The organism is Xylophilus sp. ASV27 (genome assembly GCF_016428875.1).
Taxonomy (GTDB): Bacteria; Pseudomonadota; Gammaproteobacteria; order Burkholderiales; family Burkholderiaceae_C; genus Xylophilus.
The window spans coordinates 1-45,290 of the sequence record NZ_JAELTO010000025.1 but is presented as its reverse complement, the minus strand read 5'-3'; the positions used below and the strand labels follow the sequence as shown (position 1 = coordinate 45,290).

The 45,290-nt window shown below is 71.3% G+C and carries 34 protein-coding genes; 16 read left to right on the top strand and 18 right to left on the bottom strand.

Translation table 11 applies throughout. The features are described 5' to 3' along the window. The first annotated feature begins 158 nt into the window (after nt 1-158). Nucleotides 159-428, top strand: a complete 270-nt coding sequence (locus JHD63_RS07710) for a hypothetical protein (RefSeq protein ID WP_198970167.1) — start codon at nt 159-161, stop codon at nt 426-428. Between the two features lie 86 nt (nt 429-514). Here the strand turns inward: JHD63_RS07710 and JHD63_RS07705 are convergent, their stop codons facing one another. The 5 genes from JHD63_RS07705 to JHD63_RS07685 form a co-directional block, all read right to left on the bottom strand. After that, nucleotides 515-1,696 carry a thiolase family protein gene (locus JHD63_RS07705; RefSeq protein WP_198970166.1) on the bottom strand — a complete coding sequence of 394 codons (1,182 nt, stop codon included), beginning with the start codon at nt 1,694-1,696 and terminating at the stop codon, nt 515-517. After that, the gene (locus JHD63_RS07700; RefSeq protein WP_198970165.1) at nt 1,693-3,102 is read right to left on the bottom strand and encodes an AMP-binding protein; all 1,410 of its coding nucleotides are present in this window, start codon (nt 3,100-3,102) and stop codon (nt 1,693-1,695) included. Before JHD63_RS07700 ends, JHD63_RS07705 begins: the two co-directional genes overlap by 4 nt. After that, complete coding sequence (locus JHD63_RS07695; protein ID WP_198970164.1) at nt 3,102-3,677, bottom strand: biotin transporter BioY; 576 nt, start codon at nt 3,675-3,677, stop codon at nt 3,102-3,104. Before JHD63_RS07695 ends, JHD63_RS07700 begins: the two co-directional genes overlap by 1 nt. A gap of 148 nt (nt 3,678-3,825) precedes the next feature. Next, nucleotides 3,826-4,419: an energy-coupling factor transporter transmembrane component T family protein gene (locus tag JHD63_RS07690; RefSeq protein WP_198970163.1), complete on the bottom strand. Its 594-nt coding sequence runs from the start codon at nt 4,417-4,419 to the stop codon at nt 3,826-3,828. Next, nucleotides 4,412-5,143 (bottom strand): energy-coupling factor ABC transporter ATP-binding protein, encoded by a 732-nt coding sequence (locus JHD63_RS07685; RefSeq protein WP_198970162.1) that lies wholly within the window; start codon nt 5,141-5,143, stop codon nt 4,412-4,414. The genes JHD63_RS07690 and JHD63_RS07685 overlap by 8 nt, the downstream gene beginning before the upstream one ends. Before the next feature lie 322 nt (nt 5,144-5,465). Here JHD63_RS07685 and JHD63_RS07680 point away from each other — a divergent pair, with 322 nt between their 5' ends. The 6 genes from JHD63_RS07680 to kdpE all read left to right on the top strand — a co-directional run bounded on the left by JHD63_RS07680 (nt 5,466) and on the right by kdpE (nt 13,779). Beyond that, nucleotides 5,466-5,564 (top strand): potassium-transporting ATPase subunit F, encoded by a 99-nt coding sequence (locus JHD63_RS07680; RefSeq protein WP_198970161.1) that lies wholly within the window; start codon nt 5,466-5,468, stop codon nt 5,562-5,564. Then, nucleotides 5,564-7,345 (top strand): potassium-transporting ATPase subunit KdpA, encoded by a 1,782-nt coding sequence (gene kdpA / locus JHD63_RS07675; protein ID WP_198970160.1) that lies wholly within the window; start codon nt 5,564-5,566, stop codon nt 7,343-7,345. The genes JHD63_RS07680 and kdpA overlap by 1 nt, the downstream gene beginning before the upstream one ends. A 23-nt stretch (nt 7,346-7,368) precedes the next feature. Further along, the gene (gene kdpB / locus JHD63_RS07670; RefSeq protein ID WP_198970159.1) at nt 7,369-9,453 is read left to right on the top strand and encodes a potassium-transporting ATPase subunit KdpB; all 2,085 of its coding nucleotides are present in this window, start codon (nt 7,369-7,371) and stop codon (nt 9,451-9,453) included. 15 nt (nt 9,454-9,468) lie between these two features. Then, complete coding sequence (kdpC, locus tag JHD63_RS07665) at nt 9,469-10,050, top strand: potassium-transporting ATPase subunit KdpC (RefSeq protein ID WP_198970158.1); 582 nt, start codon at nt 9,469-9,471, stop codon at nt 10,048-10,050. A gap of 204 nt (nt 10,051-10,254) precedes the next feature. Beyond that, nucleotides 10,255-13,083: a DUF4118 domain-containing protein gene (locus tag JHD63_RS07660; RefSeq protein ID WP_198970157.1), complete on the top strand. Its 2,829-nt coding sequence runs from the start codon at nt 10,255-10,257 to the stop codon at nt 13,081-13,083. Between the two features lie 3 nt (nt 13,084-13,086). Then, entirely contained in the window at nt 13,087-13,779 is a 693-nt protein-coding gene (kdpE, locus tag JHD63_RS07655) for a two-component system response regulator KdpE (protein WP_198970156.1), read from the top strand. Nucleotides 13,780-13,896: 117 nt separating this feature from the next. Here the strand turns inward: kdpE and JHD63_RS07650 are convergent, their stop codons facing one another. The 5 genes from JHD63_RS07650 to JHD63_RS07635 form a co-directional block, all read right to left on the bottom strand. Continuing rightward, nucleotides 13,897-14,106 (bottom strand): hypothetical protein, encoded by a 210-nt coding sequence (locus tag JHD63_RS07650; protein ID WP_198970155.1) that lies wholly within the window; start codon nt 14,104-14,106, stop codon nt 13,897-13,899. Then, on the bottom strand, nt 14,103-15,251 hold the full coding sequence (locus tag JHD63_RS07645) for a PepSY-associated TM helix domain-containing protein (RefSeq protein ID WP_198970154.1): 1,149 nt from the start codon (nt 15,249-15,251) through the stop codon (nt 14,103-14,105). The genes JHD63_RS07650 and JHD63_RS07645 overlap by 4 nt, the downstream gene beginning before the upstream one ends. An 18-nt stretch (nt 15,252-15,269) precedes the next feature. Further along, on the bottom strand, nt 15,270-16,904 hold the full coding sequence (locus tag JHD63_RS07640; protein WP_370590420.1) for a TonB-dependent siderophore receptor: 1,635 nt from the start codon (nt 16,902-16,904) through the stop codon (nt 15,270-15,272). Further along, entirely contained in the window at nt 16,859-17,392 is a 534-nt protein-coding gene (locus JHD63_RS24960) for a TonB-dependent receptor plug domain-containing protein (protein ID WP_370590419.1), read from the bottom strand. Before JHD63_RS24960 ends, JHD63_RS07640 begins: the two co-directional genes overlap by 46 nt. A gap of 108 nt (nt 17,393-17,500) precedes the next feature. Continuing rightward, nucleotides 17,501-17,923: an acyl-CoA thioesterase gene (locus tag JHD63_RS07635; protein WP_198970153.1), complete on the bottom strand. Its 423-nt coding sequence runs from the start codon at nt 17,921-17,923 to the stop codon at nt 17,501-17,503. 42 nt (nt 17,924-17,965) lie between these two features. Here JHD63_RS07635 and JHD63_RS07630 point away from each other — a divergent pair, with 42 nt between their 5' ends. Both JHD63_RS07630 and JHD63_RS07625 read left to right on the top strand, forming a co-directional pair. Further along, nucleotides 17,966-19,789 carry an ABCB family ABC transporter ATP-binding protein/permease gene (locus tag JHD63_RS07630; RefSeq protein WP_198970152.1) on the top strand — a complete coding sequence of 608 codons (1,824 nt, stop codon included), beginning with the start codon at nt 17,966-17,968 and terminating at the stop codon, nt 19,787-19,789. A 30-nt stretch (nt 19,790-19,819) separates the two neighbouring features. After that, nucleotides 19,820-20,755 carry a 2-hydroxyacid dehydrogenase gene (locus JHD63_RS07625; protein WP_198970151.1) on the top strand — a complete coding sequence of 312 codons (936 nt, stop codon included), beginning with the start codon at nt 19,820-19,822 and terminating at the stop codon, nt 20,753-20,755. 124 nt (nt 20,756-20,879) lie between these two features. Here the strand turns inward: JHD63_RS07625 and otsA are convergent, their stop codons facing one another. From otsA to otsB, 3 genes are all read right to left on the bottom strand, one after another. Continuing rightward, complete coding sequence (gene otsA, locus JHD63_RS07620) at nt 20,880-22,262, bottom strand: alpha,alpha-trehalose-phosphate synthase (UDP-forming) (protein WP_198970150.1); 1,383 nt, start codon at nt 22,260-22,262, stop codon at nt 20,880-20,882. Between the two features lie 184 nt (nt 22,263-22,446). After that, entirely contained in the window at nt 22,447-24,324 is a 1,878-nt protein-coding gene (locus JHD63_RS07615) for a glycoside hydrolase family 15 protein (protein WP_198970149.1), read from the bottom strand. Continuing rightward, nucleotides 24,321-25,088 (bottom strand): trehalose-phosphatase, encoded by a 768-nt coding sequence (otsB, locus tag JHD63_RS07610; protein ID WP_198970148.1) that lies wholly within the window; start codon nt 25,086-25,088, stop codon nt 24,321-24,323. Before otsB ends, JHD63_RS07615 begins: the two co-directional genes overlap by 4 nt. A 176-nt stretch (nt 25,089-25,264) precedes the next feature. Between otsB and JHD63_RS07605 the strand changes: the two genes are divergently transcribed. The 5 genes from JHD63_RS07605 to JHD63_RS07585 all read left to right on the top strand — a co-directional run bounded on the left by JHD63_RS07605 (nt 25,265) and on the right by JHD63_RS07585 (nt 36,539). Next, entirely contained in the window at nt 25,265-26,704 is a 1,440-nt protein-coding gene (locus tag JHD63_RS07605) for an MdtA/MuxA family multidrug efflux RND transporter periplasmic adaptor subunit (RefSeq protein ID WP_198970147.1), read from the top strand. A gap of 12 nt (nt 26,705-26,716) precedes the next feature. Continuing rightward, entirely contained in the window at nt 26,717-29,821 is a 3,105-nt protein-coding gene (locus JHD63_RS07600; RefSeq protein WP_198970146.1) for an MdtB/MuxB family multidrug efflux RND transporter permease subunit, read from the top strand. Between the two features lie 501 nt (nt 29,822-30,322). After that, the gene (locus JHD63_RS07595; protein ID WP_198970145.1) at nt 30,323-33,436 is read left to right on the top strand and encodes a multidrug efflux RND transporter permease subunit; all 3,114 of its coding nucleotides are present in this window, start codon (nt 30,323-30,325) and stop codon (nt 33,434-33,436) included. Next, nucleotides 33,426-34,892 (top strand): efflux transporter outer membrane subunit, encoded by a 1,467-nt coding sequence (locus JHD63_RS07590; RefSeq protein WP_198970144.1) that lies wholly within the window; start codon nt 33,426-33,428, stop codon nt 34,890-34,892. Before JHD63_RS07595 ends, JHD63_RS07590 begins: the two co-directional genes overlap by 11 nt. A gap of 102 nt (nt 34,893-34,994) precedes the next feature. Continuing rightward, on the top strand, nt 34,995-36,539 hold the full coding sequence (locus JHD63_RS07585; protein ID WP_370590418.1) for a methyl-accepting chemotaxis protein: 1,545 nt from the start codon (nt 34,995-34,997) through the stop codon (nt 36,537-36,539). A gap of 227 nt (nt 36,540-36,766) precedes the next feature. Here the strand turns inward: JHD63_RS07585 and JHD63_RS07580 are convergent, their stop codons facing one another. The 3 genes from JHD63_RS07580 to JHD63_RS07570 all read right to left on the bottom strand — a co-directional run bounded on the left by JHD63_RS07580 (nt 36,767) and on the right by JHD63_RS07570 (nt 39,337). Beyond that, nucleotides 36,767-38,002: a multifunctional CCA addition/repair protein gene (locus JHD63_RS07580; protein ID WP_198970168.1), complete on the bottom strand. Its 1,236-nt coding sequence runs from the start codon at nt 38,000-38,002 to the stop codon at nt 36,767-36,769. Between the two features lie 14 nt (nt 38,003-38,016). Continuing rightward, nucleotides 38,017-38,700 carry a glutathione S-transferase family protein gene (locus JHD63_RS07575; RefSeq protein ID WP_198970143.1) on the bottom strand — a complete coding sequence of 228 codons (684 nt, stop codon included), beginning with the start codon at nt 38,698-38,700 and terminating at the stop codon, nt 38,017-38,019. A gap of 64 nt (nt 38,701-38,764) precedes the next feature. After that, the gene (locus JHD63_RS07570; RefSeq protein WP_198970142.1) at nt 38,765-39,337 is read right to left on the bottom strand and encodes a 5-formyltetrahydrofolate cyclo-ligase; all 573 of its coding nucleotides are present in this window, start codon (nt 39,335-39,337) and stop codon (nt 38,765-38,767) included. A 10-nt stretch (nt 39,338-39,347) separates the two neighbouring features. On the opposite strand from JHD63_RS07570, the gene JHD63_RS07565 reads away from it, so the two are divergent. Then, nucleotides 39,348-41,429, top strand: a complete 2,082-nt coding sequence (locus tag JHD63_RS07565; protein ID WP_198970141.1) for a lytic transglycosylase domain-containing protein — start codon at nt 39,348-39,350, stop codon at nt 41,427-41,429. Nucleotides 41,430-41,662: 233 nt separating this feature from the next. On the opposite strand, the gene JHD63_RS07560 is transcribed toward JHD63_RS07565, so the two are convergent. Together JHD63_RS07560 and JHD63_RS07555 are read right to left on the bottom strand one after the other, a co-directional pair. Next, nucleotides 41,663-42,583: an MBL fold metallo-hydrolase gene (locus JHD63_RS07560; RefSeq protein ID WP_198970140.1), complete on the bottom strand. Its 921-nt coding sequence runs from the start codon at nt 42,581-42,583 to the stop codon at nt 41,663-41,665. A 128-nt stretch (nt 42,584-42,711) separates the two neighbouring features. Further along, the gene (locus tag JHD63_RS07555; RefSeq protein ID WP_198970139.1) at nt 42,712-44,397 is read right to left on the bottom strand and encodes an AMP-binding protein; all 1,686 of its coding nucleotides are present in this window, start codon (nt 44,395-44,397) and stop codon (nt 42,712-42,714) included. A gap of 120 nt (nt 44,398-44,517) precedes the next feature. Here JHD63_RS07555 and JHD63_RS07550 point away from each other — a divergent pair. Next, nucleotides 44,518-45,290 (top strand): esterase/lipase family protein (locus JHD63_RS07550; protein ID WP_198970138.1); only part of this gene is annotated, 773 nt, incomplete at its 3' end.

Sequence of the window (45,290 nt, the reverse complement as noted above, 5' to 3'; positions counted from 1 at the left end):
TGCTGTGGGCGGTCTGCGGCGTTGCAAATCCTCGCCATAGCTGCGGCTATGGCTGCGGTTTGCGCCTTGCATCCCATCCCACACCAGGGCGCGCGCCACCACGCGGACTTATTCAGCGTTGCCCTAGACTTCCGCATTTCGGATGGGAGCCAGTGAAGATGAAGATCATCCCGGTCGCTATTGCCGTGCTTGCGCTCGCCGCATGCGCCCAGACCCAGAAGACTGGAGTCAGCTACGGCAACGACATGCTGCCCAGTGCTGAGGTCACCGCTTTCGAGCAGACGCATGCGCGCCTGAAATATGCCGGCGCCAAGATCGAGCATGACACCAACGGCTGCGCCGTCTATGAGGGAGTTGCGCCCGATGGCAAGGTTCGGCGCGAGCCCTTGCTCGACGCCTCGAAACAGCCGATCTGCGTCCGCCGCTGACGGCTCTGTCGTGCCCTGCGTGTAGGCCAGGACAAGGGGCGTATGCGCAGGGGCTGCAATCGGGCCCCGTGGTGACGGAAAGCTCGTCAGAGTCGCGAAAGCGTCCGCTCCACCACCCCCGCAGCCCCCACGCCCCCGGCCCCCGCAATGGCCGCGAGCCCTTGCGCGCCCACTGGCGCATCGTGCTGCATGTCCGCCAGCAATCGCACGAGGCTCACCGCCCCCGAAGCCCCAATCGGATGCCCGCGGCCCAGCCCGCCGCCGCCACGGTTCAGTCGCTCCGGCGCAATCCCCAAAGCCTCGCCAAACGCCAGCGTCTGCACCGCAAACGCCTCGTGCAGTTCCGCGCCCCATAGCGCATTGGCTGCGACGTCCGTATGCGCCAGCACCGCCCGCGCGGCATCGACGGCCGCCAGCATCGGCATCTCCGGCGCCGCGCCCACCGACACGCCGCCGCACCACCGGAACGGCGCCGCCACGCCCAGCGACGCCGCAGCCTGCGGCCTCGCCAGCACGACGAAGGCCGCGCCATCCGCCTTGGGCGCGACGGCGATGCGGCTCACGGCGAAATTGCGTGGGGCGCCAGCATCGGCAGGCCACAGGTCGCTGACCGCCGCAATGGGCATGCGCGCCATGCGCTCGGGCGTCAGCACCCGCGCGTAGCTGTCTTCCGTCGCGCTGCCGATGGGCACGATCTCCTGCGCCATGCGGCGGCGCCAGGCCAGGGCGCGGGCGTGGCTTTGCGCGGCGTAGGCGTCTTGCTCGGCGCGGGTGATGCCGTGTTCGGCGGCGTAGCGGGCTGCGGACAGGGGCAGGTCGGGGTCGCGTTGCGGGTCGGGGGCGAACGCGGGGCGTTCGTAGGGCAGGGGCGCCTCTTGCGGCGTGCGCGGGCGGTGCTGGCGGATGGGGGCGCGGCTCCAGGCCTCCAGGCCGCCGGCCACTACCACCTGCGCGCTGCCGCTGGCGAGCAGGCCGGCGGCCAGGGTGATGGCGTCCAGGCCGGCGCAGCATTGGGTGTCCACGCTGAGCGCGGCGGTGCGGTCTGGCAGGCCGGCGGCCAGGGCCAGCATGCGGGCGGGGTTGCCGCCGGCGCCTAGGGCGTTGCCGGCCACTACCGTGTCGATGGCGTTGCGCGGGATGCCAAAGCGCGCGAGCAGGCCCAGCAGCACGGGCGCGCCAATCTCATGCGCGGCCCGGTGCGACAGTCCGCCGCCCACGGGGCAGACGGCGCTGCGGGCCCAGCCCAGGATGACGGGGGAATCGTTCACAGCGGCTGCAGCTGCGCGGTGCCGGCGTCTGCCAACCAGCGCGCGAGCTGTGGGTGGTCTGTCTTGCCGCTGGGCGTGCGCGGCCAGTCGGGGCACAGGTAGAAGCGGCGCGGCGTCTTGTAAGGCTCCAGCCGCTCGCGGCACCACGCGGCCAGCGCAGTGGCATGCAACGCGTCTGGCTCGAGCAATTGCAGCACCGCCACGGGCTGTTGCCCGCGCAGCGCATCAGGCATGGGCTGCACGGATACAGCCGCCACGGCGGGATGGGCGGTCAGCACGTGCTCCACCTCTTCGGGGAACAGGTTCTTGCCCTGCACGGTGAACATGCGTTGCTGCCGGCCGCGCAGGTGCAGCACGCCCTGCGCATCGACATGGCCCACGTCGCGCACCGACAGCCAGTCGCCGTCGCGCAGCACCGCACTACCGTCCTGGCCCGGCGCCAGGGTGACGTAGTCATCGAAGACCATGGGGCTGCGCACGTAGATCAGGCCGGCCTGATCTTCGCCGCCCGCGGCATCGATGCGCAGCTGCACGTTGGCAAAGGGGCGGCCCACCGCGCCGTGCGGCAGGGCGGCGTCGCTGTCGGCCCAGGCGATGAAGCTGGTTTCCGATGCGCCGTAGAACTCGACGATGCGCGCCTGCGGGAACAGCGCCTGCAGATCGGCCGTGCGCATGCGCGGCCAGGGCGCGCCGCTGATCAAGATGAGCTGCGTGGCCGGCACCGGCGCCAGCCGCTGGCGGCGCGCCAGCTCCAGCATCAGCAGCAACTGGCTGGGCACGGCGACCAGGCACAGGGCGTCGCCACGGCGCAGCGTCTGCAGCGCGGCGGTGGCCGAGAAGCGCGGCTGCAGGTGCATGCCGGCGCCGCTCCACAGGCCCATCAGCGCGCCAAACAGGAAGAGCGAATGCGACATGCGCCCCGGCGCCAGCACTGGCGCGCTGGCACCAGCGCCAAAGGTGTCCGCGCACACTGCAAAGCTGCTGGTCCACGAGCGGTGGCTGCGCCTGAAGCCCTTGGGCATGCCGGTGCTGCCCGAGGTAAAGCCTATGTAGAAAGGCCCTTGCGGCACACCGGCCTGCCCCGGTGCGGTGGGCGAGGCCACGCCTTGCATGCGCGCCAGCACCTGCGTGAGCACGGCGGGCGGCCAGTCCGGGTCGCTGACGGCGGCGGTGCGGCCGCTGGCCAGGATGGCCAGAAAGCGCACGATCTGCGCGCCAGGCGATGCGCTGCCGTCTATCCAGGCAATGGCCGGGGCATCGGCCAAGGCCTGCGCCCCGGCGGCGACCTGCGCGGCCAGGCTGGCAAAGTCCAGCCGCAGCGTGCCGTCGTCCAGCGCCAGGGCGTGCGGTGTGCGTGCCGCCCACCACGCAAGCGGCGCGTGGACGGTGGGGAAGTCTGGCGGCATCAGTCCCTGTCCAGCCGCCAGCCGGGCATGCCGCGCATCACCGTTTGCACGAGCACGGCGCACACGCCGCACTTGATCAGGTCGCCTGGCACAAAGGCCAGCACCGCCAGCCCGGCCTGCGCCAGCGTCAGGTGCGCGGCCAGCGACAGCCCGACGATGCCAAACAGGTACACCACCAGAATGCCGCCCACCAGCGCCGACACAAAGGCCGCCGCCAACAGCGCGTTGCCGCGCGCACCGGCCATGCGGCGCATGAGCCAGCCGGACACCGGCGCACCAAACAGCCAGCCAATCAGAAAGCCCGAGGAAGGCGCCACGAACACCCCCAGCCCGCCGCGCCCGCCCGCCAGCAGCGGCAGCCCCAGCGCCACGGCCAGCATGAACAGCGCGACCGCATAGAAGCCGCGCCGCGGCCCGAGCAGGCAGCCGGCCAGCATCACGCCCAGCGTCTGCAGGGTGATGGGCACGCCAAAGGGCAGGTCGATCTTGGGGATCAGGCCGAAGGCGGCGAGCAGCGCGGCGAAGAGGGCTATGTAGGAAAGTGAGCGGGAGGAGGTGAGGGATTGGGTGGTCATGGATTTTCTGGTGAGAAGTGGCTGTGGCCGTTGATTTTCTTCGGTGTGCCGCTATCGATTTGATTGTTCTTCTGTCTTGCTGGATTTCGAGGACGGGGCGAACTCCCGGCCTCTGCCGCCTGCAAGGCAACTCTGCTGTCATACAAGCCTATCGCCCCAGCCTCGCCGCCAACGCGTCCGCCACCCGCTCGGCCGTCTGCAGTGTGCGGATGGTCAGCGGCGCCAGCAGCCGCAGCCCACCACCGTGCCCGCTGCGCGCGCGGTAGGCGTCGTCCAGCCGCCGCCACTGCACGTAGAAGTCTTCGGCAAAGCGCAGGGTCAGGCCCAGGCCCAGCGCGATGCGCTCGGTCGGCAGGCCCAGGCGCTGCAGCGGGCGCAGGCAGGTCTCGAGCACGGCCAGCAGGTCGTCGAAGCGCGTGGTCAGGGTCAGCATCAGCGCCAGCAGGCCGGCGCTGGCCAGGCGCAGGGCGCTGGCAGCACCCAGGGCGGGGGAGCCGAGCAGCCAGTGGAAGCCGGTGATCAGCACCGCCGCGACCGCCATGCCCCGCAGCATGCGCGCGCGGCGCCAGGCCGGACGGCCAAGCGAGGCGAAGGCCAGCAGCGCCAGCCCGCAGGCCACGCCGAGCGGGGCCGGGCGTTCGATCAGCACCAGCAGGGTGCCGCAGGCCGACAGGCCGGCCAGCTTGGCCCCGGCGGGCACGGGGTGCAGCCAGGTGGGCTGCTCGGAGTACAGGCTACGCATGGGCCACGGTGCGCTGGCGCACGTCCTCGGCATAGGCGGCGCAGACTTCGCGGCCCGGGCCGTCGGCGCGCAGGCGGCCCTGCTCCAGCCACAGCACGCGGTCGAAGTCCTGCACGTGCGCGAGCGCGTGGGTGGAGAAGATGATCTGCTGCGGCGTGCGCTGCAGCTGCGCGGCCAGCCGGGCCTGGCTCGGCAGGTCCAGGCTGGCGAAGGGCTCGTCCAGCAGCAGGGTGGCGGGCCGGCTGATCTGCAGCGCCAGCAGGCAGACCTGCTGGCGCTGGCCCTGGCTCAGCTCGCCGATGGCGCGCGGGCCCCAGTCGGCCAGGCCGCGCTGGGCGAGGAAGTCCTGCGCCTGCTGCCGCGCGTCCTTGCGCGGTGTGCCCTGGGCCGTGAGGCTGAAGGCCAGCTCCTCGGCCACGGTGGGGAAGATGATCTGGTCGTCCGGGTTCTGGAACATGAGCCCGACCCGGCCGGGCAGTTCGCGGCGCGCGGTGCGCGTGTCGCAGCCGTGCACCAGCACCCGGCCCTGCTGCGGCGGCTCCAGCCCGCAGATCAGGCGGAACAGGCTGCTCTTGCCGGCGCCGTTGTCGCCCACCAGGCCGATGCGCGGCTCGCGCAGCGCGAGCGTGAGCCCGTCGAACACCGGCCGGCCGCCGCGCACCAGGGTCACCGATTCGAGGTAGATGCCGTCGGCGGCGCGGGGTGTGGGAGGGGATGGGGACATGCGCGGAGGAAGTGCGGCGGTACTGTAGCCCAGCGCCGCAAAGCCCCGGTTTTTACGCGTTCTTTATGCCTCGATCCTGTCTTTGGCTCCCGTTTTTACGGGGGGCTGCCTACGCTTGCGACCGTGATCGGAAATGCTGTGGAGGTCCTATGTGGTGGATTGATGTCTTGGCGATAGCAGGGCTGGCCTTGCTCTGGGGCGCGGTGGCCTGGATGGCGCGCGGGTGTGAAAAGCTGCAGGCGGCACGCGGCGCGCGCGGGGCGGCGGCCCCGGCGGCCCCGGCCAGCGGCGACGCGAGCCTGCAGGCGCCCGGGAGGCGTTCATGATCGCCGCGCCCATCCTCTATGGCGCCGCCGGTTTTGCCGCGCTGGCGCTGCTGGTGTATCTGGTGATCGCGCTGCTGCGCGCGGAGGACCTGTGATGACGGCCTCTGCCTGGAGCCTGCTGGCTCTGTTCCTGGTGCTGCTGCTGGCGCTGGCCTGGCCCCTGGGCCGCGGGCTGGCGGCCCTGTGCGGCGGCCGCCTGCCGCGCTGGATGCTGCGCGCCGAGGCGCCGCTGTTCAGGCTGGCCGGCGTCGATCCGGCGCAGTCCATGGGCTGGAAGCACTACGCGCTGGCGCTGCTGGCCTTCAATGCGCTGGGGGCGCTGGCGATCTACGCCCTGCAGCGGCTGCAGGGCGTGCTGCCGCTCAACCCGCAGGGCTTTGGCGCGGTGTCGGCCGATTCGGCCTTCAACACGGCGGTGAGCTTCGTCTCCAACACCAACTGGCAGGGCTATGGCGGCGAGTCGACCATGGGCTACCTGGTGCAGATGCTGGGCCTGGCGGTGCAGAACTTCTTCTCCGCGGCCACCGGCATCGCGGTGGCGTTCGCGCTGATCCGCGGCTTTGCCGGGCGCTCGTCCGGCGCGGTGGGCAACTTCTGGGCGGACGTGACCCGCGTCACGGCCTGGCTGCTGCTGCCGCTGTCGCTGGTGCTGGCGCTGATCTTCGTGCAGCAGGGCGCGATCCAGAACTTCGACGCCTACAAGGACGTGCAGATGCTGGAGACCGTGGCCTTCCAGCAGCCCAGGACCGCGGCCGACGGCCAGCCGGTGCTGGACGACAAGGGCCAGCCCGTGCTGGAGGACGCCAAGACCCGCACCCAGACCCTGGCCATGGGCCCGGTCGCCTCGCAGGAGGCGATCAAGTTGCTGGGCACCAACGGCGGCGGCTTCTTCAACGCCAACTCCGCGCACCCGTACGAGAACCCGACGGCGTTCGCCAACCTGCTGCAGATGCTGGCGATCTTCATCATTCCGGCGGCGCTGTGCTTCACGTTCGGCCAGGAGGTGGGCGACCGCCGGCAGGGCTGGGCGGTGCTGGCGACCATGACGGTGATGTTCGTGGTCGCGGTCGTGGCCGTGATCGCGGCCGAGCACGCGGCCAACCCGGTGCTCACGCAACTGGGCATGAACGGCGCGGCCGGCAACCTGGAAGGCAAGGAGCTGCGCTTCGGCATCGACGCCTCGGCGCTGTTCGCGGCCGTCACCACGGCGGCCTCCTGCGGCGCGGTCAACGCCATGCACGACTCCTTCATGCCCCTGGGCGGCATGGTGCCGCTGGTGCTGATGCAACTGGGCGAGGTGGTGTTCGGCGGCGTCGGCACCGGCCTGTACGGCATGCTGGTGTTCGCCATCCTGGCGGTGTTCATCGCCGGGCTGATGATCGGCCGCACGCCCGAGTACCTGGGCAAGAAGATCGAGAGCTACGAGATGAAGATGGTCTCGATCGCGATCCTGGTCCCCCCCATCCTGGCGCTGGGCGGCACCGCCATCGCGGTGATGGCCACGGCGGGCACCGCGGGCATCGCCAACCCCGGGCCGCACGGCTTCTCCGAGGTCATGTACGCGTTCACCTCGGCGGCCAACAACAACGGCAGCGCCTTTGCCGGGCTGTCGGCCAACACGCCCTTCTACAACGTGATGCTGGCGCTGGCGATGTGGCTCGGCCGCTTCGCCGTGATCGTGCCGGTGCTGGCGGTCGCCGGATCGCTGGCGGCCAAGCCGCGGCTTCCGACCACGGGCGGCACGATGCCCACGCACGGCCCGCTGTTCGTCACGCTGCTGATCGGCACGGTGCTGCTGGTGGGGCTGCTGAACTACGTGCCGGCGCTGGCCCTGGGGCCCGTGGTGGAGCACCTGATGCTGTGGGCCGGCCGCTGAGCCGCGCACGGAGAAAAACAAACATGAGCACGCAAAAATCATTCTCGCTGTTCGATCCGGTGCTGCTGCGCCCGGCGCTGGCGCAGGCTTTCGCCAAGCTGGACCCGCGGGTGCAGTGGCGCAACCCGGTGATGTTCGTGGTCTACGTGGGCAGCATCCTGACCACGCTGCTGGCGGTGGAGGCCGCGCGCGGGCATGGCGAAGCCTCTTTCGGCTTCGTTGCCGGCGTGGCGGTATGGCTCTGGTTCACGGTGCTGTTCGCCAACTTCGCCGAGGCCATGGCCGAGGGCCGGGCGCAGGCCCAGGCCGCATCGCTGCGCGGCCTGCAGAAGGCCGCCTGGGCGAAGAAGTTCCAGCAGAGCGAACTGCCGCTGCACGGCACGCCCTGGCTGCCCGAGCAGGCCGACAACCTGCGCCGCGGCGACATGGTGCTGGTGGAGGCCGGCGACATGGTGCCGCTGGACGGCGAGGTGCTGGAGGGCGTGGCCTCGGTCGATGAATCCGCCATCACCGGCGAATCCGCGCCCGTGATCCGCGAGGCCGGCGGCGACTTCTCCGCCGTCACCGGCGGCACGCGCGTGCTGTCGGACTGGCTGGTGGTGCGCATCGCCGTGAACCCGGGCGAGGGCTTCATCGACCGCATGATCGGCATGGTGGAGAGCGCTCGCCGGCAGAAGACGCCCAACGAGATCGCGCTCAACATCCTGCTGGTGGCGCTGACCATCGTGTTCCTGGTGGTGACCGTCGCGCTGCTGCCCTACTCCATCTTCAGCGTGCAGGCCACGCAGTCGGGCCAGGTGGTGACCATCACCGCGCTGATCGCGCTGCTGGTGTGCCTGATCCCGACCACCATCGGCGGCCTGCTCTCGGCCATCGGCGTGGCCGGCATGAGCCGCATGATGCAGGCCAACGTGATCGCCACCTCGGGCCGCGCGGTCGAGGCCGCCGGCGACGTGGACGTGCTGCTGCTGGACAAGACCGGCACCATCACCCACGGCAACCGCCAGGCCTCGAACTTCGTCGCGGCCCCGGGCCAGAACGAGGCCGGCGTGGCGCGCGCCGCGCTGCTGGCCTCGATGGCCGACGAGACGCCCGAGGGCCGCAGCATCGTGGCGCTGGCGCGCCGCCTGGGCGTGGAGGAGCCGGCCGCGGCCGGCGCCCAGTTCGTGCCCTTCACCGCGCAGACGCGCATGAGCGGCGTCGACCTGCCGGGCGAGGGCGGCAGCGCGCGGCAGTTGCGCAAGGGCGCGGTGGATGCGATCCGCCGCCACGTCGAGGCGCTGGGCGGCAGCGTGCCGGCCGCGGTGGTGCGCGCATCCGAGGACATTGCGCGGCGCGGCAGCACGCCGCTGGTGGTGATCGACGGCACGCGCGTGATGGGCCTGGTGGAGCTGAAGGACATCGTCAAGGCCGGCATCCGCGAGCGCTTTGCCCAGCTGCGCCGCATGGGCATCAAGACCGTGATGATCACCGGCGACAACAAGCTCACCGCCTCGGCCATTGCCGCGGAGGCCGGCGTGGACGACTTCCTGGCCGAGGCCACGCCCGAGGACAAGCTCGCGCTGATCCGCCGCTACCAGGCCGAGGGCCGGCTGGTGGCCATGACCGGCGACGGCACCAACGACGCGCCCGCGCTGGCCCAGGCCGACGTGGCCGTGGCCATGAACACCGGCACCCAGGCCGCCAAGGAGGCCGGCAACATGGTCGACCTCGACAGCAACCCGACCAAGCTGCTGGAGGTGGTGGAAACCGGCAAGGCGCTGCTCATGACGCGCGGCTCGCTCACCACCTTCTCCATCGCCAACGACGTGGCCAAGTACTTCGCCATCCTGCCGGCGATCTTCGTCACCACCTACCCGCAGCTCGGCGCGCTCAACGTCATGCGCCTGGCCAGCCCAGGCTCGGCCATTCTGTCGGCGGTGATCTTCAATGCGCTGGTGATCGTGTTCCTGATCCCGCTGGCCTTGAAGGGCGTGAAGTACCGCGCCATCGGCGCGGCCTCGCTGCTGCGCCGCAACCTCGCCCTCTACGGCCTGGGCGGGCTGGTCGTGCCCTTCGTCGGCATCAAGCTGATCGACCTGCTGCTGGTCGCGCTGCACCTCACCTGAGAACCGGAGATTTCCATGAACGCCCTCCTGCGCCCCGCGCTCAGCCTGTTCGTCGCGCTGTCGGCCCTGACCGGCATCGTCTACCCGCTGGTGGCCACCGGCATCGCCCAGGCGGCCTTCCCCGACCAGGCGGGCGGCAGCCTGGTGCTGCGCGACGGCAAGGCCGTGGGCTCGCGCCTGATCGGCCAGCCCTTCTCCGACCCGGGCCACTTCTGGAGCCGGCCCTCGGCCACCGCGCCCATGCCCTACAACGCCGCCGCCTCCGGCGGCGCCAACCAGGGGCCGATGAACCCGGCGCTGGCCGACGCGGTCAAGGCCCGCATCGAGGCCCTGCGCGCCGCCGATCCCGGCAACATCGCACCGGTGCCGGCCGACCTGGTCACCGCCTCGGGCAGCGGCCTCGATCCGCACATCAGCCCCGAATCCGCGCGCTACCAGGCCGCCCGCGTGGCGCGGGTGCGCGGCCTGTCGCAGGACCGGGTGCAGGCGCTGATCGCCGCGCATACCGAGCATGCGGTGGCCGGCTTCTTCGGGCAGGACCGGGTCAACGTGCTGGCGCTGAACCTGGCGTTGGATGCGTCACTTCAAAAACAATAGCATTCAGCCAAGGTGCAGTATGGGCTGCAGCCAATTTTTGCTCAAAAGCGGGGCGGTGGTAGGCTGGCCCTCGGACTCATTGCCTTGAAGGTCTTGTGATCTATTTGATGGTGCTTCTGTCTTGCTGGATGTCGAGGCCGGGGCGAACTCCCGGCCTCTGCCGCCTGCAAGGCAAGCCCGCGGCAATATCGCAAAGGCCTGGCAATGCATGACCGCCCCAACCCCGACGCCCTGATCGCCCAGATTCGCAGCGAAGAAGCGCAGGCGCGACGCGGCCGCCTGCGCGTCTACCTGGGCGCCAACGCCGGCGTGGGCAAGACCTACGCCATGCTGGGCGCCGCCCAGCGCGCGCACCAGGCCGGGCGCGAGGTGCTGGTGGGCCTGGTCGAGACCCATGGCCGCGCCGAGACCGAGGCGCTGCTGGCCGGCCTGCCGGTGCTGCCGCGGCGCCAGCTGGAGTGGCGCGGCCGCATGCTGGCCGAGTTCGACCTGGACGCCGCCCTGGCGCAGAAGCCCGAGCTGCTGCTGCTCGACGAGCTGGCCCATGCCAACGTGCCCGGCGCGCGCCACGCCAAGCGCTGGCAGGACGTGGAAGAGCTGCAGGCCGCCGGCATCGAGGTCTGGACCGCGCTCAACGTGCAGCACCTGGAGAGCCTCAACGGCACGGTGGGCGCCATCACCGGCGTGCGCGTGCAGGAGACGGTGCCCGATACCGTGCTCGACGGCGCCGACGAGGTGGTGCTGGTCGACGTCACCCCCGACGAACTGCTGTCGCGCCTGGCCGCCGGCAAGGTCTACCTGCCGCAGCAGGCCGAGCGCGCGGCCCGCAACTTCTTCCGCAAGGGCAACCTGATCGCGCTGCGCGAGCTGGCGCTGCGCCGCACCGCCGAGCACGTGGAGGACGACGTGCGCAGCTACCGCGTCGAGTCCGGCGCCGGCCCGGGGGGCGCCGGCGCGGCGCAGACGCAGGACGCCTGGAACACCTCGGGCAGCCTGCTGGCCTGCGTGGGCCACCGCGAAGGCGCGGAGCAGACCGTGCGCGCGGCCGCGCGGCTGGCCGGCCAGCTCAACGTGCAGTGGTACGCCGCCTATGTCGAGACCCCGCGCCTGGCGCGCCTGCCCAAGGCCGAGCGCGACCGCGTGCTGGCCGTGCTGCAACTGGCGCAGGAGCTGGGCGCCGAGACCTCCGTGCTGTCCGCCACCGACGCCGCCGAGGCGCTGGTGGCGCTGGCGCGCACGCGCAACTGCGCCATGCTGGTGCTGGGCCGGCCGGCCGGCCGGATGGACCACTGGAAGGCCTGGCTGCGGCACTGGCTGCCGCCGGTGCTGGCCGACGGCATGCTGGGCCGCTCCGGCAGCCTGCACCAGCGCATCGCCCGCCTGGCGCCCACGCTGGACCTGCTGGAGGCCGCGCCCGCGGCCAGCAGCCGCAGCCTTCGCGCGCCGCGCCTGGGCGCCACGGCCGCCAGCCTGGCATCGGACGACGGCGCGCCCGGGCACGTGGCCCAACTGGAGGAGGGCTGGCAGGGCTATGCCTGGGCCGCGGCCGCCGGCGCGGCGATCACGCTGGCGGCGCTGCCGCTGTCGGGTGCGCTGGAGCTGACCAACATCGTCATGCTGTTCCTGCTGGGCGTGCTGGGCATCGCCATGCGCTGGGGGCGCGGCGCGGCGGCGTTCGCGGCGCTGCTCAACGTGCTGCTGTTCGACTTTTTCTTCGTCACGCCGCGCATGTCCTTCTCGGTCAGCGACGTGCAGTACGTGGTGACCTTCGGGGTGATGCTGGTGGTGGGGCTGACCGCCGGCCAGCTCACCGCGGGCCTGCGCTTCCAGGCGCGCGTGGCCTCGGGCCGCGAGCAGCGCGCGCAGGCGCTGTTCGCGCTCACGCGCGACCTGTCGGCGGCGATGCAGACCGAGCAGGTGGCCGCGCTGGGCGTGGCGGCGGTGCGCCAGACCTTCGGCGGCCAGGCCTGCCTGCTGCTGCCCGACCGCGACGACCGCCTGGCCTTCCCCGCCGACGCGCCGCCCGGCCTGGACGCGAGCGTGGCCGACTGGACGCTGCGCAACGGCCAGAGCGCCGGCCTGGCCACCTCCACGCTGGCCTCCCAGCCCTGGCACTACATGCCTCTGCAGGCGCCGATGCGGGTGCGCGGCGTGCTCGCGCTGCAGCCGGCGCAGCCGCGCTGGCTGCTGATCCCCGAGCAGCGCCAGCAGTTGCAGACGCTGGCGCGGCAGATCGCCATCGCGCTGGAGCGGGTGCACTACGTCGAGGTCGCGCAGCAGGCCGTGGTCGAGATGGAGTCCGAGCGCCTGCGCAACGCGCTGCTGGCCGCGCTGTCGCACGACGTGCGCACGCCGCTCACGGCGCTGATCGGCCTGGCCGAATCGCTGCGCGGCTCGCAGCCGCCGCTGGCGCCCGGGCAGGCCGCCATGGCCGGCGCCGTGGCCGAGCAGGCGCGCGCCCTGCACCTGCTGGTGCACAACCTGCTGGACATGGCGCGGCTGCAGACCGGCGGCGTGCACCTGCGCAGCGACTGGCAGTCGCTGGAGGAGGTGGCCGGCGCGGCCATCCGCGCGGCCGGCCCGGCGCTGGGCGGGTGCGCGGTGGAGACCCGCTTCCCGCCCGACCTGCCGCTGGTGGAGTTCGACGCGGTGCTGCTCGAGCGCGTGCTGGTCAACCTGCTGGAGAACGCCGCGCGCTACGGCGCCCCGCCCATCGTGCTGGCCGCGCACGCCACGCCCGACACGCTGGTGCTCTCGGTGCGCGACCACGGCCCCGGCCTGCCGGCGGCGGTGCGCGGGCGCGAACACACGCTGTTCGACAAGTTCACGCGCGGCGCCAGCGAGTCGGCCACGCCCGGCATCGGCCTGGGCCTGGCCATCGCGCGCGCCATCGTCGAGGCGCACCGCGGCAGCATCACCGCCGCCACCCTGCCCGAGGGCGGGGCAGAATTCACGGTCGTCCTGCCGCGCCGGCCCCCGCCGGAGCTGGACGACATTCCCGACGCGCCAGACAAGCCCGAACCCGCCGCCTGACCCATGCCCGCACCCACCGCCATCGTGATCGAGGACGAACCGCAGATCCGCCGCTTCGTGCGCGCGGCGCTGGAGGGCGAGGGCTGGCAGGTGTTCGAGGCCGCGACGGCGCGCCAGGGCCTGGCCGACGCCGGCACGCGCAAGCCCGACCTGCTGGTGCTCGACCTGGGCCTGCCCGACGGCGACGGCCTGGATCTGATCCGCGACGTGCGCGGCTGGTCGGCCGTGCCGATCATCGTGCTGTCCGCGCGCGTGGACGAGGCCGACAAGATCGCCGCGCTCGACGCTGGCGCCGACGACTACCTGACCAAGCCCTTCGGCACCGGCGAGCTGCTGGCCCGCGTGCGCGCCAACCTGCGCCGCCCGCGCGCGGCCGGCGTCGCCGCCGAGGAGGCCGGTCTGTTCCGCTTCGGCGAGGTCGAGGTCGATGCCCACGCCCGCATCGTGCGCCGCGCCGGCAGCGAGGTGCACCTCACCCCCATCGAGTACCGCCTGCTGGCCCAGCTGGTGGCCCAGCCCGGCCGGGTGCTGACCCACCGGCAACTGCTGCGCGAGGTCTGGGGCCCGTCGCATGCCGAGCAGAGCCACTACCTGCGCATCTACATGGGCCACCTGCGGCAGAAGCTCGAAGCCGACCCGGCCCAGCCGCGCCACCTGCTGACCGAGACCGGCGTGGGATACCGGCTGGTGGTATGACGGGTTTTATGGTTGAAAAATGGCTGCAGCCCAGGTGTTTTCTGGGCCTATAGCTATTGATTTGATAGTTATCGTGCGCCGGCGGATGCCGCCGGAGATGCGCGGATCAGGGCGCCCTCACCGCCGCCGCATCCAGCCGAACCAGCACATCACCAGCACCGGAACGCCCAGCGTGATCCACGACAGCGCATCGCCCCAGCCGTCGTAGAGCAGCGCGGCCAGCAGGCCGAACAGCGACAGCACGCCCATGGCGATCGGCCAGGCCCACAGCGCGCGGAACTGGGCGCGGCGCTGGCGGGCGTGATGCTTGGAGTGGGAATGGCTCATCGCTTCCTGATCCACAGGTAGAGGCCGCTGCCCAGCACGATGATGGTGGCGATGTCCAGCAGCGCCCACAGGATCTGCAGCGGCGTGCCGCCGTAGTCGCCGAAGTGCAGCGGCTGCGACACCAGCAGGGCGGTGCCGTACCAGGGCAGCGGGCGGCTGTCGGTGATCTTGGCCGTCTCCGCGTCCACCAGCACCGGCTGCAGCAGGCGGGAGGTCAGGGGCGTATTGCCCTTCATGAACACGGCGTAGTGGTGCGGGCTGGAATAGTCGGTGCCGGGGAAGGCGACGAAGCGCATGTCCATGTGCGGCAGCAGGCGCCTGGAGGCGTCCACCGACTCCTGCAGCGAGCCGCGCGCCGTGGTCGGCGGCAGGCCCTTGTAGGGCGCGACCATCTCGGCCATCTGGTCGTTCTGCCAGAGCTTGAACACCAGGTCGGCCCAGGTGTTGATCATGCCGGTGGCGCCGACCACGAAGGCCCAGACCAGCGTCACCACGCCCAGCAGGTTGTGCAGGTCCAGCCACTTGGTGCGCCTGCTGCGCTCGCGCCGCACGGTGCCGAATTCAAGCTTGCGCATGAAGGGCGCATACAGCACCACGCCCGAGACGATGGCCACCAGCAGCAACAGTCCCATGAAGCCCAGGAACAGCTTGCCCGGCAGCCCCGCGAACAGGTCCACGTGCAGCCGGAACATGACGTAGATGAAGCCCTCGTCGAACTTGGGCGTGGGCAGCGCCTCGCCGGTGCGCGCATCCACCGCCAGCGAAACGCGCTTGTCGTCGGTGGGCGTATCGCCCAGGGTGACGTAGTAGAAGCGGTCGTCGTCCTCGTCGGGCGAGACGAACTGCACCACCTTGCCCGGGTAGCGCTCCTGCCCGGCCTTGAGCACCTTGTCGAGCGACACGCGCGGCGCGTCGGCGGCCATGGCCGGCGGCTCGATCTCGGTGCCCAGCAGGTGGCCGATCTCGTGGTGGAAGATCAGCGGCAGGCCGGTCAGGCACAGCAGCAGCATGAAGGCGGTGCTCACCAGGCTGGACCACTTGTGGACCCAGGTCCAGCCGCGGATGGCGCTGCTGCTGAGGAAACGGTGCGCTGCGTGCGGCCTGGCCGGCGCGGCGCTGTCGGGCAAGGTGGTGCTGGGGAGCATGGCGGCGGCCGTGCGGGGTCAGAAGCGGTAGGTGGCGCTGGCGACCACCGTGCGGCGCGCGCCGAACCAGCAGTCGCCGCGGGACAGGCAGGTGCTGAAGTAGCGCTTGTCCGCCAGGTTGCCGACGTTCAGCGCGTAGCGCCACTGCGGCGTGTCGTAGGCCAGCAGCGCGTCGACCAGGGCGGCGGACGGCACCTGCGGCCCGGTGCCGGAGGAGCGGTCGCGGAAGCTGCCGAACCAGCGCACCCCGGCGCCCGCCGAGAAGCCGCTGTGGCCGGCGATGCTGAAGCGGTAGCGCGCCCAGGCGGAGGCCTGGTGGCGGGGCAGGCCTTCGAGCGCCGGGTCGAGGTCGGTGTAGTTGTAGTGCGCCGTCAGGTCGAGCCGCTGCGTGACCGCGCCGCGCGCCTCCAGCTCCAGCCCACGCGTGGTGGTCCTGTCGAGCTGCGCCACCGAGGTGGGCGTCGGGTTGCTGGTACGGTTCTTCTCCTTCAGGTCGTAGACGGCGGCGTTGAACGCCAGCGCCCGGCCGGCCGGCTCGTACTTCACGCCGGCCTCCCACTGCTCGCCGCGCAGCGGCTTGAGCCGCTGGCCGAACTGGTCGGCCAGCGGGGTGAAGGATTCGCTGTAGCTCACATAGGGCGACCAGCCACCGCGCGCCGCGTACATCAGGCCCAGGCGCTTGCTGTTGGCGCTGTCGTTCTGGTCGCCGCTGCCCGCCGTGGCGTTGTTCACCTGGTCATGGCGAAGGCCGAGCACCGCGATCCACGGGCCCCATTTCATCTGGTCCTGCACATACAGGCCGGTCTGGCGCAGCCGGTTGACCGGGCTGTCGGTGAGCGTGGGCAGCACCGTGGGGGTGTAGACCGGCTGGTAGGCGTCGATCAGCGGCACCGTGCCGCCGGCATACACCGGGAATTCCGTGCCCGAGGCCTGGCGCGTGGTGAAGCGCGAGAAGTCCAGGCCGGCGAGCACCTGGTGCGCCACCGCGCCGGTGGTGAAGGCGCCTTGCAGGTGCTGGTCCGCGCTGAAGGTTTCCACGCGCGTCTTCGAGGCGTAGTAGTAGCGGCCCAGCAGCCGCTTGTTGACCGGGTCGCCCGCCCAGCCGCCCGGCAGCGTGAACGAGTCGGCATAGGCGTTGAGGTAGTCCACGTCGTTGCGCACGTAGCGCAGGTTCTGCCGCACCGTCCAGGTGTCGTCGAGTCGGTGCTCCAGCAGGTAGCCCAGCGAGCGGCGCTCGACATTGAAATGGTCGCCCGGCTGGCCTATGAAGGCGCTGCTCGACAGCAGGCCGTTCGGGTTGGGCAGGATAGTGCCCTGCCACGGCAGGAACTGGGAGGTGGAGCCGGTCTTGTCCTTCTGGTAGAGCGCCTGCAGCGTGAGCGAGGTCGCGCCGCTGGGGCGCCAGGTGAGCGAGGGCGCGAGCAGACGGCGGTCGTCCGGCACCTGCTCGGTCTGGGTGCCGGCGTCGCGGCCCACGGCGATCAGGCGGTAGAGCCACTGGCCGTCGGCGCTCAGCGGCCCGGTCAGGTCGGCCTGGATCTGCCTGCGGCCGAAGTTGCCGAGCTGCACGCCCACCTCGCCCTGGCGCTCGGCCTGCGGGCGCTTGCTCACCATGTTGACGACGCCGGCCGTGCTGCCCTGGCCGAACAGCATGGCCGCGGGGCCCGCAGCACCTCGATGCGCTCCAGCGTGTAGGGGTCGGTGCGGCCATTGGCGGTGTAGTAGCCGTTGGTCTTGCGCAGGCCGTCCAGGTACTCGTCGGGAAAGGCGCCGCGCACGCGCACGTTGTCGGTGCGGGCGTCGACGCCATAGGCCTCGGAGCGCACGCCCGCGGCGTAGTTGAGGGCGTCCTGCAGATTGGTGGCGCCCTGGTCCACCATCTGGTCGCGCGTCACCACCGTGACCGACTGCGGCGTCTCCGCCAGCGGCGTGTCCGTCTTGGTGGCAGACGACGCCCGCTTGGCGCGGTAGCCGTTGACCGGCCCGGTGGCCGTCTCGGCCGCGGCCTCGGAGCGCACCTCCACCTCTTTCAGCGTGGCCTCGCCAGTGGCCTGCGCATGGGCGCTCAGCGCGGTGCAAAGGCCGCCCGCCAGCAGCAGGACGGCGTGGCGGACGGGGCTATGGGCGGGAGAGGGCAGCATGGCTCGACATGATTTTGGTAACGCGAAGAATTCGCATTATCTTTCAATATCGAAAATTCATACAGACTGCCGCGCCCTGCCGCGCGCCGCGCTGGCTGGTGCGGCGCCTCAGGCGCCGGCGGCCGGCCGTGGCACGGGCCGCGGCCGGCCCTGCTCGTCGATCGCCACGTAGGTCAGCCGCGCCTCGGTCACCTTCACGAAACGGCCCTGGTCGGCGAAGCGTTCGGCGTAGACCTCCACCTCCACCGTGACCGAGGTGTTGCCCACGCGCGAGATGACCGAGAAGAAGGACAGGATGTCGCCCACGCGCACCGGCTGCTTGAAGATGAATTCGTTGACCGCCACCGTGGCCATGCGGCCCTGGATGTAGCGCGCGGGCAGTACCGAGCCGGCCAGATCGACCTGCGCCATGACCCAGCCGCCGAAGATGTCGCCATTGCCGTTGGTGTCCGCCGGCATGGGGATCACCTTCAGTACCAGTTCCTTGTCGGTGGGCAATGCGATGTCGTGGGGGCTGCGGGGGTCGGTCATGGGCACAATCCAGGTGAAAAACTACTCCAGAGATTCTCCCCGATGAGACGTGAGGGCAATGCCGCCTCCCCAGCCACGCCGGTCGCGCCCGCTACGGCGGCACCCGCACGGGCGCGCTCCGACTGGGCCACGCTGGCCCGGCTCTTTCCCTACCTGTGGCAGTACAAGTGGCGGGTGCTGGCGGCGCTGGCCTTCATGGTCGGCGCCAAGGGGGCCAACGTGGGCGTGCCGCTGCTGCTCAAGCAACTGGTGGACCGCATGTCGCCGCCGGGCGTGCAGGCGGTGCTGCTGGTGCCGGTGGCGCTGCTGCTGGGCTACGGGCTGCTGCGCCTGTCGACCTCGGTCTTCACCGAGCTGCGCGAGCTGGTGTTCGCCAAGGCCACTGAGGGCGCCTCGCGCAGCATCTCGCTGCAGGTGTTCCGGCATCTGCATGCGCTGAGCCTGCGCTTTCACCTGGAGCGCCAGACCGGCGGCGTGACGCGCGACATCGAGCGCGGCACGCGCGGCGTGCAGTCGCTGGTGTCGTACTCGCTCTACAGCATCATCCCGACGCTGATCGAGGTCGCGCTGGTGCTGTCGATCCTGGCGGCGAAGTTCGACGCCTGGTTCGCCGTCATCACCGGCGTGGCTCTGGTGGTCTACATCATCTTCACGGTCACCGTGACCGAATGGCGCACCCAGTTCCGGCGCAAGATGAACGAGCTCGATTCGTCGGCCCACAGCCGCGCCATCGACTCGCTGCTGAACTACGAGACGGTCAAGTACTTCAACAACGAGGACTTCGAGGCGCAGCGCTACGACGAGCGGCTGGAGCGCTACCGCCGCGCCGCGGTCAAGAGCCAGACCACGCTGAGCTTTCTCAACGGCGGGCAGCAGTGCATCATCGCCGTGGGCCTGGTGGCCATGCTCTGGCGCGCCACGCAGGGCGTGGTCGATGGCCGCATGACGCTGGGCGACCTGGTGATGGTCAACGCCTTCATGATCCAGCTCTACATTCCGCTGGGCTTCCTGGGCGTGATCTACCGCGAGATCAAGCAGAGCCTGACCGACCTGGACAAGATGTTCACGCTGATGGAGCAGGAGCGCGAGATCGCCGATGCGCCCGGCGCCCGGCCGCTGCTCGTGCCGCCCGAAGGCGTGGCGGTGCGCTTCGAGTCGGTGCGCTTCGCCTATCACGCCGCGCGGCCGATCCTGCACGACGTCAGCTTCGAGATCCCGGCCGGATGCACCGTGGCGGTGGTCGGGCCCTCGGGCTCGGGCAAGTCCACGCTGGCGCGGCTGCTGTTCCGCTTCTACGACGTGGACGCGGGCTGCATCCGCCTGGCCGGGCAGGACATCCGCGCGCTGACCCAGTCCAGCCTGCGCCAGGCCATCGGCATCGTGCCGCAGGACACGGTGCTGTTCAACGACAGCATCGGCTACAACATCGGCTATGGCCGGCCCGGCGCCACGCAGGCCGAGATCGAGGCGGCCGCGCGCGCCGCGAGCATCCACGGCTTCATCAGCGCGCTGCCGCAGGGCTACGACACGCCGGTGGGCGAGCGCGGACTGAAGCTCTCGGGCGGCGAGAAGCAGCGCGTGGCCATCGCGCGCACCCTGCTCAAGAACCCGCCGGTGCTGATCTTCGACGAGGCGACCTCGGCCCTCGATTCGGCCAACGAGCGCGCCATCCAGGCCGAGCTGCAGCACGCGGCCGCCGGCAAGACCGCGCTGGTGATCGCGCACCGCCTGTCCACCATCGCCGACGCGCACGAGATCCTGGTGATGGAGGCCGGCCGCATCGTCGAGCGCGGCACCCATGCCGCACTGATCGCCGCGCAAGGCCGCTACGCCCAGATGTGGGCGCTGCAGCAGAGCGGCGAGTGAATCCTTCGTTTACTGCCCGCCATTGACGCCATGACCCAGCCCCTCGTCCTCCTGCTCAGCACGCTTGCCGAGCCCTACCGCGCCCAGATCGCCGAGCGCTATCAACTGCTCTACGCCCCCACCGCCGCCGAGCGCGCCGCGCAGATCGCCGCGCGCGGCGCCGAGGTGCGCGTGGTGCTGACCATCGGCACCGTCGGCCTGAGCGCCGCCGAGATCGACGCCATGCCGCGGCTGGAGCTGGTCTGCACCCTGGGCGTGGGCTACGAGCGGGTGGACGTGGAGCACGCCCGCGCGCGCGGCATCGCGCTGGCCAACGGCGCCGGCACCAACGACGACTGCGTGGCCGACCAGGCGCTGGGCCTGCTGCTTGCCGCGGTGCGGCGCATTCCGCAGAACGACCGCGCCTGCCGCGAGGGCCTCTGGCGCGACGCGCTGCCGATGTCGCCGCAGGTCGCGGGCAAGCGCATGGGCATCCTGGGCCTGGGCACCATCGGCCGCAAGATCGCGCAGCGCGCGCGCGGCTTCGACATCGAGGTCGGCTACCACAACCGCAAGCCGCGCGCGGACGTGCCCTACGCCTACTTCGGCACGCTCGCCGCGCTGGCCGCGTGGTGCGACTTCCTGGTCATCGCCACGCCCGGCGGCGCCGCGACGCGGCACATGGTCGACGCCGAGGTGCTGGCCGCGCTCGGGCCGCGCGGCTACCTGGTGAACATCGCGCGCGGCAGCGTGGTCGATACCGCGGCGCTGGCCGACGCGCTGGCGCAGCAACGCATCGCCGGCGCCGCGCTCGACGTGTACGAGAGCGAGCCCGAGCGGCCCGAAACCCTGCTGGGCTTTGCCGAACTGGTGCTGTCGCCGCACGTCAGCGGCCGCTCGCCCGAGGCGATCCAGAACACGGTGAGCCGCTTCATCGCCAATGCCGACGGCCATTTCGCGGGGCGCGGCGTGGTGTCGCCGATATAGCCCTTGGCGGCGTTTTCATGAGAAATTGATAGCATGAAGCCCTGGAGGGGTCTGCCTTTCAGGCCGTCATGGCCATGAAGTGAAGATTCCTCCAGGGCTTCATGCTATTGTTTTTGATGATGGACTACGGCCTGGGCATCTGCGCCAGCGCGTCGAGGAAGCTCTTTCGCCACCAGTGCACGTCCTGCTCGCGGATGCCCTGGAGCAGCTTTTGGTGGCGCTCGCGGCGTTCTTCCAGCGGCATGCGCAGGGCGCGCTGGATCACCTCGGCGGTGCCGTGGGCGTCGTAGGGGTTGACCAGCAGCGCCTCCCTCATCTGTTCGGCCGCGCCGGCGAAGCGCGAGAGCACCAGCACGCCGGGGTCGGCCGGGTCCTGCGCGGCGACGTATTCCTTGGCCACCAGGTTCATGCCGTCGCGCAGCGGCGTGACCAGGCCCACGGCGGCGGCGCGGCAGATGCCGGGGATGCGCTTGCGCGCGACCACGCGGTGGATGTAGCGGATCGGCATCCAGTCCAGCTCGCCGTAGTCGCCGTTGATGGCGCCGCACAGGCCTTCGAGTTCCTGGCGGATGTCGTTGTAGGCCTCCACGCTCTCGCGCGTGGGCGAGGCGATCTGGATCAGCGTGGCGCTGTCGCGGTTCTCCGGGTAGTGGGCCAGCAGTTCGCGGAAGGCGCGGATGCGGTGCGGTATGCCCTTGGAGTAGTCGAGCCGGTCCACGCCGATCAGCAGGCGCCGGCGCGCGTACTCCTCGCGCATGCGCAGATAGGTGTCGCGCGCGTCCTTGGCGTGGGTGAGCGCGGCGAATTCGTCCACGTCGATGCCGATCGGGAAGGCCTGCGCGCGGATGGTGTTGCCGAAGGCGCGGAACATGTGCTCGCCCAGCGCCTGGGCGCCCAGCTCGCCCTGGACGTAGCGCGCGAAGTGCATCGCGTCGGTCTCGCTCTGCAGGCCGACCACGTCGTAGGAGAACAGCGAGCGCATCAGCCACTCGTGCTGCGGGATGGCCGCCAGGATCTGCTGCGGCGGCAGTGGAATGTGCAGGAAGAAGCCGATCTTCTGCCTGCAGCCCATGGCGCGCAGCTCGGCCGCGAGCGGGATCAGGTGGTAGTCGTGCACCCAGATGGTGTCGTCGTCCCGGAGCAGCGGCAGCAGCTTGCGCGCGAACAACTGGTTCACGCGCCGGTAGCCAGCCACGTGCCCGGCGTCGAAGTGCGCCAGGTCGAGCCGGTAGTGGAACACCGGCCACAGCACGCCGTTGCTGTAGCCGAGGTAGAAGCTGTCGTGGTCCTCCTTGCACAGGTCCACGGTGGCCAGCGTCACCGTGCCGGCCTGCTGCCTGTGCAGCTCGCCTTCGCCCGGCGTGCCGCCCTCGAGCACGGTGCCGCTCCAGCCGAACCACAGGCCGCCGGTGCGGTTGAGGGTCTCGCCCAGCGCCACGGCCAGGCCGCCGGCGGCGGGCTTGCGTGGATCGGCCAGGCGGTTGGAAACGACGACGAGTCTGCTCATATCGGCTCACCCCCAGGCTGCGCGCACCGCGTGCCGCCGCGCCAACCCCCTTGCAGGGGGCACATCCGGCGGCCCGGCAAAGCCGGTTCCGCGGATGCCTGCGCAGGGCCTGCCCCGCGGCCTTGCTCCCCGTTGGATCGCGTGGGCTGCCGGCGGTTCCGGGCGCCCTGGAAAATCGGAGTCTTCATATGGCGGAGTCCCAGGGGGCGGACAGGCGCACCGCCGCGTTGATGATGCCGACCATCGAATAGGTCTGCGGGAAGTTGCCCCACATCTCGCCGGTGTCGGGGTGCGTGTCCTCCGACATCATGCCCAGGTGGTTGCGCGCGGCGAGCATGGTCTCGAAGATGCTGCGCGCCTCGTCCTCGCGGCCGATGCGCGCCAGCGCGTCGATCAGCCAGAAGGTGCAGATGTTGAACGCGGTCTCGGGCTTGCCGAAGTCGTCCGGGGCCTCGTAGCGGCGCATGTAGGGGCCGTCGCACAGGTGCTTCTGCATCGCCTCGACGGTGGAGACGAAGCGCGGGTCGCGCGGGTCGATCATGCCGACCTCGGCCATCAGCAGCACGCTGGCGTCCAGGTCGCGGCCGCCGAAGCTCTCGGCAAAGGCCTGGCGCTGCGCGTTCCAGGATTTCTCCAGGATCTCCTCGCGCATGCGCCGGGCGTGGCCGTGCCAGTAGGCGGCGCGCTCGGGCAGCGCGAGCGCGTCGGCGATCTTGGCCAGCCGGTCGCAGGCGGCCCAGCTCATGAGCGCGGAGGAGGTATGCACCCGGGCGCGGGTGCGCAGCTCCCACATGCCGGCATCGGGCGTGCCGTAGACGCGGATCGCCTGCTCGCCCACGACTTCGAGCTGCGCGAATTCGGCCTTGCCTGCCGGATGCAGCAGGCGCTTGTCGTGGAAGGCCTGCGCCGCGCCCAGCACGATGTTGCCGTAGACGTCGTGCTGGAAATGCTCCTGCGCCTGGTTGCCCACGCGCACCGGGCCCATGCCGCGGTAGCCGGCCAGGTGCTCGACGAAGGACTCGGGCAACTCCCGCTCCATGCCGATGCCGTAGAGCGGCTGCACGTGCTGGCCCTTGGCGGCGATCACCACGTTGCCGAGGTAGCGCAGGTAGTCCTCCATGGTGCCCACCTCGGACAGGCTGTTGAGCGCGCGCACCACGAAGAAGGCGTCGCGCAGCCAGCAGTAGCGGTAGTCCCAGTTGCGCTGGCTGCCCGGCGCCTCGGGCACGCTGGTGGTCATGGCCGCGACGATGGCGCCGGTCTCCTCGAACAGCGAGAGCTTGAGCGTGATGGCGGCGCGGATCACCGCGTCCTGCCACTCCAGCGGCACGGCCAGGCGCTGGCTCCACTTGCGCCAGTAGGTGATGGTTTCGCGCTCGAAGTGGCGCGCCGTTTCGGCGATGCCGTCGTGCAGCGTCTCGTCCGCGCCCAGCAGGAAGTGCAGGTCGTGCGTCAGCACGAAGGGCGTCTTCGACAGCACGTAGGTGATCGGCGCGTCGGTGTTGAGCCGCAGCGTCATGGCGCTGCCGACGAAGCGCACGTGGTTGCTGCCGCGCGTGATCCCGGGCTGCTCGCGGCCCCAGTCGTAGCGCAGGTCAATGTTCACGCGGATGCGCGGCGCGCCGCGGATCACCGTGACCCGGCGCACCAGCGTCTGCGGGCGGAAGAAGCGCGAGCGCGCATAGAAGCGCGGCGCCAGGTCGATGATCTCCAGGCCGTGGCCCTCGGTGTCGAACAGCTGCGTGCGCAGCACCGCGGTATTGGGCTCGTACCACTGGCGGCTGTGCGAGAGGTTCTCGATCTCGATGCCGAAGGCGCTGCCCTGCGCGCCCGGCTGCAGCAGCGCGTTGAACACCGGGTCGCCGTCGAAGCGCGGCATGCAGCACCAGACGATGCGCCCGCGCAGGTCCACCAGCGCGCTCAAGCCGCAGTTGCCCACCATGCCCAGCGCGAGCGAGGCCTGCGCCGGCGGCGCGAAGCCTTCCGGCCGCCCGGCGGCTGCGCCCGGGCTCGGGCTGTGCGGGAGCGGATCGAGGGCGGGCGGTACGGGGTTGGCGGTCATGGCGTTGCGGGGGAGATGGAGGAAGAGGAGGGCGTTGCGGGCAGCCCGGCGCGGGCGCTGGCCAGCCAGCCGCGCAGCGTGGCGGGGTTGAGGCAGCGGTGCTCGGCCATGCTCGGCCCTTCGCCCACCTTCACGCCCAGGCCGCCCAGCCGCGTCACCGCGGCAAAGCCGGCCTCGTCGGTGACGTCGTCGCCGGCGAAGACCGGCACCCGCCCGGCAAAGGGCGGCGCGGCCATGAAGGCCTCGATGGCGCGGCCCTTGTCCACGCTGGCGGACTTGAGCTCCAGCACGTACTTGCCGTGCAGCAGTTCCATGCCCTGCATGCGCGCCATGGCCTCGCGCAGGGCCGCCTCGCACAGGCGCCCCAGTTCAGGGGCGTGGCGGTAGTGCAGCGCCACCGAACGCGGCTTGTGTTCCACCATCAGGCCCCGGTGCTGCGCTGCCAGCTCTTCCATGGCGGCGGCGGCGGGGGCCAGGTCCGGCGCCGGCACGCTCAGGGAGCGGCCATCGGGCAGGCGGCACTGCGCGCCGTGCTCGCCCGCGGTGGGCAGCGCCAGCGGCGCGAGAAAGCGGTCCACGTCGGCGATCGGGCGGCCGGTGACGATGGCCAGGGCCCCGCCCAGTTGCCCGTGCAGCGCGGCCAGCGTGGGCACCAGTCCCAGCGGTATGCGCACGGCGTCGGGGGAGGGGGCGAGTTCGGCGAGCGTGCCGTCGAAGTCCAGGAAAAGCGCCGTCTGCGCGGAAACTGTCGGAAGCAATTGCATCGCCGCCGACCTTAGCAGACCGCGCCGCCGTCCCGTGTGGGTCAAATCCCCGTTCGCGGCACGGGCTTGCGCCGACAGCGCGGCGGTAAACGGGCGGTAAAAAACCAGGACCACGGGCCGGCGGAGAGCGGCAGCCCGCTACCATCCGGACGACCCATTCCGCCCTTCTCAGCCCCATGCGCCCCTACCGCCCCTCCCGGTCCCGTCTGCAGCGCCCCGGCTTCCAGGCCGGGCGAACCCGCGTCTGGGTGCTCGGGCTGCTGCTCCTGCTCGTGCTCGGCGGCGGCGCCTGGTGGTGGAAGACCCAGCGCGGCGACGCCGGCCCGGCCGCCGGCGCGGCCAAGCCGGGCGGGCAGGGCGGCCCGGGCGCGCGCCGCTTCGGCGGCAGCCAGGTGCAGCCGATCTCGGCCGACGTGGTCAAGCGCCAGGACGTGCGGGTGCTGATCGCCGCCATCGGCACCGTCACCGCGCGCAACACCGCGGTGGTGCGCACCAAGGTCGATGGCGAACTCAAGTCGATCCGCTTCAAGGACGGCGACATGGTCAAGGCCGGCCAGCTCCTGGCCGAGATCGACCCGGCGAGCTACCAGGCGGCCCTGGCCCAGGCGCAGGGCGCGCTGGCGCGCGACCAGGCGCTGCTGCGCAATGCCCGGCTCGATCTGCAGCGCTACCAGGACCTGCTCGCCAAGGACTCCATCGCCAAGCAGCAGGTCGATACCCAGGCCGCCCTGGTGGCGCAGTACGAGGGCACGGTGCAGGCCGACCAGGGCCAGGTCGACAGCGCGCGGCTGCAACTGTCCTACACCCGCGTGACCGCGCCCATCGCCGGGCGGCTCGGCCTGCGCCAGGCCGATCTGGGCAACGTGGTGCACGCGGCCGATACCAACGGCATCGTCACCATCACCCAGGTGCAGCCGATCTACGCGCTGTTCTCGGTGCCCGAGGCGTATCTGCCCCGCATCGTGGCGCGGCTGCGCGGCGGCGCGCAGATGCCGGTGGAGCTGTGGGACCGCGAGCAGAGCCATCGCCTGGCCGTGGGCCGGCTGGAGACGCTGGACAACGCCATCGACACCACCACCGGCACGGTCAAGGCCAAGGCCACCTTCGCCAACGAGGACGGCTCGCTGTTTCCCAACCAGTTCGTCAACGTGCGGCTGCAGGTCGATACGCTGCCGGACGTGCTGACCGTGCCCACCACGGCGGTGCAGCGCGGCACGCAGGGCACCTACGTCTATGCGGTGAAGGACGACGGCACCGTGACGCTGCGCCGCGTGCGGCTGGGCACCACCGATGGCGACCGGGTCAGCGTGCAGGGCGAACTGGCCGAGGGTGAGCGCGTGGTGACCGATGGCGCCGACCGCCTGCGCGAAGGCGCGCAGGTGGCGGTGATCGCCGCCGACGCCGCGGCCAGGGCCGACCAGGCGGTGCAGGACGCGGCGAGCCGGCCGCGCGGCGCCATGCGCAACCTGCCGCCGGAGGTGGCGGCCAAGGTGCAGAACATGTCGCCCGAGGAGCGCCGCGCCTTCCTGCGGCAACTGCGCGAGAAGCAGCAGCCGCCGCCGCAGGGCGCGGCACCGGCCGCCCCAACCACCCCGGCGGCCCCGGCCGCGCGCTGAGCCGGCCCGGCCATGAACCTCTCGCGCATCTTCATCCTGCGCCCGATCGCCACGGCGCTGCTGATGGTGGCGGTGCTGATCGCCGGCGTGCTGGCCTACCGCATGCTGCCGCTGTCGGCGCTGCCCGAGGTCGACTACCCGACCATCCAGGTGGTCACGCTCTACCCCGGCGCCAGCCCGGACGTGATGACCTCCTCGGTCACCGCGCCGCTGGAGCGCCAGTTCGGCCAGATGCCGGGGCTGGCGCAGATGTCCTCCTCCAGCTCGGGCGGCGCCTCGGTGATCACGCTGCGCTTCTCGCTCGACGTGGGACTCGACGTGGCCGAGCAGGAGGTGCAGGCCGCGATCAACGCCGGCAGCAACCTGCTGCCCTCGGACCTGCCGATGCCGCCGCTCTACAACAAGGTCAATCCGGCCGATGCGCCGGTGCTCACGCTGGCCGTCACCTCGCCCTCGCTGCCGGTGATCCGGGTGCACGACCTGGTCGAGAACCGCCTGGCGCCCAAGCTGTCGCAGGTGCCGGGCGTGGGCCTGGTGGCGATCGCCGGCGGGCGCCGGCCGGCCGTGCGCATCCAGGCCAACCCGGTGGCGCTGGCCTCCGCCGGCATGACGCTGGACGACGTGCGCACCGCCATCGCCGCGGCCAACGTCAAGCAGGCCAAGGGCAGCTTCGACGGCCCGGCGCGCGCCTCCACCATCGACGCCAACGACCAGTTGCAGTCGGCCGACGAGTACCGCAACCTGATCATCGCCTACAAGAACGGCAACCCGATCCGCCTGAAGGACATCGCCGACACGGTGGACGACGCCGAGAACACCCGCCTGGCGGCCTGGGCCGGCCTGCCCGGCCAGGGCTCGACCGCGGGCGTGATCCTCAACATCCGGCGCCAGCCCGGCGCCAACGTGATCGAGACGGTGGACCGGGTCAAGGCGTTGCTGCCGCAGCTGCAGGCCACGCTGCCGGCCTCGCTCGACGTGCAGGTGCTGACCGACCGCACCGTGACCATCCGCGCCTCGGTCAAGGACGTGCAGTTCGAGCTGCTGCTGGCCGTGGCCCTGGTGGTGATGGTGATCTTCGTGTTCCTGCGCAGCCTCTCGGCCACGCTGATCCCGAGCGTGGCGGTGCCGCTGTCGCTGATCGGCACTTTCGGCGTGATGTACCTGTGCGGCTTCTCGATCAACAACCTGACGCTGATGGCGCTGACCATCTCCACCGGCTTCGTGGTGGACGACGCCATCGTCATGATCGAGAACATCGCCCGCTACGTCGAGGCCGGCGAGCCGCCGCTGCAGGCCGCGCTCAAGGGCAGCAAGCAGATCGGCTTCACCATCGTCTCGCTGACCATCTCGCTGATCGCGGTGCTGATCCCGCTGCTGTTCATGGGCGACGTGGTCGGGCGGCTGTTCCACGAGTTCGCCATCACCATGGCGGTGGCGATCCTGGTGTCGATGGTGGTCTCGCTCACGCTCACGCCCATGCTCTGCGCGCGCCTGCTCCGGCACACGCCCGAGGAAAGCCACGGCCGGCTGTACCAGGCCACCGGCCGCTTCTTCGAGCGCACCATCGCCGGCTACGGCCGCGTGCTCAACTGGGTGCTGGACCGCAGCGGCCTCACGCTGCTGGTGTTCCTGGCGACGCTGGCGCTCACCGTGCTGCTGTACTTCGTCGTGCCCAAGGGCTTCTTTCCCGAGCAGGACACCGGCACCATCCAGGCCACGACCGAGGCCGAGCAGTCCATCTCGTTCGCCGCCATGGCCGAGCGCCAGCAGGCGATGGTGGCGCGCATCCTGCAGGACCCGGCGGTCAAGAGCGTGTCCTCCTTCATCGGCGTGGACGGCACCAACACCACGCTCAACACCGGGCGCCTGCTGATCGACCTCAAGCCCAAGGCCGAGCGCGGCCCGATCGCCGAGGTGCTGCGCCGGCTCGCCGACAGCGTGCACGACGTGCCCGGCATCGCGCTCTACGCCCAGCCGGTGCAGGACCTGACCATCGAGGACCGCGTGGCGCGCACGCAGTACCAGTTCCTCATGTCCTCGCCCGACCTGCAGCAGCTGCAGACCACCAATGCGCAACTGCTCGAGCGCCTGCGCCATCGGCCCGAACTGGCCGACGTCGCCAGCGACCTGCAGAGCCAGGGCCTGCAGGCCTTCGTGCAGATCGACCGCGCCCAGGCCGGGCGCCTGGGCGTGACCGTCGCGGGCATCGACACCGCGCTCTACAACGCCTTCGGGCAGCGGCTGATCTCCACCATCTTCACCCAGTCCAACCAGTACCGCGTGGTGCTGGAGGTGGCGCCGCGCTTCAAGCTCGGGCCCGAGGCGCTGGGCGCGATCTACGTGCCGTCCTCGCTCGGCGCGCCGGTGCCGCTGTCCTCGGTGGCCACGGTGGTGGAGCGGCCCACCGCGCTGGCCGTGAACCACGTCGGCCAGCTGCCGGCGGCCACCATCTCCTTCAACACCGCGCCCGGCGTGTCGCTGGGCCACGCGGTGGAGGCGATCAAGGCCGAGCAGGCGGCCATGGACATGCCGCTCAGCGTGGAGACCAGCTTCCAGGGCGCGGCGCTGGCCTTCCAGGCCTCGCTCTCGAACACCCTGCTGCTGATCCTGGCGGCCGTGGTCACCATGTACATCGTGCTCGGCGTGCTGTACGAGAGCACGATCCACCCGGTCACCATCCTCTCGACCCTGCCCTCGGCCGGCCTGGGCGCGCTGCTGGCGCTGCTCGCGGCCCGGCTCGACCTGGACATCATCGCCGTCATCGGCATCGTGCTGCTGATCGGCATCGTGAAGAAGAACGCGATCATGATGATCGACTTCGCGCTCGACGCCGAGCGCGAGCAGGGCCTGTCGTCCAGGGACGCGATCTTCCAGGCCTGCCTGCTGCGCTTTCGCCCGATCCTCATGACCACGCTCGCCGCCCTGCTCGGCGCCCTGCCGCTGATGCTGGGCACCGGCGTGGGCAGCGAACTGCGCCATCCGCTGGGCGTCACCATGGTCGGCGGCCTGATCGTGTCGCAGTTGCTCACGCTGTTCACCACGCCGGTCATCTACCTGGGCTTCGAGGGCCTGGCGCAGCGCTGGCGCCGGAGGGGGGAGCTGCGGCATGCGGGTTGATGTTCTATTGATGAAATATGGCTGTAGCCCAGGTTTTATCTGGGCTTCTAGCTATCTATTTGATAGTTCTTCCGTTGTGCCGGGTTCGGAGGCCGGGACTCGCCCCGGCGGGCGAGTTCCTTTCTTTTGCGTCGCCAAAAGAAAGGAACCAAAGAAAAGGCGAGCCGCAGTCATGGACCTTTCGGGCTTCCCTGCGCCGCTCGCGTCGAGCGGTGGAGGGAGCAGGAAAGGGGCCGAGCGCAGCGACGGCCCGTGTGGCTATCCCCGGGTCCCCTCGGGATGCGCCGAGGAGCGCAGAGGCAGGCGGATCAGGGCTCGCCCTTGTTTGAGCGAAGCGAGTTTGGGCGAGACCCCGCCTGCCGCGAGCACCGCAGGTTGCCCCGGAGCGCAGCGCAGGGGACGCAGCACGTGGGGTCGCCAGCCGGGGCGAACTCCCGGCTCCTGCCCTCAGCAAGAGCAGCAAAATCCAGTTTCGGCTAGAAGGCCGGGTTGGCCCGCTCCATGAGCCCCTCCACCCCCTTCATCCACCGCCCGATCGCCACCAGCCTCCTGACCCTGGGCCTGGCGATCGCCGGCGTGATCGCCTTCTTCCTGCTGCCGGTGGCGCCGCTGCCGCAGGTGGACTACCCGACCATCTCGGTCTCCGCCAGCCTGCCGGGCGCCAGCCCCGACACCATGGCCGCCACGGTGGCCACGCCGCTGGAGCGGGCGCTGGGGGCGATCGCCGGGGTGAACGAGATCACCTCCACTTCCACGCTGGGCAATACCCGGGTGGTGCTGCAGTTCGACCTGGACCGCGAGATCAACGGCGCCGCGCGCGACGTGCAGGCGGCCATCAACGCGGCGCGCACGCTGCTGCCCACCGGCATGCCCGGCAACCCGACCTACCGCAAGGTCAACCCGGCCGATTCGCCGATCCTGATCCTGTCGCTGACCTCCGCCACGCTCACGCGCGGGCAGATGTACGACGCCGCCTCCACCGTGCTGGCGCAGAGCCTGGCGCAGGTCGAGGGCGTGGGGCAGGTGACGATCGGCGGCGGCGCGCTGCCGGCGGTGCGCATCGAGCTGGACCCGAACCGGCTGGCCGCCAACGGTATCGCGCTGGAGACGGTGCGCTCGGTGGTGACCTCGGCCAACGCCAACCGGCCGCTCGGCGCGGTGGAGCGCGACGGGCGCTACTGGCAGATCGGCGCCAACGACCAGGCGCGCACCGCGGCCGAGTACGCGCCGCTGGTGCTGTCCTACAAGAACGGCAACGCGGTGCGGCTGCAGGACGTGGCCGAGGTGATCGACTCGGTGCAGGACGTGCGCAACTACGGCGTGGCCAACGGCAAGCCGGCCATCCTGCTGCAGATCTTCAAGGAGCCCGGCGCCAACATCCTGGAGGCGACGGAGCGGGTGCGCGCGATGCTGCCGCGGCTCAAGGCCTCGATCCCGGCGGCGATCGACCTGGACGTCGTCTCCGACCGCACGCCCACGCTGCGCGCCTCGCTGCGCGAGGTCGAGCGCGCGCTGGCGATCGCGGTGGCGCTGGTGATCCTGGTGGTGTTCCTGTTCCTGCGCAACGCCCGCGCCGCGCTGATTCCGAGCGTGGCGGTGCCGGTGTCGCTGGCCGGCACCTTCGGCGTCATGTACCTGGCCGGCTACACGCTGGACAACCTCTCGCTCATGGCGCTGACGGTGGCCACCGGCTTCGTCGTGGACGACGCCATCGTGGTGCTGGAGAACATTTCGCGCCACATGGAGCGCGGCAAGAGTGCGCTGCAGGCCTCGCTCGACGGCGCGCGCGAGATCGGCTTCACCGTGGTGTCCATGAGCCTGTCGCTGATCGCGGTGTTCATCCCGATCCTGCTCATGGGCGGCATCGTCGGGCGCTTCTTCCGCGAGTTCGCGGTGGTCATGTCCGCCGCCATCCTGGTGTCCATGGTGGTCTCGCTCACGACCACGCCGATGATGTGCGCCACCCTGCTCAGGCCGCGCCGCGAGGACGGCCGCGCGCCCTCGCGGCTGGCGCGGTGGTCCGCGCGCGCGCAGCGCGGCCTGCGCCGCGGCTACCGGCAGTCGCTGGCCTGGGTGCTGCGGCACCAGCCGGTGGCGCTGCTGGCGCTGGCGGCGGTGGTGGGGCTCAACGTGTACCTCTACGGCGCCATCGAGAAGGGCTTCCTGCCCGACCAGGACACCGGCCGCGTGATCGGCTTCATCCGCGCCGACCAGGCCACCTCGTTCCAGGCCATGCAGCAGCGGCTGCAGCGCTTCCTGGCCGTCGTCCAGGCCGATCCGGCGGTGGACTACGTGACCGGCTTCACCGGCGGCGGGCAGCGCAACGTGGCGTTCATGTTCATGTCGCTCAAGCCGCTCGGCCAGCGCGATGCGTCCTCGGCCGAGGTGATCGAGCGCCTGCGCAAGCGGCTGCAGAACGAGCCCGGCGCCACCCTGTTCATGAGCCCGCAGCGCGACATCCGCATCGGCGGGCGGCAGTCCAATGCCTCCTACGAGTACACGCTGCAGGCCGACGACAACGCCGAGCTGCGCACCTGGGAGCCGCGCATCCGCCAGGCGCTGGCCGCGCTGCCCGAGCTGGAAGACGTCAACAGCGACCAGCAGGACAACGGCCTGCAGACCTCGCTGGTGATCGACCGCGACGCCGCCGCGCGGCTCGGCCTGTCCATGAGCGCCATCGACGCCACCCTAGGCGATGCCTTCGGCCAGCGCCAGGTGGGCGTGATCTACAACCCGCTGAACCAGTACCGCGTGGTGATGGAGGCCGCGCCGGCCTACCTGCAGAGCCCGGAGTCGCTGCGCAAGTTCTTCTTCGTCTCCAGCACCGGCGCGCAGGTGCCGCTGTCGGCCTTCGCCCGCATGGAACTCGCCAACACGCCGCTGTCGGTCAACCACCAGAGCGGCACGCCGGCCACCACCGTCAGCTTCAACCTGCCGCCCGGCGTGTCGCTGTCGGACGCCACCGCGGCGGTGAACAACGCCGTGGCCGAGCTGGGCGTGCCGGTGTCCATCCGCGGCAGCTTCAGCGGCACGGCCGGCGCCTTCAAGGATGCGCTGTCGAGCCAGCCGGTGCTGATCCTGGCCGCGCTGGTGACCATCTACCTGGTGCTGGGCATCCTCTACGAAGATCTGGTGCACCCGCTCACCATCCTCTCCACGCTGCCCTCGGCCGGCGTCGGCGCGCTGCTGGCGCTGTTGCTGTTCAAGACCGAGTTCTCGCTGATCGCCATGATCGGCGTGATCCTGCTGATCGGCATCGTCAAGAAGAACGCGATCATGATGATCGACTTCGCCGTGGCGCGGCAGCGCGCCCACCCGGTCAGCGCGGCGCAGGCGATCTACCGCGCCTGCCAGCTGCGCGTGCGGCCGATCCTGATGACCACCGTGGCCGCGATCTTCGGCGCGCTGCCGCTGGCGCTGGGCACCGGCGACGGCGCCGAACTGCGCCAGCCGCTGGGCATTGCCGTGGTCGGCGGCCTGATCGGCAGCCAGCTGCTCACGCTCTACACCACGCCGGTGGTCTACGTCGCGCTCGACCGGCTGCGCTCCCTGCGCCTGCGCCCGCGCGCGCGCCGCGCCGCCCTGCCGCTCAAGGAACTCCCCGATGCCGCCTGACCGCCTGCCGCATGCCCGCCGCGCCCTGCGCCTGTCCCTGCTCGCCGCGCTCAGCCTGCTGGCGGCCTGCAACAGCGCGCCGCCCTACGTGCGCCCGGGGCTGGACGTTCCCGCCGCCTACAAGGAGGGCGTGCCCGGCGCGGCGGTGTGGCAGCCGGCCGAGCCGCAGGCGGCCGCCGTGCCCGACGCCTGGTGGACGCTGTTCAACGACCCGGTGCTCGACCAGTTGCAGCGGCAGGCCGCGGCCGGCAACCAGAACGTGCTGCAGAGCGTGGCCCGGCTGCGCGCGGCGCAGGCCGCGGTGGCCAGCAGCCAGGCGGCGCAGCTGCCCACGCTCAACGGCAACTTCGGCGCCACGCGCAGCGTCAGCGGCAGCAGCAGCTCGGGTACGGTCGATGCGTCCGGCAACCCGGTCGGCAGTACCGGCGGCAGGCCGCGCACCCTGAACACCCTGGGCGCCAGCGCCAGTTGGGAGTTGGATCTGTGGGGCCGCCTCTCCGGCGCGGTGGACGCGGCCCGGGCCAATGCCCTGGCCAGCGCCGACGATCTGGCCGCGCTGCGCCTGTCCACCCAGGCGACGCTGGCGCAGACCTATTTCTCGCTGCGCACCGCAGACGCCCAGTCGCAGCTGCTGAACGACACCCTGGCCGCCTACCGCAAGTCGCTCGATCTGACGCGCAATCGCTATGACGCCGGCGTGGCCTCGGCCGCCGACGTGGCCCAGGCCGAGTCGCAGCTCAAGTCCGCCGAGGCGCAGCTGATCGAGTCCGACACCAGCCGCGCGCAGCTCGAGCACGCCCTGGCCGCGCTGGTGGGCCAGGCGCCCGCGGCCTTCTCGCTGCCGCGCAGCGCGCAACTGCCCGAGCCGCCGCCGGTGCCGCAGCAACTGCCCTCCACCCTGCTGCAGCGCCGCCCCGACATCGCCGCGGCCGAGCGCCGCGTGGCCGCCGCCAATGCCCAGATCGGCGTGGCGCGCGCGGCCTTCTTCCCGGCGCTCACGCTGTCGGCCAGCGCCGGCTACCGCAGCACCAGCCTGTCCGACCTGGTGAGCGCGCCCAACCTGTTCTGGTCGGTGGGGCCGGCGCTGGCGGTCTCGCTGTTCGACGGCGGCGCGCGCCGCGCGGCGGTCGAGTCCGCCCGCGCCGCCACCGACCAGGCCGTGGCCACCTACCGCCAGACCGTGCTCACCGCGCTGCAGGAAGTGGAAGACAACCTGGTCATCGCCACCAACCTGGAGCGCGAGCAGGTGGTGCAGGCCCAGGCGCTGGCCGCCGCGCGCCGCGCGCTGGAGATCACCCAGAACCAGTACTTCGCCGGCACCGTGAGCTACCTCAACGTGATCACCGCCCAGGCCAGCGCCCTCAACGCCGAGAGCGCGCTGCTGGGCGTGCGCAACCGCCGCCTGGCGGCGGTTGGCATGCTGCTGAAGAACATCGCCGGGCGCTGGGAGGGGTAGCGGGCCGCCCGCTCGCGGCGCGCGGCTGTCATCCGCTGTAATTGCAGCGCGTACCGCCATGGCGATCATGCGACGTTCCACATCCTTCCGCAGGAGTTGAACGTGCGCATCAACGAACCCGTCACCCAGCGTGAATATGAGTTCCCGGACGACGCCACCCTGATGTCGACCACCGACACGCAGAGCTACGTGACCTACGCCAACGCCGCGTTCGTCGAAGTCAGCGGCTTCACCCATGAAGAGCTTCGGGGCGAGCCGCACAACATCGTGCGCCACCCCGACATGCCGGCCGAGGCCTTCGCCGACATGTGGGCCACCCTGAAGGGCGGCGAGCCCTGGACCGGGCTGGTGAAGAACCGGCGCAAGAACGGCGACCACTACTGGGTGCGCGCCAATGCGACGCCGGTGGTGCGCAACGGGCGGCAGGTGGGCTACATGTCGGTGTGCACCAGACCCTCGCGCGCGGAGATCGCCGAGGCCGAGGCCCTGTACGCCCGCATGCGCGAGGGCAAGGCCGCCGGTCTGCGCTTCTACAAGGGGCTGGTCGTGCGCACCGGCCCCATGGGCTGGACCTCGCTGCTGCGGACCATGCCGGTGCGCATTCGCATCCGCACCGCCTTCATGGCCCTGCTGCCGATCAAGCTGTGCGGCGCCTGGCTCCTCGGGCTGACCGGCGCCACGCTCGCCGGCTTCGCCTGCCTGGCCGTGAGCACGTCCATTCTCGCCTCCTGGTGGCTGGAACTGCAGATCGCGCGCCCGCTGGAAGAGGTGCGTGACCAGGCGCTGCGCGTGGCCTCCGGCGAAAGCCAGAAGGCGGTGCACATGGGGCGGGTGGACGAGATCGGCATGGCGCTGCGCACCGTCAGCCAGTTGGGCCTGATGTTCCGCTGGCTGATCCACGACGTGAGCGAGCAGGTGCTCACCGTGCAGACCGCCGTCAACGAGATCGCCAGCAGCAACAACCACATCAGCGAGCGCACCGAGCAGGCCGCCAGCAGCGTGCAGCAGACCGGCTCGTCCATGAGCCAGATGACCGCCACCGTCGCCAGCAACGCCGAGATCGCCACCCAGGCCAACCAGCTCTCCAGCTCCGCCACCGAGGCCGCCTCCATGGGCGGCAGGGCCATGTCGGAGGTGGTCGCCACCATGAGCGAGATCACCCACAGTTCCAGGAAGATCGCCGACATCATCGGCGTCATCGACGCCATCACTTTCCAGACCAACATCCTCGCCCTCAATGCCGCGGTCGAGGCCGCGCGCGCGGGCGAGCAGGGCCGCGGCTTCGCCGTGGTCGCGGGCGAGGTGCGCAGCCTGGCCCTGCGCAGCGCCGAGGCGGCCAAGGAAATCAAGGGCCTGATCACCGCCAGCGTGGACAAGGTGGTCTCGGGCTCGCGCCTGGTCGACGACGCCGGCAGGACCATGGACGAGATCGTCGCCCGCGTGAAGCGCGTGTCCGACCTGATCGCCGAGATCAGCACCGCCACCGCCGAGCAGAGCGACGACATCGCGCAGGTGGACCGGGCCGTGAACCACCTGGACGACATCACCCAGAAGAACGCGGCGCTGGTCCAGCAGACGGCGGCCGCCTCGGCGAGCCTGAAGCAGCAGACCACGCGGCTGGTGGAGGCGGTGAGCGTTTTCAGGTGAATTCTTAGCTAAAAGTGGCTGCAGCCCATGTGGTTTCTGGGTTATTTGCTATATATTTAATAGCATTTCTGTTTTGCTGGATGTGGCGGCCGGGGCTCGCCCCGTCGGGCGACCTGCCTGTTCTTCGCTTCGCCAAGAAAGCAGGCGCGCCGTCAACAGCCGGGCAGCCGGCACCCAGCCCAGCCCTCCCCCAGCGGAGGAGGGGCAGGAAAAGAGCCGAATGCAGCTCAGTGGCCCATGCCCGCCACCGCCGCCACCCGCGCCGCCAGGATGCGCTCGCCGATCTGTGGCCCGCGCGCGCCGTTGCCGGCTGCCGCAGCCGCGACGGCGGCCGTGTCCACCGCCTGCGCCGCCTGCAGCGCGGCCAGCAGGCGCGGCCGTTGCGGGTAGCTTGCCTCTTGCAGGCCGCCGCGCCCGCGCGCATCGCATTCACAGGCCAGCAGCGCGTCGGCAAAGCGCTGCGGCCGGCGCCAGGCGTCGCAGCGATCGAGCAGGCGCACCAGCGCGGCGGCGTTGAACTCCTGGCTGCGGTGGATGTTGCCGTGCTCGCGCGCGACGATGTCGGCCAGTTCACGGCATTCGGTGGGCACGCGCAGGCGCTCGCACAGGCCGCGCAGCAACTGCGCGCTGCGCTGTTCGTGGCCGATGTGGCGCGGCAGCACCTCGGGCGGCGTGGTGCCCTTGCCCAGGTCATGGCACAGGCAGGCGAAGCGCACGGACAGGGGCGCCTGCAGGCGCGCGGACATGTCCAGCACCAGACCCAGGTGCACGCCGGTGTCGATCTCGGGATGGTAATCGGCGCGCTGGGGCACGCCCCAGAGCCGGTCCACCTCGGGCAGCAGCCGCGCCAGTGCGCCGCAGGCGCGCAGCACGTCGAGCATGCGCGAGGGCCGCGGCTCCATCAGGCCGCGGCTCAGCTCCTGCCAGACGCGCTCGGGCACCAGGGCATCGACCTCGCCGCCTGCCACCATCTGGCGCATCAGCGCCTCGGTCTCGGGGGCGACGCTGAAGTCGGAAAAGCGCGCCGCAAAGCGCGCCAGCCGCAGGATGCGCACCGGGTCCTCGCGGAAGGCGCCGGTGACGTGGCGCAGCACGCGCGCGGCCAGGTCGCGCCGTCCGCCGTAGGGGTCGATCAGGCCGTCCAGCCCGCTTTCGCCCGCGGGCTGGGCGATGGCGTTGATGGTCAGGTCGCGCCGCGCCAGATCCTGCTCCAGCGTGACCTCGGGCGTGGCCTGGAAGGCAAAGCCGTGGTAGCCGCGCGCGGTCTTGCGCTCGGTGCGCGCCAGCGCGTACTCCTCGCGCGTCCGCGGGTGCAGGAAGACCGGGAAGTCACGGCCGACCGGCAGGTAGCCCTGCGCGGCCATGGCCTCGGGCGTGGCGCCGACGACGACCCAGTCGATGTCCTGCACCGGCAGCCCGAGCAGGGCGTCGCGCACCGCGCCGCCGACCTTGTAGACCTGTATGGCGCCGTGCCCGCTCACGGCCGCAGCCGGTAGGGCTCCTCGAAGTCGAGGAAGTCCTTTTCCGCCAGCGCGTCGGCGATCCATGCCGCCACGCCGGGCAGGGCGGCCACGCGCTCGACGTAGGCGCGGATGGGCGCGGGCAGCGGCAGCGCGTAGGTGATCAGGCGCATGCAGACCGGGGCGAAGAAGGCGTCGGCGATGGAGAAGTCGCCAAACAGCAGCGGGCCGCCGTGGGCGTCGAGCAGCGCGGCCCAGGTGTCCACCAGGTGCGCCACGTCGGCGCGCAGGGCCGGCTGGTCGCGCCAGAGCAGGGCGCCGACCTCGGGCAGGCGCGCCTCGATGTTCATGGGGCAGTGGCCGCGCAGGGCGGCAAAGCCGGTGTGCATCTCGCACACCACGCTGCGGGCGCGGGCGCGCAGGGCGGGGTCGGCGGGCCACAGGCGCTTGTCGGGAAAGCGCTCGGCCAGGGTCTCGGCAATGGCCAGGGAATCCCAGACCGCCAGCGGCCCGTCCAGCAGCACCGGCACCTTGCCCGCCGCGCCCAGGCCCTGCAGCGTCTGCTTGAAGCGCGACTCCGGCGCGAAGGAGTCGAAGCGCACCAGGCGTTCCTCGAAGGCGATGCCGGCCTGGCGCATCAGCACCCACGGGCGCATGGACCAGGACGAGTAGTTCTTGTTGCCGATGACGAGGGTGAGCATCTCAGATCTCCATGGCGCCGGCCATCATCGGCCGCGCGTAAAGGTCAAAACCGCGGGACTCCATCTACACCGGCCAGACCACGCCATTGTCGTTGAGGATCGCATCCAGCGGCATGTCGTGCGCCTCGGGCTCGAAGTCGGGCAGGAAGCCCTGGCCGAAGCCCAGGCCCACGGTGAAGGGCCTGGGGTCGAGCGCGGCAAGCGTGCGGTCATAGAAGCCGCCGCCGTAGCCCAGCCGGTAGCCGCCCGCGCCGTAGCCCACGCAGGGCACGAACAGCAGGGTGGGCACGACCACCTCGGTGTTCTTGGGCTTGGGGATGCCGTAGGCGTCTTCCTCCATCGGGCAGCCGGGGTACCAGACGTGGAAAGTGAGGGTGCCCGCCACCTTGTCCACCACCGGCAGGCCGATGCGCCGGCGCTGCGGCTCGCCCTGCAGTTCGCCGTCTTCCTTCCAGCGGTGCAGGGCCGGCAGGGGATCGAACTCGCCCTTGATCGGCCAGTAGGCGCCAATCACGGCGTCCGGGCGGCCCAGGAGCCAGATCCGCATGACCCGCTGCAACTGGTCGGCGCGCTGCAGCCGGTCCGGCAGGTTCAGTCGTTCTTGTATCAAAGCGCGGCGAACAGTGGGTTTGTCCATAATTCCCTCGATGAAATTCCCGAAGATTCTGACATCTGCCCTGCTGGGCTGCCTGCTGCTGGCGGGCGGCGCTGCGGCGCAGGCCCAGCCGCTGCCCCTGCCGCGCACCGACGAGGTGCTGCTGCAGATGAGCCAGGCCTTCCGCCGCGGCGACCGCGACCGGCTGGCGCAACTGCTGCCGCTGGCGCGCGGCCATGCGCTGGAGCCCTGGGCCGCCTACTGGGAACTGCGCGCGCGGCTGGACGTGGCGCAGCCGGCCGAGGTGGACGCCTTCCTGGCGCGCTGGGCCGGCAGCTACCAGGAAGACCGCCTGCGCAACGACTGGCTGCGCCTGCTCGGCCAGCGCCGCGACTGGTCGCGCTTTGCCGAGCTGTATCCGCAGTTCCGCATGAACGACGACCGCGAGGTGCGCTGCTACGCGCTGCTGGTGGGCACCCTGCGCAGCGGCGCGCCGCTGGCGCCCGAGCAGCTCGACGAGCTGCGCCGCAACTGGTGGGGCCTGCGCGATGCCGACGACGGCTGCACGCTGGCCGCCTCCGAGCTGTACAGCGCGCGCCAGCTCACCGCCGCCGACGTCTGGCGCAAGGCGCGCCTGGCCATGGATGCCAATCGGCCGCGCGTGGCGCGCAGCGCGGTGGAGATCGTGGCGCCCGAGGCCTCCAGCCTGGTCACGCAGATCAACGACAACCCGATGCGCTTCCTGCTCGCCAAGGCCACCGCCAGCGGCGCCACGCGCAAGGAACTGGTCGCGCTGGCCCTGCTGAAGATGGGCAGCACCGACCCGGACACCGCCGCCGCGCAACTGGAAGGCAAGTGGGGCGTGCAGATCACGGCCGAGGAGCGCAACTGGGTCTGGGGCGCCATCGGCCGGCAGGCCGCCACGCGGCTGTCGCCCATGGCGCTGGAGTACTACGCCAAGGTCAGCAAGGACGCCGATCTGACCGACGACATGCTCGCCTGGAAGGCCCGCGCCGCGCTGCGCGCAGGCAACTGGCGCGAGGTGCTGGCCGCCACCGCCGCCATGGACGCGCCGCTGCGCAACGACAGCACCTGGATCTACTGGCGCGCCAGGGCGCTGCTGGGCGGCGGCCCGCTGGAGCCGGCGCCCGTGGCCACACCCGTGCCGGCCGAGGCCGCGGCCGAGCCGGCCTCCGCGCGCGTGCGCGGACGGCCTTCCGAGGCGCAGCGCGCCGAGGCCCAGCGCCTGTTCGAAAGCATCGCCAGCCCGCGCGGTTTCTACGAGCAACTGGCGCTGGAGGAGCTGGGCCAGCGCATCGTGCTGCCGCAGCGGCCGCCGCCGCCCACGCCCGAGGAGCGCGAAGCCGTGCGCGCCAATCCCTCGCTGGCGCGCGGCCTGTATGCGATCCAGATCGGGCTGCGCAGCGAAGGCGTGCGCGAATGGAACTACGCCACCAACCTGCACCTGGCCGGCGGCATGGGCGAGCGCGAACTGCTGGCCGCGGCCGAGCTGGCCTGCCAGAACGAGGTCTGGGACCGCTGCATCAACACCAGCGAGCGCACCAGGACCGTCTTCGACGTGGCGCAGCGCTTTCCCATGCCGCACCAGGCCCAGGTGGTGCAGCGCAGCCGCGCCATCGGCATCGACCCGGCCTACGTCTACGGCCTGATCCGCCAGGAGAGCCGCTTCATCATGGACGCGCGCTCGGGCGTCGGCGCATCGGGCCTGATGCAGGTCATGCCCGCCACCGCGCGCTGGACCGCCCGCAAGATCGGCATCGACGGCTTCCGGCCCGAGCAGATCAACGAGCGCGACACCAACATCGCCATCGGCACCGCCTACCTCAAGCTGGCGCTGGACGACTTCCAGGACTCCATGCCGCTGGCCGCCGCCGCCTACAACGCCGGCCCCGGCCGCCCGCGCGTCTGGCGCAACGGCCCGGTGCTCGACGCCGCCATCTGGGCCGAGAACATTCCCTTTGGCGAGACGCGCGACTACGTGAAGAAGGTGCTGGCCAACACCACCACCTACGCCGCCATCCTGAGCGGCCAGCCGCAGTCGCTCAAGGCGCGCCTGGGCACGGTGGGCCCGCGCGATGCGGGCACGGCCGATCCGAGCAAGGACTTGCCGTAGGGCCAGCGCGCCCTCGCCGGCCCTCCGCTGGCCGTGCCGTGGGGCGCGGCGCTTGTGGCGGGCCAGGCGTTGAAGGCGTACCGCGGTGCGCAGGGCGCCAGGACTTCGCCCATGCCGGACTTCTACATCGGCGCCCACGCGCTGGTGCATGGCCTGCAACTGCTCACGCGGGATGCGGCGCGGTGCCGGAGCTGTTTCCCCCGCCCGCGGATCGTGGCGCCGCGGGCGGTTCGCTATCGATTCAGCAGTTCGTCCCCCGCCCGTTGCGCCGCGCCTGCGCGCACCAGCTCGTCCACCAGGGCGTCGGCCCAGGGCTGGAGATCGCCCGCGGCGGCAAAGTGCGTGGCGTGCAGCGTGGTGAAGTAGGGCGTGTGGGCGACCCAGGCGCGCAGGTCGCTCAGCGCGACCCGCTGCCATTCCAGCAGCTTGAACTTCAGCAGCACCTTGGCCGCGTGCGTGGCATGCCGTAGCGGGTCGCGCACGAAGCCGTCGAGCCGCCGGCGCGCGGCGGCCAGGGCGGCGTCGGCGTCGGTGAACACCGGGCCGTGGCCCGGCACCACGAGGGCGGGGGCGAGCGATTCGATCAGGTCCAGCGTCGCGGCCACCTCGGCGAAGGCGTGTTCGCCCTCCAGCTCGGGGAACACCACGCCGAAGCCGGTCTGCCACAGCGCGTCGGCCGAGAGCAGCACGCGCGACTGCGGCTCGAACAGCAGCACCGCATGCGGGTCGTGCCCCGGCGCGGCGTGGATCTGCCACGGCCGGCCGCCCAGCGCGATCCTGCCGCCCGGCGGCAGCACGCCGTCGCAGCGAAAGCGCGGGCACGCCTGGCCGGTGGCGGCGTAGCTCAGTGCCTGCTCGTCCCAGTCGCGCACGGCCTGCGCGTCGCCCGGCGGCACCAGGGTGCGCAGGGCCGGGTAGCGCCGCTGCAGCGCGGCGTTGCCGCCGCAGTGGTCGCTGTGCAGGTGGGTGTTGACCAGCAGGTCCAGCGGCCGGCCGCCCAGCGCGCCGTGCACCAGGGCCAGCGTCTGCTCCGCGTGGCTGCAGTAGCCGCTGTCCACCAGCGCCGTGGGGCCGTCGCCGCTGGCGAACACGATGCCGTTGGCGGACAGCCAGCCGCGTTCCAGGACCTGCACGCCGGGTGGGAGTTTATGCATGAAAAGTGGCTGAAGCCCAGGTTTTATCTTGGCTATTAGCTATCAAAATAGTAGCAATCAATGACCGTCTTCAGTCACACCCCAAGACATCCGCGGCACCGGCTCCGTCGGGCCGCAGGCGGCGGGCGTCAGGCATGGCGCAGTTCGCGCCGCAGGATCTTGCCGACGTTGGTCTTGGGCAGCGAATCGCGGAACTCGATGCTGCGCGGGCGCTTGTAGCCGGTCAGCCGCTCCTGGCAGAAGCGCAGCACGTCGTCCTCGGACAGGCTCTGGTCCTTGCGCACGACGAAGACCTTGATCGCCTCGCCCTGCTTCTCGTCGGCCACGCCGACGGCCGCGCACTCGAGCACGCCGGGGCACAGCGAGATGACGTTTTCCAGCTCGTTCGGATAGACGTTGAAGCCGCTGACCAGGATCATGTCCTTCTTGCGGTCGACGATGCGGGTCGAGCCCTGCTCGTCCATCACGGCGATGTCGCCGGTGCGCATGAAGCCGTCCGCCGTGAAGGCCTGGGCGGTTTCCTCGGGCTGGTTCCAGTAGCCGCGCATCACGTTGGGGCCGCGGATGCACAGCTCTCCGGCGCTGCCCGCGGGCAGGCTGCGGCCCTCGTCGTCCTTGATGGCGATGTCGATGCCCGGCAGCGGCAGGCCGATGGTGCCGCTGAAGCGGGTGGCGGTGACCGGGTTGTTGGTGCCGATGGCGCAGGTCTCGCTCATGCCCCAGCCCTCGACCATGGTGCAGCAGGTCAGCTCCTGCCAGGCGCGCGCCGTGCCTTCGGAGGCGGCCATGCCGCCGGCCTGGGTGCAGGCCAGGGGCTTGAAGTCGATGGTCTTGAAATCCGGGTGCTGCAGCAGCGCGTTGAACAGCGTGTTGACCGCGGGCAGCAGGTGGAACGGGCGCTTCTTGAGCACCGCCACGAACTTGCCGATGTCGCGCGGGTTGGGGATCAGGGTCAGGTGCGAGCCCTGGCGGATCGCCAGCAGGCACAGCGTGAGCGCGAAGATGTGGTAGAGCGGCAGCGCCGCGATGCTGTTGACCTTGGCAGGATCGCCGACCCTGTCGAGCGCGGGCGCGAACCAGGCTTCTGCCTGCAGCACCGCGGCGACGATGTTGCGCTGGGTCAGCTCCGCGCCCTTGGACAGCCCGGTGGTGCCGCCGGTGTACTGCAGGAAGGCTGCGTCGTCGAGCGAGGTGCCGTGCGGCGCCAGCGTGCGGCCGGCCCCCGCCTGCAGCGCCTCGCGCCAGGGCGTGACGCTGCGGCCGTTGGTGATGGGCAGCTGGTAGGGCGGCACCATCTTCTTCAGGTGGCGCACGGCAAAGGTGATCCAGGCGCCGTAGCTGCCGCCGAGCAGGTCGCCCATGGCGGTCACCGCCACGTGGCGCACGCCGGTCTGCTCCACCACCTCGGCCAGCGTGTGGGCGAAGTTCTCCAGGATGACGATGGCGCTGGCGCCCGAGTCGCTCAACTGGTGGCGCAGCTCGCGCGCCGTGTACAGCGGATTGACGTTGACGCAGGTGTAGCCCGCGCGCAGCACCGCGGCCATCGCCACCGCGAACTGCGGCACGTTGGGCAGCATGACGGCCACGCGCGCGCCGCGCTCCAGCCCCAGCGACTGCAGCCAGGCGCCGAGCGCGGCCGAATGGCGGTCCAGTTCGCCGTAGCTCATCCAGCGGTCCATGCATACCGAGAACGGCCGCTCGGCGTAGGCCTTGAAGGCCTCCTCCAGCAACTGCGGCAGCGAGGCGTAGCGGTCCGGGTCCACGGTGTGCGCGACGCCTTCGGGATAGTGGGCGAGCCAGGGGCGATGGTCCATGCAGCGATCTCCTTGTGCGTTGATTCTGGGAGGCGGCGCGGGTGGGCCACCCTGGGGATTTACCTAGGGCCGACAGTTCCGCTGTGCGAGGATGTTCGCTCCCACTCCACATCGCGCCCCATGCTCGCCCGCCTGCAACAACGCATTCTTCTCGGCCTCGTACTGGCGGCCTGTGCCTGGGCGCTGGCCTGGTGGGGACGCTCGCCGGTGCTGGCGCTGCTGGGCGTGGCCTTGCTGCCGCTCGGGCATTCGCTGCTACTGGGGCTGGAGTGCATCGCCATGGCCGTGGCCAACCGGCGCGACCCGGCGCCCGCGCCGCGCGCCGGCCAGGTGCTGCGGGCCTGGGCGCTGGAGGTGGTGATGGCGCTGCGCGTGTTCTGCTGGCGCCAGCCATTGCGCGCCGGCGCGGTGCCGGACTTCCTGCCCGCCGACGGCAGCGCCCAGGGGCGCCAGGGCGTGGTGCTGCTGCATGGGCTGGTGTGCAACCGCGGCTTCTGGACGCCCTGGCTGCTGCGCCTGCGGCAGCGCGGCGTGCCCTGCGTGGCGATCGACCTGGAGCCGGTGTTCGCCGAGTCGATCGATGACTACGTGCCGCAGGTCGAGGCCGCCGTCGCCCGCGTCGCGGCCGCCACCGGCCGGCCGCCGGTGCTGCTGTGCCACAGCATGGGCGGCCTGGCGGCGCGTGCCTGGCTGCGCCGGGCCGGCGACGCGCGCCGGGCTGTCTCTTATACACATCTCCGAGCCCACGAGACCGTACAGGAAATCGCGTATGCCGTCTTCGGCGTGAAAAGGGGGGGGGGGGGGGGGGGGGGGGGGGGGGGGGGGGGGGGGGGGGGGGGGGGGGGGGGGGGGGGGGGGGGGGGGGGGGGGGGGGGGGGGGGGGGGGGGGGGGG

What these genes read in the sequence shown, in the direction of transcription:
- JHD63_RS07615 (WP_198970149.1), bottom strand. Translation starts at nt 24,324, where the DNA reads ATGACCGCCAACCCCGTACCGCCCGCCCTCGATCCGCTCCCGCACAGC.
- JHD63_RS07590 (WP_198970144.1), top strand. Translation starts at nt 33,426, where the DNA reads ATGCCGCCTGACCGCCTGCCGCATGCCCGCCGCGCCCTGCGCCTGTCC.
- otsB (WP_198970148.1), bottom strand. Translation starts at nt 25,088, where the DNA reads ATGCAATTGCTTCCGACAGTTTCCGCGCAGACGGCGCTTTTCCTGGAC.
- JHD63_RS07640 (WP_370590420.1), bottom strand. Translation starts at nt 16,904, where the DNA reads ATGCTGTTCGGCCAGGGCAGCACGGCCGGCGTCGTCAACATGGTGAGC.
- JHD63_RS07625 (WP_198970151.1), top strand. Translation starts at nt 19,820, where the DNA reads ATGACCCAGCCCCTCGTCCTCCTGCTCAGCACGCTTGCCGAGCCCTAC.
- JHD63_RS07570 (WP_198970142.1), bottom strand. Translation starts at nt 39,337, where the DNA reads ATGGACAAACCCACTGTTCGCCGCGCTTTGATACAAGAACGACTGAAC.
- kdpB (WP_198970159.1), top strand. Translation starts at nt 7,369, where the DNA reads ATGAGCACGCAAAAATCATTCTCGCTGTTCGATCCGGTGCTGCTGCGC.
- otsA (WP_198970150.1), bottom strand. Translation starts at nt 22,262, where the DNA reads ATGAGCAGACTCGTCGTCGTTTCCAACCGCCTGGCCGATCCACGCAAG.
- JHD63_RS07685 (WP_198970162.1), bottom strand. Translation starts at nt 5,143, where the DNA reads ATGTCCCCATCCCCTCCCACACCCCGCGCCGCCGACGGCATCTACCTC.
- JHD63_RS07600 (WP_198970146.1), top strand. Translation starts at nt 26,717, where the DNA reads ATGAACCTCTCGCGCATCTTCATCCTGCGCCCGATCGCCACGGCGCTG.
- JHD63_RS07660 (WP_198970157.1), top strand. Translation starts at nt 10,255, where the DNA reads ATGCATGACCGCCCCAACCCCGACGCCCTGATCGCCCAGATTCGCAGC.
- JHD63_RS07560 (WP_198970140.1), bottom strand. Translation starts at nt 42,583, where the DNA reads ATGCATAAACTCCCACCCGGCGTGCAGGTCCTGGAACGCGGCTGGCTG.
- JHD63_RS07635 (WP_198970153.1), bottom strand. Translation starts at nt 17,923, where the DNA reads ATGACCGACCCCCGCAGCCCCCACGACATCGCATTGCCCACCGACAAG.
- JHD63_RS07645 (WP_198970154.1), bottom strand. Translation starts at nt 15,251, where the DNA reads ATGCTCCCCAGCACCACCTTGCCCGACAGCGCCGCGCCGGCCAGGCCG.
- JHD63_RS24960 (WP_370590419.1), bottom strand. Translation starts at nt 17,392, where the DNA reads ATGCTGCCCTCTCCCGCCCATAGCCCCGTCCGCCACGCCGTCCTGCTG.
- JHD63_RS07650 (WP_198970155.1), bottom strand. Translation starts at nt 14,106, where the DNA reads ATGAGCCATTCCCACTCCAAGCATCACGCCCGCCAGCGCCGCGCCCAG.
- JHD63_RS07575 (WP_198970143.1), bottom strand. Translation starts at nt 38,700, where the DNA reads ATGCTCACCCTCGTCATCGGCAACAAGAACTACTCGTCCTGGTCCATG.
- kdpA (WP_198970160.1), top strand. Translation starts at nt 5,564, where the DNA reads ATGACGGCCTCTGCCTGGAGCCTGCTGGCTCTGTTCCTGGTGCTGCTG.
- JHD63_RS07700 (WP_198970165.1), bottom strand. Translation starts at nt 3,102, where the DNA reads ATGCCGCCAGACTTCCCCACCGTCCACGCGCCGCTTGCGTGGTGGGCG.
- JHD63_RS07680 (WP_198970161.1), top strand. Translation starts at nt 5,466, where the DNA reads ATGATCGCCGCGCCCATCCTCTATGGCGCCGCCGGTTTTGCCGCGCTG.
- kdpC (WP_198970158.1), top strand. Translation starts at nt 9,469, where the DNA reads ATGAACGCCCTCCTGCGCCCCGCGCTCAGCCTGTTCGTCGCGCTGTCG.
- JHD63_RS07690 (WP_198970163.1), bottom strand. Translation starts at nt 4,419, where the DNA reads ATGCGTAGCCTGTACTCCGAGCAGCCCACCTGGCTGCACCCCGTGCCC.
- JHD63_RS07555 (WP_198970139.1), bottom strand. Translation starts at nt 44,397, where the DNA reads ATGGACCATCGCCCCTGGCTCGCCCACTATCCCGAAGGCGTCGCGCAC.
- JHD63_RS07695 (WP_198970164.1), bottom strand. Translation starts at nt 3,677, where the DNA reads ATGACCACCCAATCCCTCACCTCCTCCCGCTCACTTTCCTACATAGCC.
- JHD63_RS07630 (WP_198970152.1), top strand. Translation starts at nt 17,966, where the DNA reads ATGAGACGTGAGGGCAATGCCGCCTCCCCAGCCACGCCGGTCGCGCCC.
- JHD63_RS07605 (WP_198970147.1), top strand. Translation starts at nt 25,265, where the DNA reads ATGCGCCCCTACCGCCCCTCCCGGTCCCGTCTGCAGCGCCCCGGCTTC.
- JHD63_RS07565 (WP_198970141.1), top strand. Translation starts at nt 39,348, where the DNA reads ATGAAATTCCCGAAGATTCTGACATCTGCCCTGCTGGGCTGCCTGCTG.
- kdpE (WP_198970156.1), top strand. Translation starts at nt 13,087, where the DNA reads ATGCCCGCACCCACCGCCATCGTGATCGAGGACGAACCGCAGATCCGC.
- JHD63_RS07710 (WP_198970167.1), top strand. Translation starts at nt 159, where the DNA reads ATGAAGATCATCCCGGTCGCTATTGCCGTGCTTGCGCTCGCCGCATGC.
- JHD63_RS07595 (WP_198970145.1), top strand. Translation starts at nt 30,323, where the DNA reads ATGAGCCCCTCCACCCCCTTCATCCACCGCCCGATCGCCACCAGCCTC.